Source organism: Maritimibacter alkaliphilus HTCC2654, assembly GCF_000152805.1.
In the GTDB taxonomy this organism is placed as follows: Bacteria; Pseudomonadota; Alphaproteobacteria; order Rhodobacterales; family Rhodobacteraceae; genus Maritimibacter; species Maritimibacter alkaliphilus.
Genome location: NZ_CH902581.1, coordinates 1 through 56,720 on the forward strand (window position 1 = coordinate 1; position 56,720 = coordinate 56,720).

Below are 56,720 nucleotides of genomic sequence, written 5' to 3' on the forward strand. Positions count from 1 at the left end.
TGCTGCTTTTTTTGTCGTTTCGCGATGGCGTGGCGGTCCAGGAAATGTGCGATCTGACCGGTCATTCCAAGACCAATGTAAGCCGCGCGGTCAACGCGCTGAACAAAAATGGCATGATTACACGAGATGTCGATCCGGGTGATAATCGCCGTCAATTGCTCTACCTGACCGATCTGGGACGGCGTGCGTATAGTGCATTCATTCCCGAACTCATGGCCAGGGAGGCGTCCATGCTGGCGCCCCTTTCAAAGGCGGAGCGGCGGCAATATATGTCGCTACTGACGAAGATCGCTGGCGGCGTTCCAGGTTGGACTGGCAAGAGCGACGATCTGGATGCGAGCGCCCGGCGCATGCGTCATAGATTCGTCGATTAACCCGAAGCGTCGAAGGGGCATTTCTATTGCGTGAGCTAATGGGATGAACTGCCTTCCCGCCAACCCGCTGCTACCTTGGCGGGCATAGGTGGAGAGAGGAGCATCCGATGGACATCAAGGTTCTGGGCATTGATTTGGGCAAGACCGTTTGCAGTCTTGCTGGGCTGGATGAAGCGGGAGCGGTTGTGTTTCGCAAACGCCTCCAGCGGCATCGACTGCTGGACTTTCTTGACACGCTTCCGCCCTGCGTCGTTGCTATGGAAGCGTGCGGCGGGGCGCATCACATCGGTCGCTTCTGCCTTCAGAAGGGGCATGAACCTCGGTTGATGTCGCCTCTGTATGTCCGGCCCTATGTGAAGGTTCACAAGAACGATGACCGTGATGCGGAGGCTATTGCCGAAGCCGCGACGCGTCCGACGATGTCATTTGTTGCAATCAAATCCGAAGAGCAGCTTGATCTTCAGGCCCTGCACCGTGCTCGGGAGCGGCTGGTGTCAGACAGGACGCGTTTGATCAATCAAGGCCGCGGCTTCCTTATGGAGCGCGGTGTCGCGTTGCCCTTAAATCGGCTCTGCCTCAATCTGTGTGGTGGAACGGTAGCATTCTCGCCCGCAACAATTCTGGACCGGCTCGGCCGTACATGGCGCGTTTGAGGGTCTTCAGGCGATTGATCTGACCTTCTGCTTGGCCGTTGCTCCAGGGCATCTCGATGGCGTTTTTGACGGCTTCGTAGTCCCGGTTCACTGTGCGGGCAAAGCGCACGATGGGCGCCAGGTCGGTTTCGATCGCGTCGTCGATCCATGCAGGGAGCGGGTCTGCCACGCGGCCGCGCAGGATACCATTGAACCGCATGGCGAGGCTGCGCATCGATACGAAGGCGGGAGAGCGGGTCTTGAGCGCATCGACTTTACGCGCCTGATCCGAGGTGAGCTTGCCGCGCGGTTTGATGCACAGCGCGGCCGCGATGACCGGGGAGATCGCGTGCCCCGTTTCCGGGTCCCGAACCGGCTCCAGGATCTTGTGTTCTACCTTGGGATCGCTCGCTTGCTGTTCGGCTCTGCGCCAACCCGCCAGCAGCCGCTGCAAATGCGACTGGCTCCCCTCGTAACCACGCTCTTGGATCAGACTGAAAAGGGCGCTGCCAGTTCGAATGCCCTCCTTCCAGCTTTGGCTCAGGAACTCTTCAAAATACCATGGCGAACTCGGCTTCAAAGCGGCCCGCCTGCGGTCCGGTGGTGTTTCGAACTGCAGCCATTTCGCGATGCTGCGACGCGGAAACCCTGTTCGCCGCCCGATCTCGCTGCAGGAAAGTCCCTGATTTCGGAGCGCATGGATGGTGGTGAAAATCTCTTCCCGGGACGTCCTGTGCGCAAGGCGGGACTTCAGAAGGCTTCCGGCTGCGGTGATGTTGTCGGCGTCGGACAGCAGCGCCCTGCCGGTGGCACGGCCGTGAAGGTTCATCTGTTCCTCAATGGCCTGCCGCAGGTTTTGCACGATATGGAACCGGTCGGCGACCTGCTTTGCCTGCGGTGCCCCTTGCCGGGCAGCCTTGGCGTAGAGACCGCACCGATCTCTGCTGATCACTTCCACCTCGGGGTGTCGCTTTAGCCAGTTGGTGCAGGTGACGACATCTCGATCCTCGAGGATGTCGATGACCACGCGACGCTCCAGATCCACGATGATCGTGCCGTAGGTTTGCGATTTCCGCCAGCTCCAATCGTCGATCCCGATGATTGTCGGCGCCTCGGTGGTGCCTTGAGCACACCTTTTCAGCTGCCTGAGCACCGTGTCATCGCTGACCCCAAGGCCCAAACGATGCAACAACCGCTCCGCAGGCCGTCCGCCTGTCGCATGCCCAAGATGGCCGACAATCTCCCCTACACGCGAAGTACGACGTGCAAATGGACGCGCAATCGAGCTGATCTGGTCCGAGAAAGTCCGGCGCGGGCAAGCAGGCGCCAAACATCGCCAACGGCAAACTGCGAGATCAACCGTTACCGCGTCTCCATGCGCGGGATAATCCTGCAGCCACCGACGCCGCCAGCCATGACGTCGGCGTGAATGCAATCCACAGTCTGGGCAAATGCCGTTGGGTGCCAAGACGCCAGATACAATCCACCCGCCGGATTCACTTCGTTCAACGCTTTGAACTGCAACATCGCTGCCCGGCGACCAGTGCTTCTTCGAACTCACAACTATCCCTCCTGAATTTTCCAGTTTCAGGATAGTTGCGCCACACAAAGTGAGGCAGAGCCCAATTAAGGGCTACGCGACACCTGCCCTCGCCTATGGGCTCGTTTCCGCCATCGCCGTGCTCATCATCGCTTGTCCCTGTGCGCTCGGGCTCGCGACACCGATGTCGATCATGACGGCGACCGGACGGGGCGCTCAGGCGGGCGTCCTCATCAAGAATGCCGAAGCTCTGGAAGCGTTCGAGAAGGTCGACACCCTGATCGTCGACAAGACCGGCACATTGACCATGGGCAAGCCGGAGCTTGCCGCCGTCCTTCCCGAGGACGGCCATGACGAAGCCGAAGTTCTACGGCTGGCCGCCAGCCTTGAACGCGGATCCGAGCACCCACTGGCCGAGGCCATTGTTCGCGGTGCCGAGGCCCGCAAGATAGACCTTGCCAAAGCAAAGGACTTTGAGGCGGTCACCGGCATGGGTGTTAGGGGGAGCGTGGACGGCAAGTCCGTCGCTCTCGGGAACGCTCGGATGCTGGGCGAACTTGGTATCGACGCGCCTGCCGCGACCGAAGTTGCCAACGCCCGCCGCGACGAAGGTGAAACGGTGATGTTCATCATCATCGACGGGCACGTCGCCGGCCTTGTCAGTGTCGCCGATCCGGTCAAGGAAACGACGCCCGCCGCATTGAAGGCGCTACACGAACTGGGCTTCCGGATTGTCATGGCGACAGGTGACAACGAACGCACGGCGCGTGCCGTCGCGTCACGGCTGGGCATCGATGATGTCCGGGCCGATGTTTTGCCCGAAGACAAGGCGCGCATCATCCGCGAGCTTCAGGCCGAGGGTCGCAAGGTCGCGATGGCTGGCGACGGCGTAAATGACGCGCCTGCCCTGGCGCAGGCGGACGTCGGGATCGCAATGGGAACCGGTGCAGATGTGGCGATTGAGAGTGCGGGCTTCACGCTGTTGAAGGGCGATTTGAATGGACTTGTCCGAGCGCGGCGTCTTTCGCTGGCGACGATGCGAAACATCCGGCAGAACCTCTTCTTCGCGATGATCTACAATACGGCCGGCGTTCCGATCGCGGCGGGGATCCTGTATCCATTCTTCGGGCTGTTGATCTCTCCGATGTTTGCGGCCGCTGCGATGAGCCTCTCGTCGGTCTCGGTCATTGGTAATGCGCTCAGGTTGCGGACGGTCCGGTTATGACCTGCATCAAGCTCCGGGGTCCAATAATCCATCGCGCAGATACAGCGCTCTCCTGTCGATTGACCAAGTGTTCTGCAAAATCGTAGGCGACGCCGACCGGGACGGCCAAAATCCGTCGTTCCGCACGGCCCATCAACGATACCTGCCCTCGCGCTCCGTGATGGCCGCGATAGCCCACGCGCCAATCCCGATCACCGCACCCAGCCACTTCCAGCCTTGGCCGCCAAGATCCACAAAGCCATACCCGTAGGCCAACACAACCAACGCCATGACCAGGAAAAACGGCCCGGTCCAGAAGCAATGCCGCCGTTTGCACCGGCGGGCATTCCACAGACAGGCCGTCCCCATCCAGATCAGGGCGCCGACCCAAATCCAGGTCTTGATCGGATGCGGGATACCGATCGCCAAGATCATCGCTGCAATGGGCAGACCCCAAGCGATCAACGCACCGGGAAGTGTCGACAGAAGATCGGTCCTTTCCTTCAGCACCATGGCATTACCCCGCGCAGCAGCTGAGTTTGGCCACATCCTTGTCGAAAGTCTGGGCCGCAAGTTTCAGCCCTTCAACCGTGGTCAGATATGGGAAAATCGTTTCGCCGAGGGCCTTGGAGGTCATGCCGAACTTGAGCGCCATTGCCAGCGTCTGGATCGTGTCCGAGCCTTCGGGCGCCACGATCTGGCCGCCCAGCAGGCGGTCGGTCTTGGCGTCGGCCACCAGCTTGATCACGCCGCGGGTGTTGCGGGCCGCGGCGGCGCGCGGGACGTTGTCGAGCGTGATCACGCTGATCTTGACCTCGTGCCCCGCCGCCTTGGCCCCAGCCTCTGAAACGCCGACACCGGCCACTTGCGGGTCGGTGAACACGACCCATGGCATCGCCGCATTCTCATAGCGCATTGGCTCCAGTCCAAGGGCATTGTTGATTGCCACCTTGGCACCGTAGGCGGCCATGTAGACGAACTGGTCACGGTCGGTGACATCGCCCGCCGCCCAGACGCCGGCCCGCGTCGTGGCCATGTCAGGACCGACCTTGATCGAGCCGCGCGCGTCGGTCTCTATCCCGAGGTCTTCCAACCCGAGGTTCTCGGAATTGGCCACCCGTCCGGTGGTCACAACCAGCCGTTCGGCGGACAAAACCTCGGTCTTTCCATCGCGTTCGACAGTCAGAATGACGCCGCCCGCAGCTTTCGCGGCCGAGACGTAAGCAAGACCGGTCTCGACCGCGATGCCTTCGGTCTTCAGCGCTTGCGTCAGCGCCTGGGCCACCTCCGGCTCGGCGCCGGGCAGAAGGCGCGAGCGGGTCACAAGCGTGACTTTCACCCCCAGCCTTGAGGCCATCTGCGCCAACTCGCAGCCGATATAGCCGCCGCCCAGCACAATGATGCTTTCGGGCCGGTCGGGCAGGGTCAGCAGACCGGTGGAATCGAGGGTCTCCACGGTGTCGATGCCTTTGATGGCAGGTTGATGGGGGCGCGAGCCGGTGGCGATCAGGATGCGCGGGGCGGATATCACCCGCCCGCCGACAGCGACGCCACCCTCGACCAATCGCGCCGGGCCGTCCTCGATATAGGTGACGTTCTCATAGGCGGGCAGCAGGTCGATATATTTCTTGTGCCGCATCTCCGCGACCAGATCGGTCGTGCCTTTCACAACGGCTGGCCAATCCACCGCATGTTCGCAGGACGCAATGCCCGGGAACCGGGCAGCGGACGCGCCACCATGGGCCGCCTCTGCGGCGCGGATCATCGCCTTGGACGGAACGCAGCCGACGTTCACGCAGGTGCCGCCGATGGTGCCGTGCCCGACAAGCGCCACCCGCTTTCCGGCTTCAGCTGCAGTGATCGAAGCCGAGAACCCGGCAGAGCCCGCACCGACGACGATCAGGTCATAACTGTCGGCGCCGACATCCTTCGAAGAGCAGCAATCATGTTCCTTGACGGTTTGATCCATTTTCATTTCCTTTACTTGAACCGGGCGCCACCATCTTGGCGGCGGTCAAATTTCAATTCACACCATCGACCCGATGTCGGAGGCGTAACTGGGATAAGCGAAAATCATCGCCTTGATCTGATTTGCGGTCTGCCCGGCACCCATGGCCATGGCGAAAAGATTGATCTGCTCCTCGGCTCCTGGTCCGATCAGGTGCGCGCCGAGTATTTGCCCGCTGCCCCGTTCGACAAGAACCTTGAATCCGGTGTGTTTCGCGCCGACGCGCAGCGACGAATACCAGCCCTCCGTCTTCTCGAAATGCACATCGAACTTCAGCCCCTGCTCCCTGGCCGCCGCTTCCGACAAGCCCACGGTAGCAACCATGGGCAGGGTGAAGACCACTGACGGGATCGGCGGATACTTGATCTCCCGCGCGTCCTTGCCGCCCAGAATGTTCTTCCCCGCGATGCGTCCCTCTGCCGCCGAGACCGGGGTCAGATTCAACCCGCTATCAGCGCAGTCGCCGGCCGCGAAAATGGCCGGGTTGGTGGCGCGCATCGCGTCGCTCACCTTGATGCCACGGCGTGAGTATTCGACTCCAGCGGCTTCGAGGTTCAGCCCGTCTATGTTGGGCACGCGGCCGGTGCCATGCACCACCAGATCGCAAGTGATCGTTTCGGTGCCGTCGTGACGTTCCACGGTGACCACGACTTCGTCGCCCTGTTTCTCGATCTTCGCCACCTTCGCTTTGGTGCGCAGATCGACGCCCAGCTCTGCGGTCGCCTCGACCAGCATCGCGACCAGATCGGGATCAAAGTTGCCCAGGGGGCGGTCCATCATCTCCAGCACGGTCACCTCGCGCGCGCCCGCGCGCTTGGCCACATGGGCAAATTCCATCGCGATGAACCCGCCGCCGACAAAGGCGATGCGGTCGGGACGCTCGGGCAGTTCCAGGAAATCGGTCGAGGTGGCGAGATACTCCTCGCCCGGGATGTTCAGCGTCATCGGTCGGGCACCGGTGGCGATGTGGAAATGCTTCGCCCTCAGGGTCTCGCCGTTCAACTCGATCGCATCGGGGCCGGTAAACCGTACCTCTCCGTGCAAGACGTCGATCCCGGCCTTTTCCAGCCCGGCCTCGATGCGCGGTGGCATCGCGTCGGTGAAGCTGCGCTTGAAGGCGATCATGTCGGACCAGTTGACCGAAGGCTGCGCCTCCAGCCCCTTGCCCTTCATGTTTTCCGCCCACTCGACGCCCTCGGTGACGGCGATCAGCATCTTCTTGGGATCGCAACCGCGCAGGGCGCAGGTGCCGCCATGGGGCTCGCTGTCGATGCTGGCGACGCTCCAGCCGGCATTCGCCGCCATCCGGGCGACGCCATTGCCACCGGTTCCACCGCCGATCACGATAAGGTCGTAGCTCTTCGTCATAAGGTTTTTCTCTTCAATGCTTTGTCTGAGGCGCTATTTGGATGGATGTCAGCCCAGTTTCCCTCAGGACGCCGAGCCGCGCGCGTTCTTGCGCCAGAGCGCGTAAATGGTCAGCAGGATAAAGATGCCCAGTGCCGGAAACAGCACGAGGTCGAGATATCCGACGACGGCGGCCAGGCCGACCGCGCCGAAGAGGATCACCAAAATGGGCGTAAAGCAGCAGAGCGCCACAATGATGGTGCCGATGATGCCCACTTTCAAAAGGCCGTTCGAAGATGTGTCGTCTGAAGGCATCGTAATTTGTTTCCTCATGTCTGGTGCATCAATTGCGTGGTGCCACCGGATCCGGGATCGACCCGAACAGCCCAAAGACCTGTGCCGGTGCGTTGCTCTACTCGGCCGCGAAATCGGCCGGGCGGTGGATACTCTCACCGGCGGCCCGGGTTTTGGTGCAAGTCTCATCCGGTGCGCCATCGACACCTGCTGATCCCCTGCGCCTGATCTCGCGAACAACCAGCGCCGCGCCAATTGCCGCGACGACAGCGGCTATTCCGCCGAGCCCCATCAACCACCCGCCAATCCCGCCGAGAATGGTGGCTAGGATGACGCCACCGCCGCCGCAGCAGATCACCATGATCGGCGCGGCAATGATGAAGGCCAGAAGCCCGCCCAAATGTTTGTCATCCATGGCCATACCCGTCCTTCCGTGCTCAGGACTCCCCCGCCTGGAGCACCTCGGCCGGATAGCCATTGGCCAGAACCGCCTCGATGATCATGTCTGGGTTGGCCGCCTGATCGTCGAAGGCCACGACGTAAGTGCCCGTGCCAAACTCCTCGCCTTCCTGGAAGTCGACGATTTCGACCGTGGGCACGCCGCGCATCGCCGCCGCGACGGTGAACGAGCAGGTCGGGCATGTCAGTTCGGCGACACCGACATTGATGCGCTGTTCTTCGGCACTGGCGGGCATTGCGGCCAGAATGCCGAGAGTTGCGAGTGCGAGAGAGAGATGTTTCATCGGTTACGCCTTTCAGTAGGACAGGATGTAGGGGGTCAGGTAGGGGAAGATCATCGCCACGGCGACGATCCCGCTGGCAATCCAGAGAATGGACCGCATGAGTGTTCGGTTCATCGGTCGCGCGCAGGTGCCATCAACGCAGGCTTCGGCCGGGATCGGGCTATACGCCTTGTAAAAGCCGTATCCGATGAAAGCGGCACTCAGTGCGAAGGTGATCCACTTATATTGATAGAACGCGCCCAACTGGGCGATGAACACGCCGGTGACGCCGAAGCTCACCAGCACCAGCGGCAGGATGCAACAGGAGGTCATGGCCAGCGCGCCGAGTACGCCGAGCCCGGTTGTCGCCCATGCCTTTTTGTCAGCTGCCGGGGTTTCGCCCATTGCCGACTGGCGGCCGGCGGATGTGGTTTCAGTCATGGTTCGAATCATCCTTGCCTCAGTGATGATCTCAATCTAGGGTCTGTAGCTGGTACAGGCTCAAGGGGGTTTGGTGTGAATAATCATCACAGATCGGTGAAGGTCCTCAGGCGCGGAGATCTGGCCAAGCTGACCGGCTGCAATCTCGAAACTATTCGCTACTACGAGAACATCGGCGTCATGCCCGAGCCGCCGCGCTCCAGCAAAAATTATCGCGTCTACGATGACAGACATGTCGCGCGTCTGCGCTTCATTATGCGCGCGCGCGAGTTGGGGTTCACGCTCGACGAGGTTCGCGATCTGCTCGCATTGGTCGATGGCGGGGCCCAGACCTGCGGCGAGGTGCAGGGTCTGGCAAATGCGCATCTCGCTTCAGTCCGCGCCAAGATCGCGGATCTCAAGCGCATTGAGCACGTCCTGTCGTCCACCGTGGCGCAATGTAGCGGAGACGATGTGCCCGAATGCCCCGTCATAGATGCGCTGAGGGAGGAGGCCTAAAAGGTTTCTTGAGGAAATCCGCGGCAATCAAACCGGACAGTCCTTGGCTTCCGCGCTAGGAACACCGTGACCAATATCGCGGGCAGCGAAGAAACCGCGCTCTGAGGTGCCCCTAGTTTCCTAGACATCCGCTTCCACGAATCAGGCCGTAGCCGGCCAAGCTGATCAACTCGGACAGGTGCAGGCACAGAGTTACCGCAAGATTTATCGCTCGATCCGGCACCGCGGCTTCGAGGTGCTCGCGCCTCTCCTGAAGGTCGCGTATTTTACTGGAAACTGAATGGCTGAAATCCCGCTTGGGCATGTTCTTGTTCGCATTTAGGCAAATTCTAATTTGCTGTCCGCCACATTCGAAACTTTCCCTGCCCTGTTACCTCACGGACCAATCCCCTTTCTTCCATCCAGGTCAGGTTCCGCTGGACCGCCGCTCGGCTAGTGCCGGTCAGGGCCTCGGCCATCGGTGCGGAGAGGAGCGGCCATTCGGTCAGCACGGCACGCAAAGCCGGTGGAGTTTTGCCTGAGAGCGAGCTCATCTCTGCTTCTGTCCTCGCTGACCATGTCTCGATATAGTCCAAGTGCCGCATCGCGGTCAGGCAGGCAGTCTCCATCCCATCCAGCCAGCGAGCAAGACGCTCCGGTGGTAAGCCCGACGCGCGCAACCCCCCTGCCCCACCCATAGCTAGTGGTGCAAAGTTCGCTCCCTTTCCGTCGCTGGCCGTGATCCTTGCCGCGGTAACGGCTGCTTCGATCTGGTCGCCTTGTTGCCCGAGACCCGCCAAGCTCCAGAGGTGAAACCCCATGCAAGCCCGCGTGATCGGGTGTAGATGAACAGCTGATTTCATCACCTCCAGCCATCCGCCCGCGCGCTCCTCTAGCCGCTCGGTGGCATCCTCGATGTTCTCGGGATCGCGGCGGTCCAGAAAGGCCGCCAGATCGACCATTGGACCCGGACCACCCATCAGGCGGCGAACAGCCCAGCCAACTCTTGCCAAGGCATTCGGGTCATCCTGTGCGCCAGACAATCGCATTGATATCCAAAGAGCGAGGCGGTCAGAACTCACCCGATCCCCTGCAAGCCAGCTGAGGTCTGCCGCCTCGATCAGTGCCAGTCTGTGTCGCCAGCCATCCGGGCCACGCAGCAAGCGGTCATCCAGCGCACCCAGGCGTCCAGCCACCTTTGCCAGCCGCGCAGCCTGAGCCGCTTCCGCCTTTGCCCAGTCGTCGATGACAGCAATGTCGGACGGTTCTGCCCGTGGCCCGGGCGGCAAATCATCCGGTTCTTCTTCGAGCGGCCCCGGCAGGAACCAGAGGTCGTCCTCGTGAGCCCCCACATCCCCCTCGGTGGTGATGAGGGGGTCGTCAAAATCATCAGGAAAAGTAGATGCTTGCGGCTTCATATGTGCAAAATATCTATATTATGCACATTACCCAAGCGATTTTGTGGCAGTTGCCCGCGCTCTTTATATAGTACGGACGCGCGACTGTCGGCGGAACCTCTCAGATCGCGCTCAGTGCAAGAAAACCAAGGGATTGTGCACCAGCACGACAAGAGATCACTTGCTTGCATTCGTTTTCAAACGGTCGTTTATTGGCAATATATTAAATTGCAAACGGCCCAGTTTCATGCCCCTGATTGGCTATGCGCGCGTCTCCACCGAGGATCAGACCCCCCTGCCCCAGTCTGAGGCACTGCAGTCTGCGGGATGCGCCGAGATCTTTGAAGAGCACGCCTCGGGCGGCAATCGCGCGCGGCCCGTGCTTGCACGTGTGCTAGAGCGGATTGGCAAGGGCGACACGCTGGTCGTCGTGCGGATCGACCGGCTTGCGCGGTCTTTGTCGCACCTACTTGAGGTGATCGAAAGACTGGAGGGCAAGGGGGCGTTCTTCCGCTCGCTCCAGGACCCGATCGACACTGCCTCGCCCCAGGGCAAGTTCACGTTGCAGGTTCTGGGCGCTGCGGCTGAGTTCGAACGCGCTCTGATCCGCGAGCGTACCAAAGCCGGACTTGCCTCGGCACGCTCAAAGGGCCGCGTCGGCGGCAACCCAGGTCTTCGCGCCAAGGACCCTGAAGCGCTGCGCAAGGTGCGGCTGGCGCGACAGGACGGCTACATGGAGCGCTTGAACGAAACTGCGCAGGATTGGGTGCCCCATGTGCGCCGTTTGCGCCCCGATATGGCTTGGGAAGACGTCCTGCGGATCATCAATGGCCCCCTGCCCCATGATCGGCGCTGGACGCAAAGCCGCCTGCTCCGCGCCGTGAAGGCATACGTGGCGGACGGATTCCTGCCCGCTGAAGTGCTTGGACGCGCTGGACGTCGCGAAACCGACGATCGCCTGCCCGCGATTGTCGCCGCAATCAAAGGTGCTGACCCCGAGATCACCTTGCAGGCAATCTGCGACCGACTGGAATCCATGCGTGAGCGCACCCCTCGCGGTCGCACCAGCTGGCAGCCTTCCTCAGTCAGAATGCTGCTGGAGCGGGCAGAGCGTCTCGGCCTTTTGTAGGCCCTAAGGTCGGCAAACTACTCTTGTCGCGCAGCCAAAATCTTCCAGAATCATCGCCTCAATTGGACTAAGATCACCTAAATATCCAACAAAGCCTTGGGGTTAGTTGGCGCGAGCAGAAAATATCTCGAAGGATACCAACCTCGCCAGATTCGGTCTTTATCGTAAGTAATCAATGCGTTAGACGGCACAGGCCCCACGCGGCCAAATTGGTGCTGTGGATAACTTTTCCACTACATTTAGATTCTTCTTGCCGGACTCAGATGTTCGTGGCATTTCCATTCTGACGGAAAAACGCGTCAGACGCGGCTTCGACCGTCAGAACGACAAAGAGCCTTAGCAAAGGCCATGAGAGGCGGCAGAACATGGATGATCGAAATACGGGCTACGCGCAAGGAATAGGCTCTTCCGACATCGGAGCATTCGCAGACAGTCTTGCTGAGTCGCTTGACCGGCAGATGAAAGTTGCGTTCGAGCCAGAAGAACGCAAGTCCTTGCGCCGCTTCAGCTCGACCGAGGTCGCCGAGTTGCTGCGCGTTAGTACGTCGAACCTGCGCAACCGCCACAAAGATGGCAGCTTCCCAGAAGTTCACACTGACGGTCGTGGTCATAGGTTCTACACAGCCGAAGAAGTTGACGACCTCCGCAACATTTTGGCGCGGACAGGCAAAAATGCTGACGCGTACAGACCTGGCCGCCGAGACGGCGACCGTCTTCAGGTCATTTCGGTCGTGAATTTCAAAGGCGGCAGCTCGAAGACAACAGCGACGATCCATTTGGCACACAGGTATGCCCTTCGTGGCTACCGCGTGCTTGTGCTGGACCTCGACCCACAAGCCAGTTTGACGACATTTTTCGGCTTCCGGCCTGAGCTCGAATTTGCCGAAGGCGGCACAATCTACGACGCATTGAGATACGATGATCAAGTTCCGCTCTCGGAGGTCATCCAGAAAACATACTTCCACAAGCTCGACATGGTCCCGGCCGGCTTGATGTTGTCCGAGTACGAAACCGAAACAGCGAATGCCCTTGCGCGCAGGGTTCAGCCGATTTTCGCAGAGCGTCTTGCTCTGGCGCTAGAGGAAGTCGACTCAGACTATGACATCGTGCTGATCGATTGCCCTCCGCAGTTGGGCTTCCTGACATTGACAGCATTGGCAGCGTCCACGGGCTTACTCGTGACGGTCGTCCCCGGCATGCTCGACATCGCTTCGATGAGCCAGTTCCTCAAACTCGCTTCGGAAACGATCAAAGCCGTCGAAGAGGCGATTGGACGACATGTCACTTGGGACTTCGTAAAGTTCCTGATCACACGCTACGAGCCGTCGGACGGACCACAAACGCAAATGGCCGGGTACCTGCGCTCAATCCTTGCGGGCCAAGTCATGACTGAACCGATGCTGAAGTCGACAGCCATTTCTGACGCCGGCATGACTCAGCAAACCATCTATGAGGTAGACCCGAGCCAGCTCATTCGGAAGACCATTGATCGGGCTTTGACCAGCGTGAACAGCGTTGCCGATGAGCTGGAGCAGACAATCCAAATGGCATGGGGGCGTCGCTGATGGCTCGAAATATCTTCAACCAGCCACCGAAAGACGAGAAAGAGTCGGCAGCCCCCTCCCCTGCCCCGGTCAAATCCTCGAAGCTACCTGGCTCGGTTGGCGGATTGCGGGATTCTCTCCGGGAAATCACTGCCAACTCAATCCGAGATATCGAACCCGACCGGATCGATATGGATGGTCTCCGGGATCGCCTGATCCTGGAAGATAGTAGCATTGAAGATCTCGCCGAAAGCATTCGCAAGCATGGTCAGCAAGTGCCGATCATGGTTCGCCCCTCTGACCAACCGGATCGATACCGCATCATCTACGGGCGTCGCAGACTTGCAGCCATTCGAAGAGTTGGTGGAACCGTCAAAGCGATCGTTCGAACGCTCGATGATGATGCTTCTCTGATCGCGCAGGGTCAGGAAAACAACCTGCGGCTGGATCCGTCTTTCATTGAAAAATCTCTTTTTATCAAAGAGATGCAGGAGGCCGGTTACAAGCCTGGCGTCATTCAGGATGCCCTAGGCCTCACCCGGCAAGGTGTGTCGAACCATCGTGTAGTCATCGAGCAGCTGCCTGACGAACTTGTCCGGCTTATCGGACCGGCTCATGGCGTAGGTCGACGGCAATGGGGTGATCTTGCTGCACTTTCAGAGAAGGCTCCGCTTGTCGACATTGCGCGTGAGACACTTGCCTCTCTGCCTGACACCACTCCAAGCTCGGACAAGTTTCAAGCCGTCTATGTTGCTTGCTCCAGCAAGGCGCGTGGCGCAGCCAACCAAAGCGTCCGTGGCCAAACGACCGTGGTAAAGGACAATAGTGGTAGCCCTGTCGGCACACTTTCAGTCGACGGCAAGTCGATCGCTATCAAGATCACCCGCAAGGACAACCCGGAATTCGGCCAATGGCTCGAAGAGCGCGCGGAAACCACGCTGCGACAGCTTTTTGAACAATGGCAGAATGAGAGAGGCTCGGGGAGCTGATCCCCGGTCATAACCAAAAACACGAGCAGAGGAGAAAGGCGAAGACCAAAAAGAAAAGAGCCCCCCAAGGTTTCCCCCGGAGAGCCCTCATCATCTGATTTGCACCTGTGATGTAGCAATCTCCGACATACCGGTCAAGAGTCACCGATTCGGTGGACGTCTTTTTGTTGCCTTTTCTCGCCAAAAACAGCGGGAAGAGCCGGGGAAGTTGTGGGCCGCAACGGTCGTCGTTCAACAAACATGGCATTCACAAAGCTTTCCGTTCAGACCTTTGGCGTCGGCAAGGGCACCCCCGCCACGTCAACACCTGAAACCGACATCTGGGCAGTCTTCCGCGCGCTCAGAGATACTCGCAGCCTGTTCGGTCTCCGTCCAGGACATGTTCAAACGCTCCAAGCGATGCTGAGCTTTCTCAAGCCTGGGCATGGAGACACAGTCTTCGCTTCCAACGACGAGATCTGCCGTCGAGTTGGCGGGATCGATGAACGAACCCTCCGTAGGCACATCGATCGCTTTGTTGAACTCGGTTTCATGAAGCGCCACGACAGCCCAAATCGCAAGAGATACCGAGTGAAGTCCTCCGAAGGTCAGTCCATTAGCTATGGCTTGTCGCTGGCTCCGTTGCTCGCGCGTGCCGGCGAACTACTTGCGACAGCCCAAGCGATGGAAAACGCTCGTCGGGATCGCGTGTTTTTGCGAAAGCAAATCCTAACCAAACTTGCTCAGATCGACGAAACTGACCCCGAGAACGAACTCACTCATCAGGTACGCCGAGTTCTTCGGAGGAAGCTCTCGATCGCGGAGTATCGTGCTTTGCTCGGCGAACTGGAGGCTCAATGCAAACAGATGTCCACCGCGGTGGACGCACCAGAAACAATGAAACTGCCCGCCAATGACGGGCAAACTGTCCGCCACCATTCTAAGTCTAAAAAAGAACAAAAAGATTTAGAAAGCGGGACCAACAGCGAAACACTTCCCCTGCAAACGCTCACAAGCGTTTGTGACCAGGCTACATCGTTCGCAACCAACACACTTAGGAACTGGCACGATGTCGAAAGCCACGCGAGAACGCTCGCTCCAATGATGGGAATCCACGAAAGCACCTTCGAAAAGGCTGCTAGGAAGATAGGCTCTCAAAAAGCATCATGCGCCATCTTCATAATTCTCCAGATGAGCAATCGCATCCGAGACTTTGGAGCGTATTTCCACAGCATCACGCTCGGTCGCAGAGAAACTGACTTCAACCCATCACTGTTGTTGGAGAGGCTTTCTCGTTCTGGGGCAGCAACTGGGTGATGTCCACCGCGGTGGACATGTTGAGAGGGAGAGATGGGCTGTGAAAGGGGTGACGGGAAGTGAGATCGGAAGAGTGGCTTCCGGCGCCCGTCGTGGAGAAGATCTGATGGCGAAATCTGCCCAGAAAGTCACCCTGTCCCCGTCCCGGGACATACCCTTCGACAAGCTCGTGCTGAGCCAGTCCAACGTCCGGCGCATCAAGGCCGGTATCTCGGTGGAGGAACTGGCCGAAGACATCGCCCGCCGTGGGTTGCTGCAGAGCCTGAGCGTTCGGCCCGTTCTGGCGGATGATGGGGCCGAGACCGGCAAGTTCGAAATCCCCGCTGGCGGCCGACGCTTCCAGGCCCTGTCTCTCCTGGTGAAGCAGAAACGCCTGGCCAAGACCACGCCCATTCCCTGCATCGTGCGGGATGCCAATTCCACCATCCTCGCCGAAGACGACTCGCTCGCTGAGAACATGCAGCGTGCAGCCCTGCATCCGCTCGACCAGTTCCGCGCCTTCGTGGCGTTGCGGGAGAAGGGTCAAGGCGATGAAGAGATCGCAGCCGCCTTCTTCGTCACGCCGCAGGTGGTGAAACAGCGCCTGAAACTCGCCGCCGTGGCCCCTGCCCTTCTCGAGCTCTACGCCGAGGACGAGATGACGCTGGAGCAGCTGATGGCCTTCACGGTCAATCCGGATCATGAGCGGCAGGTTCAGGTCTGGGAGGCGATCCGGTCATCCTGGAACAAGGAGCCCTATCAGATCCGGCGCATGCTGACGGAAACCTCAGTGCGGGCCTCCGATCGTCGTGCCGTCTTTGTCGGCGTCGATGCCTATGAGGCAGCTGGCGGCACCATGTTGCACGACCTCTTCCAGGTCGATGACGGCGGCTGGCTGGAAGACCCGGCCCTGCTGGATCGTCTGGTTAGCGAGAAGCTTCAGGCTGAAGCCGAAGCGATCGCGACCGAAGGTTGGAAATGGATCGAGGTCTCGCTCGACCTGCCCTATGGCTACAGCCACGGTTTGCGGCGGCTGAGCGGAGACCCGGCGCCGATGACGGATGACGAAGGCGCGGCCCATGCCAAGCTGCTTGCCGAGTACCGGGCGCTCGAGGAGGAATACGAGGGCCAGGATGAATTCCCTGAAGAGATCGACGTGCGACTTGGCGAGTTGGAAGTCGCGATGGAGAAGCTCGAGGCCCGGCCGCTGATCTTCGACGATGAGGAGATCGCACGGGCAGGGGCGTTCGTGACGCTTGACCGCTATGGCGAGCTTGCCGTTTATCGGGGCTTCGTGCGGCCCGAGGATGAGCCTCGGGAAGATGCCGACGTCCACAGCGGTGAACAGGCGTCAGACGGGCAGGGCGCTGAGCTTTCATCTGCGAGCAGCGCGGATGGTGTCGACCACGGCACGGTGATCACCTCTGCCGGTCAGGCGTTTAGCGTCAACGTGCCGGACGACGAGGACGATTGTGCGTTGAAGCCCTTGCCCGAGCGGCTGATCATGGAGCTGACGGCGCACCGGACATTGGCACTGCGCGAAGCTGTCGGTCGCTCCCCTGACGTCGCGTTGACGCTGCTGCTCCTGAAGCTCGTCAATGATACCTTCCGGACGTCCAGTTCGGCCGGCAGCTGCCTCGAGGCTTCGGTGCGTCACGTCTACATGTCGGCGCAGGCGAGCGACCTGAAGGACAGCGTAGTGGCCAAGCTGGTGGACGATCGCCACGCGGAGTGGGAGGCCGACTTGCCGCTCGGCGACGATGCCGCTCTCTGGGACTACCTGACCTCCCTCGATCAAGCGAGCCGGCTGTCGCTGCTCGCGCATTGCCTCAGCTTCGGGATCAACGCGCTCCATGAGAAGGTGAACCCCTATGGTGCAGGTATCTCCGCCGACGGTTTGACCAGGCGGATGACCCAGTCGGACTTGGTCGCACAGGCGGTCGAACTCGACTTGGTCGAGGCGGGTTGGGAGCCGACGGTCGATACCTACCTGAACCGCGTGCCCAAGGCACGGATCCTCGAGGCTGTGCGCGAGGCGAAAGGGGAGGGGACGGCGCAGCTCCTCGATCATCTGAAGAAGGGCGAGATGGCGACCGAAGCCGAGCGTCTGCTGAAAGGCAGCGGCTGGTTGCCGGAGGTTCTTCGCCGTCACGACCTCGAGGCACTCGACGGTGTGGAAGGGCAGGGGGCGTCTGACTCCGACACCGAGCAGGCCGAAGATGTCGACCTGCCCGCCTTCCTTACAGCGGACTTGCCGAGCAATGAGGCATCGATGATGGCCGCGGAGTGATCTGCGCCATCCGAGGGTGGGGAAACCCGCCCTCAATCACATAAAAATCAACAATATCAATAAGATGAATGCAATTTTGTGCATTCAGAATGAGGAGTCATGTCTGCAACCACCATTCTCGACACCGCGCCCCTGGGGGCGCTCATTCGCTACACCGACAACAGTCCGAAACCGCCTGCGCGGTTCACGAAGAAACTCGCGGCCTGGGAGCGCTCGAACGGCGTTGGCCGTCTCGTCAAGAAGGAGCCGCCACGACCCTATCCGACCTGGACGGCGCCGGCGTCGTTCACGCTGTACGAGGGGAACTTCTCCTCGGACGGGGTCATACTCGTGACGATCATGCGGACCCATTCGGCGGATAGCGCCTTGACCTTCGAGGTCGCTGAGGAACCACAGCCCGGGCAGGTGCGTGTCCTTTTGGATTTCGGCGGTTGCACGGAGCTGCTCCACCTGGCCGAGTCTGTCACGGCTGCGGAACTCTGGATCGCCAGAGAAGGCTATCGTAACGCGCGGCTGGAGATTGTCGGCAGCGAGGACGGCGATAGGGCAGGGAACGCAGAACTCGCCGCCTGAGCCTGAAAAATCCAAGGGGCCCGCCAAAGCGCGGGCCTCTCACCAATCACGACCCTGTCCTGCGAGATCGCGGGGCACCATAGGATCCAATCCAACACGGAAGGAGGTCTTCTACCAAATGTCTGCCGGGAGGCTGGCAGCGATAGCATCAGCGGGACACCCGGCTCCAGTCAGCGGTCGCACCATCCCCCGCTCGCCATTCCCTTCCTTGCCCCGAATCCTGTCTTCGAGATCAACCCGCGAGGGGTCGGACTACGGGCGAGCCCGTGCCGCCGGGTAGATTCGGACGAGCCGAACGCACCCGGTGATGTCAGCCAGTTTTCGGGCCAGCGGGGTCCTGTCGCGCGGGGGATGGTCCTCCGCCTCCAAGACAGGAGCCAAACAGATGTCCCGCAAAGATGCACATGCCTTCGCCGCCTCCCTCGCCGCCACGCTCATGGTTTCGATCGTCGTCTTCCAGGCAGGTGATGGAACCTTTGGCGCCGTCCCCGCCGATGAAATCGACGGAGACGAGGTACAGGTGGTGGGTGAGATCGACCCCTGGGCGTAACGCCCACGGGATCGAAGACGGCTCGGGTTCGGAGCAAGGCTCCGATCCGGGCCTTTCGCCTGTCCACCGTTCCGGCCGACCGGCAGAATGAGCCGACGATGGTCGGCATGCCTTTGCATTAAGAAAACAAGCTCGAGCGTTAGCCAATCTGGCTTTGCACAGACATCAGCGGTCAATTGCAGTGCAATGAATGCAGCTTGAACATCGTCAGGGTTCGTCGGACACTGCGTTGTATTTGGTTCGGGTCACGTCGCATGCTCTACAAATCATTGATTTCCTTATACGGTTCATCGCTTGCGGGTAAATCGGCTCCTGCTGACGACCTGGTTTGGCACTTTACGCCGTCCGAGGATCTGAGGCTTTTTCGCGAGTATGCGCTCGATGCCCTACAGCAGGCAAAAGTATACCTGCTCGACCATATGGCTGCAGCCTATGCCGATACGCTTCATGACGCAGTCGCCAAGCAGGCTTCGGAAACCGGTCTTCCCGCAATGGCCATTCTGGGTGAGGTAAAGCTCCCCGCCGACGTTGTTTGGGTCGAATTTGACGATCGAGAGCTGGGTGTCGCGCGCTTTGAACGGGCTTCACATGTAACGAGACATGACGACAAACCCATAGGCACTGGTCTACGCGGCTATCTCATCGATGATCGAAACAATGGCCACTTGCGCATCACGATGTTCCATCGCCGCGACAATTCGAGGGTCGTCGATCCAATCTGCGCTTTGCTCGTGAAGCGAACTCCGACAGGCGAGTTGAACTACGACAACGTCGAAGTCGAGTTGAGCCGTTCCATGGTCGAATTCCGTGTGCGGAGCGGTGATACGATGGAAATGATCAACGGTCGGCGCACGGTGCACCAAGTTGAAACAGGCTACGATCTTTTCATCCCCTACGCGCTCTTTGCGATGCTGGCTTCCCCGGACTTGGGTGGCATCATTCCCACGGAAAACGAGACGTTCACAGCCAAGGATGCCAAGACCGCTCGAAAATTCGGGAAGTCCTGGATTCTAGGCGCGCAGAAATCCCATCTTACAATCCGCATTGGTCCGCAGGCCGCGGCTCACATGCAGGAGCGGCAGGCTCGCCTTGAGTTCGAGCGTCAGGTCCAGGACGGGCGAAGCGGCCCTGTTCGCCATTGGGTGAGCGAACATGAGCGGCGCTATCGCAGCGGTAAGGTTGTGTTGGTGAAGGGGCACCACAGAGGGCAATTGCCTGCGCCTAATCTGCCAACGCGTGTGATGGGACCAAGACCCGAGGCAACGATTTTCGAGTTGGACGCAGTTGATCCGTCCGACCCAGACTGAACCCGGAGTTTTCCATGCAGCCATGTCGTCCGCCGTCAATCTATCGTCGCCACATTGACGAACAGCCGTAGTTTTCGGCCGTGACCGGACCAGGTCGGCGCCAAAAGCTCAGAATGCCGGAAACCCTGCGATACCGGCGCACAAGCGGTTTCCATTCTCCCCGATCAGTTCGGCCAGGAAGTGGTCCATCCCGTGGCGATAACTTCCGCCTTGGTGCAACCTTTCGCCATCTGCCAATCCGAGACCGTGGGGATTGACCTGGCGGCTTTCTTCCGCATTTTCTGCAGAGCGTTGGGCGACAATGTCCCGAGATCGAAATCAGCCGTTGGTGCGGTTCGTGTCCTGAATATTCCGGTATCGATAGCCTGTCTCGGCAAGGCCCTGCATTCCCCTGCAGGGAAGGGCAGTGGGGCGAGAGCTGGTGATAGCCACTTTGGCCGCTGGTGGGGTGCTGGGCTTTGGGTCAAACAGTCCGATTGGCAAGGGGACATGGTCTGGCATGGGCTCCCCGCATCTCTCTGTCTCCTGGGCCATCCCTTCGACTGACAATCCCCTAATCCCGTTCGGTCTCCTGCGCGCAACCCCGCGTCAGTCCGGGCCGTGTTGGCCGCCTTAGGCGTCCTGCCCGCTCCACCCCGGTCCTTTGGGGGTTTCCGGTGTCCATGCTGTCCACCGTGCACGCGTCACCCGACGGGCTTTTTCAGGGTCTTGTCGAAGGGACGGTCCCGAAGACAGGACACACAGGAGCTTATCATGCAGAACATCGTCATCCTCGCCGGCAACATCGGTCAGACCCCCGAAGTCCGCACCACCCAGAGCGGCACCAAGATCACCAACTTCAGCCTCGCCACCTCGCGCCCCCGCCTCTCGGAAGGCCGTGTGATGCGCGACGAGAACGGCTACCGGGTCATGGACACCGAATGGCACCGCATCACCTGCTTCAACGGTCTCGGCAAGACGGTCGCCGAGCATTGCGAAAAGGGCATGAAGGTCCTCGTCCACGGCCGCATCCACTACACCAAGTGGATCGACAGCATGGGGAACGACCGCTACGGCTGCGAGATCATCGCCGAGAAGGTCGACTTCCTGAGCCGCCCGAAGTCGGCCGAGAACGAGAACCCCGAGCTGGTCGACCGCGACGACGAGATCCCGTTCTGAGGAACGGGGTCTCACCCTCGGGCCCGGCGGGGAAGCTTGCCGGGTTTTCCAACTGCTGACACCAACGCTGATTGGCAAAATTGTTTTTTCGCAACCTTGAATTGCCGACACTCGCTCACCAAATCGTTATTGCCCGCGGGAAATGGCCCACGGGTTTGGCCGTTGAACTTGTCAACTTCTTTATGGTGACCTGGCAGCACGATGCCGAACAGCATCGCCGCGACCAGAGCCAGACTGAATGAGACACTGAGCATAGCTCGGACCTCCACGGTTACATTATACCACCTCGCGTTTCGAGACCCGTGTCTGCGAGGCGTTCGGAAGTGAGACGCTGAACGTATACGCTGACAGAAGGTGGCGTGCGTTCGGGGGACGCCCGGCCTAACAAACCGGAGCCCAGGGTCAGGGCCAGTCCTCCGAACTCTGCGACAAGGAGGCTGAATGCCGCTCGATTGGTTTAAGTCTAGAGGCTACCGCCATTTCGATCTTCCCGTTGGCGAGAAGTTCGCTGGCAAGGCAATGGACCCGGACTTCGTGCTCAAGCACTCCTTCCTCCCACTCCTGCACTACACGAAATCCGAGAAACGCTACAAGAAGTGCCCGAAGACAGGGAAGCGGACGATCACTTCGAAGGACCGCCCGATCAAATACGCATCGCACCGGGACGCCTGTATACTTTCGTTCTACGCCAGCGAGATGAATAAGTTGCTGGACGCCCATTATAACGCCGCGGGCCTCTCCGATAGCGTTTTGGCCTATCGTGCACTCGGGCGTGGTAACTACGATTTCTCGGCGGAAGTGCTTGCGTTTGCCAAGACCCATGCCCCCGTCACGATACTGGCGTTCGACGTCAGCAGCTTCTTCGACAACCTTGACCACACGCTCCTGAAACGCCGCCTAAAGGCAGTGCTGGGCGTAACCTCGCTGCCCGAACACTGGATGCGCGTGTTTCGGGCGATCACCGCGTTCCACTATGTTGATATGGAAGAGCTTAAGGCGAACGCCACGTTCTCCTCCCGGCTCAAGGAGAAAAGCCGCGACCGGATCGCCAGTGTCGAAGAGCTCAAGGCCAATGGCATCAAGTTTCACCCCAACCCCGAACTGGCAAAGGGGCATCGGCGAGGCATCCCTCAGGGCACCCCCATCAGCGCAGCAGCTTCGAACCTGTACATGATTGATTTCGACGCGGCAGCGCACGCTTTCTGCGACAGCATCGGTGCTTTGTATCGCCGCTATTCGGACGACATCTTGGTGATCTGCGCCCCTGCTCACGCCGCAGCAGCCGAAGCCAAAATCATGGATCTCATCAAGGCAGAGAAGCTGGATATCTCTCCCCACAAGACCGAAAGGACCGAGTTCACGGGTACGGGCGTCGTAGCGGGAAAAGCAGCACAATACCTAGGCTTCTCGCTCCACGAAGAGGGGCCAGCCATTCGAGAAAGCTCCCTCGCTCGGCAGTGGCGAAAGATGCGAAGGGCGATGCGCCGAACCCGCAAGATCGCGGAGAGAAACATCGCATCTGGAAAATCGACTAAGGCACACACCAAACGCCTGTATCGCCGTTTCACCCACCTGAAGGTGCGTGACGACGAAGGTGTTCGGATCGTACGCAACTTTTCTTCCTATGGGCGGCGCAGCGCCTCCGCATTCGGCGATGACGAAAAGATCACTCAGCAGATCAGGCGGTTTGAACGTGCCGCGCTCCGTGAGATCCAGGAACTCAAGAAGATTAAATAGACTTGCTCCTTCGCATGTTGGACCCGATTGCGTTTTCCCGATAGTGCATTGACATCGACGCGGAAGTTAACGCGGCGGAGCCGGCCACCGAGAGTGAGAGGAGTGCCGGATTCCCGGTGACGGGTTGAGGGCTGGGAGAGTGGCTCCCGGCGCCTGTCGCGGGAGATAGCCGATGGGCGTTGTGGAAGTTCTGGATCCGGTTCAGCCGGCGGGGGCTGGTGGCTGGAAAGTGGATGTAAGCCGGGGCGAGCGGAACGGGCGGGTGTCGTCCGAATGGTTCAACCGGCCGGATGACGAGCGGTATCTCTCGCTCGACGATCTCTGGGCGAATGTGAAGGGTCGCTCTGAGCGCAGCCGCAGCCGGGTGGTACAGACCGCCGATATCAGGGTCGAAGCGGCGCGCGACAACGCTGAGCGGTTGCACCTGATGCTGCCGAAAGCGCATGAACCCGTTGCGCCGACGCATTGGGCCTTCGGTCAGCTTGCCAGCATCGTCGGCGCACCGGCGTCTTACCTGCGACAGCTGCCCGCGCCGCTGGCGGGGATCAACCTTCAATACGGTCTGACCAATCATCGCGCCGAGCAGGTGAAGACCTTCGAGACCGAGGACGGCCGGACCGAACTGCGTGCTGTGACCGGCCCGGACTACGGCCGCATCCACGATTTCGAGCTTGTCGAGGCTGTGCAGCGCATCGCAGGCAATGGCACGGGCGACACGCGCTGGAAGGTGCCGGGCGTGCTCGACTGGTCGACCGGAGTCTATAACCCCGATGTCGAGATCAACCGCGATACGACCACGCTCTATGCGTCTGACCGCGATGTCTTCCTGTTCCTGGTCGACGATCGCAACCCGATCGAGGCGGGCAAGCTGGCGGACGGCTCTCCCGACCTCTACTTCCGGGGCTTCTATTGCTGGAATTCCGAGGTCGGTGCCAAGACACTCGGCATGGCGAGCTTTTACCTGCGGGCGGTGTGCCAGAACCGCAACCTCTGGGGCGTCGAGGATTTCCAGGAGATCAAGATCCGCCACTCGAAATACGCCGCCTCGCGCTTCGCCCATGAGGCGGCTCCGGCGCTGACGCGGTTTGCCAATTCCTCGCCGCAGGGCTTCGTGAACGGCATCAAGGCCGCGCGGCAGCAGGTCGTGGCGCGCAGCGACGAAGACCGCGCGGATTTCCTGCGCAAGCGCGGCTTCTCTAAGGCCGAATCCGGCAAGATCATCGAGAAGGTACTGATGGAAGAGGGCCGCCCGCCCGAGAGCATCTTCGATTTCGTACAGGGGATCACGCGGCTTGCGCGCGACAAGACCCAGCAGGATGCCCGCCTTGATATGGAAGGGCGCGCCAAGAAGCTTCTCGATCGCGTTGGTTGAGGTGGCGACCGGAGGCGATATCGCCTCCGGTCTCGTCCCTGTTTCATCGATCTGCTACCGTGCCCGACATGTTTAGGTATTGGAAGTACGCGCATGGAAGAAATCGATTGGTCAGATCGTGCATTTTATGATGACGGCGAATGGGTTACCTGGTCGGAAATCGACGAGCAGCTTCGCTACAAGGAGTGGGGCGCTAAATACCCGAACGCGATCCGGTCTATGATCCCATATTTTGAGGATCTCCTGTCCCTCGCGGAAAGCTATCACCTCGAGACCGGCCTTCACCTCTCTGTCTACGGCGATATCGGTGAGCTGTTTGGTGCTATCACGTACGGTATCAAGTTGAACAAGACCTATGCCCAGGGTGCTGACGGAAGACTTGGCAATGATCATGTCGAGGTCAAGACCATTACGCCATTCAAGACAAAGGATGTGGTTGTGGTCGACACCAATGGGCATTTCAACAAGCTCTTGGTTGTAAAGATCAACGAGGATTTTCAGGTCTCGGGTCGGATGATCGACCGAAAAGATCTCCCAAAGCGCGAAGGGCGCTACTTACGGGTTCGATGGGGCGATTTACCAACGCCGAAATGATCGGCCCGATCAGCGACAGAGAGTCCGAGGGGGCGGTTTGGTCTTTGACGGTTTGAAGCGGGGAGAGAGGCTCTCTGCACCGTCGGAGATATGCCCATGTTCGACCTTCCTCTCCAAACTCAGCCGGAAACACAGCAGACAGGTTTGCCGCCGAGCTTCCTGACCGTTCTTGCAGATCAAGACTTGCCGTTTGCACTCACGACGGCTTGCCATGTGCCCGCGGCTTTCATGTCCGGGCAGGCACGCCCCAAGGTACTGGAGCGGTTTGCCACGCTGGCCGAGGCCATGCAGGGAGCAATCGTTCACGCCGAAGATATCACACCTGAAGACGCGCCGCGCATTCTGGCAATCCTCGATCGGGAGGGCCGCCTCGTTCTGGCCGGGGCTACCAATGATGGTGGGGTCGCATGGTGCCACCCGGTCTCGGATGCCGCCGAAGCCCGCGCCGTCGTGTCCGAGGCCAGCCGGACCCGCGCGCAGGCCATACGAGCGGCCAAGTGGCATGAACATGGCCTCGCGCGAAGGCTGCGGCACCACGCCGATCTTCTCGATGCCCGGCTTGTCGATCCGCTCTGGCGCATCTTCGCCGTTCGCGCCCTGCAGATCGCGGCGTGACGCCCGAGAGTCAGAGAAGGGCAGGGGAGGATGTGAACCTACGAGGACGAGAGAGAGCTTCGGGGTTCAGATCCTTTCTCTCATTTCGGAGTTTCCAATGTCCAAGATCGAACCCACCTTGGCCGCGCCGATGGCGCCGTCCAGGATTGATTTCGCCGCCGTGCTGGCTCGGCAGCGCTCGCTCCATCCACCTCGAGTTCAACGAGCGCTTCACCTCGTCCGAACTCTATACCCACGATTTCTGAGGGGGCGGCGATGGCACATCCGTATCACCACGCCCTGTCATCGGTGAAGAAATGGGGCGGTACGGTCGAGGATTACCTCGCCGTCCATTCCTGGTTCGACCAGAGCAAGGAGATCACAGCCGACTTTCGGCACCGGGCGCTGCGCCACCATGCGGAGGGCATCTTCATGGCCGAGACGATTTTCGGCCCGACCCTCACCCTCTCGACCGGGCGTGTCATCCCGACCCGCTGGGTCGGCGAGCAGCATGTTAAGGAGGACCTCGGCTTCATCCCGAGCTTCGTCGATTGGATGAAGGCGATTCGGCCCGAGCCTTGGATGGGTCGGACCGAACGGATCGAGGCACAGGTCGATCCGCATCTCGTCTCGCCCGTGGTTGAGGTCACGTGACATGACCGATCCCACCTATCTAAGTCTTGGCTTGCCGCCGACCGCTTCGCCACTGGCAGTGGTTCGCGCGGCGGTCCGAGCGCTCCACCCCAACACGCGCGCACTGCGCGGCTTCCGGGCCGCACGCAAACGCTTCTACCGGCAGATGCTCTCCGCGCATGCCGCGCGACAGGCAGCGGACGACAAACCGACCGGCTGATCGCTCCCGGCCGACCCTTCCAATCCAGTACTCGGCCTTCTGGCCGGGTCTTCCCCATTCAGGAGGTCCCCATGGCGGATTACTTCACCCATTTCTCGTGCCTGATCGACGTCGGCAGCCCTGACAAGGCTGCCCGTGCACTCGCGCTGTTTCACGATCTGCGCGCTGCGGATCAGGACGCCGACGACCCGGAGGTTACGGGCTTTGATCTCGTGCGCCAGGACGCGCCCGAGGGCAGCAGCCTCTGGATCCATGATGACGGGAACGGCGATGTCGAAGCCGTCATCCGCTTCGTCCTGCGTCTTGCTGAAGAGCTCGACCTCACCGGCCCTTGGGGGTTCCAGTATTCTCTGACCTGCTCTCGGCCACGACTCGACGCCTTTGGTGGCGGCGCGCATGCCATCGATCTCGGCGCGCGCAAATCCATCGGCTGGTCCAGCACGCAAGAATGGCTGGCCGCCGCATTGAACGGGGAGGACATCGATGCCTGAGGTGATCTGCACCACTGTCTACCAGTTCCCCGAACTCTCTGATGCCGCCAAGGAGAAGGCGCGCAGCTGGTATCGCGAGCTTGGCCCCCATGACGATTGGTGGGATGCGGTCTATGAGGATTTTGAGCGGGTCTGCGAGATCCTCGGCATCCGCCTGAAAACCAACCCCGTCCGCTTGATGGGCGGCGGGACGCGGGCCAAGCCCTGCATCTGGTTCTCAGGGTTCTGGAGCCAAGGCGACGGGGCCTGCTTCGAGGGCTACTGGTCCCACGCCAAGGGCGCGTCCGCGCGCATCCTGGACTACGCGCCCACGGATGCTACGCTGCAAGGCATCGCCGACCGGCTGCAGGCCATTCAGCGGCGGAATTTCTACCAGCTCGCGGCCGAGGCCAGCCACCGTGGCCGCTACTATCATGAATACACCATGTCGGTGGACGTCACGCGGGACAGCCCGACCTGGCAGCTGCCGACCGAGGACGCGGAAGAGATCGTGACCGAGGCGCTGCGTGATCTGGCCCGCTGGCTCTACCGCCAGCTTGAGGCCGAATACGACCACCTCACGTCGGACGAGGCCATCGAGGAGGGGATCATCGCGAACGCATATACGTTTACTGAAAGAGGGCGGCGGTTCGGGTAACAGAGATCAAAGCGCAAGGTTCATTTGATCTTTACAGTAAGTCCATATGGACTATATTGAGGCCAATGGAGGACGCCATGTACGTTGCTGAGAAAATCCGGGAACCCGCACAGGTCAACGCCGTTGCGTTGAAGGCTTACGCGCGCGTGGTTGATGCCTGGGGCCTCAACTTGAAGGAAGCGGCTGGCCTTGCTGACATGTCAGAGAGCACATGGAAGCGCGCCAAGAAGCCGGATTTCGCGGGGGAACTGACCAAGGATCAGCTTCTGCGGCTCAGTGCGGTGATCGGCATCTACAAGTCGCTCGAACTCTACTTCTCCGAGCCGCTCGCGCGAAGCTGGTTCACCCGACCGAACACCGGCCCGCTGTTCGGGGGCAGCCGTCCGGTTGACACCGCCATCGACGGGGGCTTGCCGCAGATCCTCGCGGTGCGGACCTACCTTGATGCTTTGCGTGGTGGGGCATGAAGCAGACCGAGATTTCTGATCGCGGTCTCGTTCGTCTCCTGCCCGCCACCTACCACAAACCGCCATCGCTGCGTGGTCTCGTCGATTCCGATGACGAGATGGAGATCTTGGCAGAGATCGAGGGCCTGACCAGTGGACGTCTACAGGCCGAACGCGGGCGCAACCCGCACCTGGACCCGCGCGAGCTTGCGTGGCAACGCCGGAGCCGCGATCTGCGCATCTATGGCGACAGTCATGTCAACGCCGCCTTCACCTACACCCGCGCCGGCGGAAACCGCTTCAACACAGAGGAGCGAGGTGCCTGGTACTGCGCATGGGATGTGATGGTTTCCGTCAGTGAAGTGGCCTGGCACCGCACGCGCGAACTCGGCTTTACCGGCAGCTTCCAGGACAGCGCCCGCTATGTGGAATTGCTGGCCGACTTCATCGGCGTCTTCGATGACATGACCGGTGAGGCAGGTCATCCGGCGCTGCATCCGGATCCGGCTGTCGGGTATCCCGAGGGCCAAAGCCTGGCACAGCATCTGCGTCGGGGCGGATCCAAGGGCCTGATTTACCCTTCGGTCCGGGCTCCTGCACCGGGCGGGAATTGCCTGGTCTGCTTCGAGCCCCACGCAATTCAGAACGTTCGTCCGGGCGCGTCTTGGGATCTTGTTTGGGATGGGACACCGCACTACTCGATTGCGGCTGTCAGCTAATCCGCAAAACCGTAATTGCCCCGGAGGCCTATAAGGATGGCAACGCCTGATATTGAAAGCCCTGACCGCACCGATCTCAAGCAGATCGACCATGCGCACTTCTTTGAAGCGATGGACTCGCCGCCTTTGCCGACCGAAGCACTGCGCTCTGCCTTTCGTCGGGCGAAAACGCGGTCATTTCAGCGAAACACAGGGCTTGGAAGCGCCGACTGAGTTCACCCGTCTTCGGCGCCTCCCATCGACGCGATGAGGACGGCCAACGCAAAGCGCCCCTCACGACGGTGATGGCCGTGGCTCAACCCAGGAGCTTCAACAAGGCGTCGCGCTGCGCTGCGTGCTTTTCGGGGTTGTCGCGCTTCAGTTTGTTCAGGTTGAGAAGTTTCCACTTCACGGCCGGTAGGTCAGCGGCCTGCGAACGGTCGATCGCCGCGAAGTTAGGCTCGCCGTCCTGAAGCGTCAGGAGGAACTGCCTCGCCTTGTCATCGAGCCTCGATTGCAGATCGGCGACCAACTTGAGGCGCGTCGCCAGAAGCGTAGCGAGCGGGACGGGTGTTCTGGTCATGCCTTCGAATTCCCGCGCGTAGGGTTGCTCGAGATCGATCAGGTTCGGATCGAGCAGCTCATGCGCCGGTCGCGGCGAACTGGCGACATAGATCAGGAAGGTGTGGAACAGGTCCTGCGTCAGGCTCTCGTTTTCGTAGAGGAGTGTGACGTCGTAGAGATCCCGGGGATGCTGCCTGTCCAGGGCGGCGTGCAGTTTTCCCGCGAACAGGTCCTCGAACGAGACGATCTGCATTTCGGCATAGCCATAGGCATCCTCGACGGCGGCAGAGACGGTCCGGATTTCCGGGTCGTGGACCGCGCCCCGGGTCACGGGCGAGGTTTCGATCTTGATCTCGGCATTCCCGAGGCGCGCCAGGAGCCGGGTGGCTCCGCCACCGCCCCCTTGGATGCGCTGAGATTTCGCGCCGCGGATTCCGGTCTCGATGGAAGCCGCGATGCGATCCATCGCGGCGTTGATCTCGTCCAGGCTCTCGGCGCGTTCCTTGATTGGCAGGTAGGTCAGGTCGATATCGACCGACAACCGCGGCAGGTCGCGGTAGAAGAGGTTGATGGCCGTTCCACCCTTGAGCGCGAAGACGCCTTCGCCCGCGACATGGGGCAGTACGCGCACCAGGAGCGCAACTTGGGCTTCATAGATCTCACGCCCCACTTTCGGCCTCCGGCTTCACGAATTCTTCTGGCACCATGATCCGATAGCGCGGGTGGATCTTGCCGCCCTGGATCAAGGCTCGGTCGCCGCTGCCAAGGTTGAATGCCTGCGGGTCGATCCGTTTGCGCCACGGATGATCGTGGCGGTCAGCAAAGACGAAGAACAGGCGCTTGACCTTGATCTTCTGGCACGCTTGCAGGAGGTCGGAAATCAGCCTTGGGCGCAGGGTTGTCAGGCTCTCGAAGACCATGTCGAGCGTGTGGAAACTCTCATGGTGGGGCAACTCGTCCATGGCTTCCAGGATTGCGCGCTCCGGCGTCGACATCGTCAGACCCCAGTCCCATGGCAGGCCAGAATTCTTGCCCTCGATCACGCCCAGCTTCGGATCGGTGAACAAGGAACGGGGGCGGATACTGAAAGGGGCATCCGTCGGCAGTTTGATCAGCCAGTTCGGGACCTTGTCCCCATAGACCCAGACTGGAGCGTTTTCCCCCAGGCGGAGGTAATGGGCATGTCCTTGTTCACCGAGTGCCGTTGTGCTCCCGACATGCAAATCATGACCCATGATATGTTGCATCGAAAGGATGCAGGTCTTCCAGTCGATGCTGTTGGACGCCTGCATATTCGGGACTGGTCGGCGGAAGACACCGCGTGCGATGCGCTCCAGCCAGCCGCGTTTCACATAGTCACGGAAGCTCTCATAGGCGATGCCTTGCGAGACGAGCCATGCCGCATCGACCAGATACCCGGCGGGTACGGCATCGAGCACTTTCTTCAGATTCTGTGACCTTGCGGTGTCCATGATACCTAAAGTGACAGATTTTCAAAGAGATATCTACAGTTTTCTTTGATGAAAATGCTTTTCCTGCGTTATGGACGCTCCTATCTCACCATTTCCAAAGAACTGAGGGACTAGCCCCAAGGGGAGGGAGATCTGAAGACGCTGGGTTGAGAGACGGCTACGACTTGCGGTGGTTACCGAAGGTCGCAGCGGTGCACATCCCGGCGTGCCGCCGGAACCAGACCTTGGTCCTTCGGACAGGAGCTTGACCGAGGCTGATGTCCCGAAGGGCCAGTCTGCCAACCTACAGGTTGGCAGCTGCGCTCGGTTTGCCAAACTATGATGTGGAAAAAAGCTGGACGATCGCACAGAGCGTCACTAGCCGGTGCGGTGCTCACTTATTCCCGTCGATCCACTTCGACATGAGCCGCTTGTCGCGGAAGCATTCGTCTGGAACGGCGCACCGTTTGATCCGCGCGAGTTTCTCAGCGAAGGCTACCTGCTTGGACGTGGGCAGCCGGTCCATGTCCGATACCGGCTTCAGCTGGGCCTGAGCCTCGATCCAAGCGCTCAAAGATCGCCGGTCTTGCTGAACCTCCCAGGGCAGGAGCGTCCGGTTGCGCAGGGCGAGCGACCGCGCATAGGCAATCTGCTTGGGTGTTACGGGCATGGCGTGCTTGGTGCTTTCCACGGTGGAACCCCCTTTCTGGCTTGGTTCTGAACATAGAACATAACAAGAACAAAATCAAGCCAAGCGTCGGAAACACCTTGGTGCGAGAGGGAGAGAGGGGCCGGGAAAGATCAGGTCCGAGGCTGCCCGAGAGAGGGTGTCCGGGCCTGATCCTGTCCTTCATTCCGGAGTTTCCCGATGACCCATCTTGCCCCTGTTGCGCAGGCGTCCTTGCCTGCGCCCCTTGTTCCGTTGGCAGCAAGTCCTGCCCCTGCGATCGTTGCTGTTGCCGAAGCGCTGCAGCCCGATCTGGCGCAAGGGCTTCAGATCGACGCGCTGCGCCTGCGCCGCGAGATGGAACATGCCTTTGGCGGTTCCGATGCGACCGGTGCTTGGGACTGGAAGCTCGCCTATGAGGCGGGCGAGGTGGCGCTGATCCTCTTTCTGCGAAAGTTCGGTCGGGCGCTGCTTGCGCGTGCCGGCTCGCCTGCGGCGCTCTTGCCGATCCTTGCCAAGGTGGCAGGCCTCTTGCCCACGCACACCCGGCGGTCGGAAGAGATGGAGCGCTTTCAGCAATTCAGCACGCCGCTGCCCATGGGCCTTGCGGCTCTGGCAGCCGCGCAGATCACGCCCCGTGATCTTGTCCTAGAGCCGTCTGCCGGGACCGGGCTTCTGGCGATCCTCGCCGAGATCGCCGGCGGCACTCTGGCTCTGAACGAGTTGGCGGACACCCGCGCCGACCTTCTTCGCTTGCTGTTCCCGGGCCGACCGGTCACGGGGTTTGATGCCGCGCAGATCGATGATCATCTCGATGCCTCCTCAAGCCCGAGCGTCATTCTGATGAACCCGCCCTTCTCGGCCCAAGCCAATGTCGATGGTCGGTCGACCGAGGCGACGGCCCGACATCTGCGCTCGGCCCTCGCACGGCTGGCGCCCGGCGGGCGGCTCGTTGCCATCACGGGTGCCGGTTTCGCGCCGGACGCGCCGGCCTCGGCCGAGACCTTCGACCGTCTGACCGAGACGGCCCATCTCGTCTTCACCGGCGCGGTGTCGGGCGCCGCTTTCGCCAAACACGGCACCAGCTTCGAGACGCGGATTTCTGTCTTTGACAAATGCCGCGGCGGCGAGCCGGGCGGCATCACCGCAGACCTGCGCCAACCCACATCCCCGGACGTGGCACATCTGATGTCCCGGGTCACTGCCGAGGTTCCGCCGCGCCTCAAGTGGGATCCGACTCCTGCTGCGGGGCAGGGCCATTCTTCCCCCCTTCCGGGAAATTCTCACCTCACCATCCGCAAACCCGCCAGCCGATCACACGCGACCTCTGCAGCTCAACCGGCGAAACCAGACACGCCGATCGAGGCCGAGGACCTAAACTACGCACTTCGCGACGCCGCCGAGGACGAAGACGCGACACGGCTGTCCGACGCGATCTACGAGACCTTCCGTCTGCAGGCTATCGACATCCCAGACGCCGCATCGCACCCGACCAAGCTTGTGCAATCGGCGGCCATGGCCTCTGTCGCACCTCCGAAACCCTCCTATCGCCCCAAGCTTCCGGCGACCATCCTGCGCGACGGCATGCTCTCCGACGCGCAACTCGAGACCGTCATCTACGCAGGGGAGGCGCATGGCGCGCATCTCTCTGGGTCTTGGACCGTCGATGAGACCGGAGACGTGGTCTCCGCAGCACCAGACGATGCGGCTGACGCCGTCCGTTTCCGCCGGGGCTTCTTCCTTGGCGATGGGACCGGGGCCGGCAAGGGCCGTCAGTCGGCCGGGATCCTGCTCGACAACTGGGCCCGAGGAAGACGCAAGGCGCTCTGGATCTCGAAGAGTGACAAACTCCTAGAGGATGCACAGCGCGACTGGTCGGCGCTTGGCCAGGAGCGGCTTCTGGTGACGCCGCTGTCGCGTTTCGCACAAGGCCGCGACATCCCGCTGACCGAGGGAATCCTCTTCACCACCTATGCGACGCTGCGCTCGGAAGAACGGGGTGCCAAGAAATCCCGCGTCGACCAGATCGTCGACTGGCTCGGGGCGGATTTCGACGGGGTGATCCTCTTCGACGAAAGCCATGCCATGGCAAATGCTGCCGGAGGCAAAGGCGAACGGGGCGATACCATGGCCTCGCAGCAGGGCAGGGCGGGCCTGCGCCTGCAGCACAAACTTCCGAATGCCCGCGTGGTCTATGTCTCGGCCACGGGCGCAACGACGGTCCACAACCTCGCTTATGCTCAGCGTCTCGGTCTCTGGGGCGGGGAGGATTTCCCGTTCGCAACCCGCGCCGAGTTTGTGGAAGCCATCGAGGCTGGCGGTGTCGCGGCGATGGAGGTTCTGGCCCGCGATCTTCGGGCGCTCGGCCTCTACACGGCGCGCTCGCTGTCCTATGACGGTGTCGAATACGAGATGCTGGAACACGCGCTCAGCCCCGAGCAGCGCGGCATCTACGATGCCTATGCCGGGGCCTTCGCCATCATCCACAACAACCTGACCGCGGCGCTGGAGGCGGCGAACATTTCCGGCGCGGCCGACGGGCCGAGCGGTTCGGGCACGCTGAACCGCCAGGCCAAATCCGCCGCGCGGTCAGCTTTCGAGTCCGCCAAACAGCGGTTCTTCGGTCACCTGCTCACTTCGATGAAGACGCCGACCCTCATTGCCAGCATCGAGGCCGATCTAGATGCGGGTCATGCGGCGGTCATCCAGATTGTCTCGACCGGTGAGGCGCTGATGGAACGCCGCCTGTCGGAGATCCCGACTGACGAATGGAACGATATCCGCTGTGACATCACGCCCAGGGAATATGTTCTGGACTACCTCGCCCATTCCTTCCCTGTGCAGCTCTACGAGCCTTTCACCGACAGCGAGGGCAACCTCTCGTCGCGCCCCGTCACGCGCGACGGCCAACCGGTGGAGTGCCGCGAAGCCGTCCGGCGTCGTGACGCGCTGATCGAGAAACTGGCTTCGCTTCCGCCCGTGCCGGGTGCACTCGACCAGATCGTCCAGCGCTTCGGCACCGATCTCGTGGCCGAAGTGACAGGGCGCGCGCGGCGCATCGTGTGGAAGGGCGAAGGGCATTCGGCACGGCTCGTGGTGGAGAACCGGGCTGGAGCCGCGAACCTCGCGGAAACCCAAGCCTTCATGGATGACGAAAAGCGGATCCTGATCTTCTCGGATGCCGGCGGCACCGGGCGCAGCTATCACGCCGATCTCGGGGCCAAGAACCAGCGCTTGCGGGTCCACTACCTCTTAGAACCCGGCTGGAAGGCAGACGCGGCGATTCAGGGCCTCGGACGCACCAACCGAACCAACCAGGCGCAGCCGCCGCTGTTCCGGCCGGTGGCCACCGATGTCAAAGCGGAGAAGCGGTTCCTGTCGACCATTGCGCGACGTCTCGACACGCTTGGCGCGATCACGCGCGGTCAGCGGCAGACCGGCGGGCAAGGGCTGTTCCGCCCGGAGGATAACCTCGAGTCGCCCTACGCCCGCGACGCCCTGCGCCAGCTTTACCGCCGCATCTTTCGCGGCGATCTGGCCGGATGTTCGCTCGGGGCTTTCGAGGATGCGACCGGGCTCAGCCTGACCGATGATAACGGGCTCAAGGATGACCTGCCGCCGATCACGACCTTCCTCAATCGCCTGCTGGCGCTGACGATCGACATGCAGGCCGTGCTGTTCGCGGGTTTCGAAGAACTCCTCGACCAGCGGATCGAGGGCGCCATCGCCGCCGGGATCTACGACCTCGGGCTCGAGACACTCCGTGCTGAGAGCTTCCGGGTGACCGACGCACGCGTCATCTACACCCATCCCGGCTCCGGCGCAGAAACCCAGCTGCTGACCATCGCGGAAAAGCGCCGCAACACGCCTACCTCGCTGGCCGATGCGCTCGACTGGCTGGATGACCCGCAGGCGCGGCTTCTGGTCAACAGCCGCTCGGGCCGGGCTGCCGTGCAGGTTCCCGCCACCAGTCACATGCTGGACGATGGGACCATCGAGCCGCGCCTGCGCCTGATCCGCCCGCTTGATGCCAGCACTGTCCCGGCAAAGATCATGGAGGACACCCACTGGCTCGAGGCCGACCGTGCAGCCTTCTCCGCCGCCTGGACCGGGGAACTTGCCGAGGTGCCGGAGTTCTCCGAAGCCACGCTGCACATCGTCGCAGGTCTGCTGCTGCCGATCTGGAAGCAGCTCCCCCAGGATGAAACCCGCGTCTACCGCCTGCAGACCGATGACGGGCAGCGCATCATCGGCCGCCGCGTCTCGCCTGCCTGGGTCGCGACCACGCTGGCCGCCGATGCGCCCAAGCTCTCGGCCGCGCAGGTCCATGCACTGGTTCTCGAAGGCAAGACCGTGGTGCGGCTCGCCGAGGGTATGGAATTGCACCGATCCCGTGTCATGGGCGTGAACCGGATCGAACTCTCGGGCTTCTCGGAGGCAGCCAAGGATCGGCTCAAGGCCGATGGCTTCTTCTCGGAGATCATCAGTTGGAAGCTTCGGCTGTTCTGCCCGACCGACGCCGATGGCGTCGCGATACTGGATCGTCTGCTTGCACGTTGTCCTGTCGCGAGGCTACATGATCGCGGAGGTTGTTGACCCATGTATTCCGAGACCGAAGACCTCGTGCGCGATCTGGCAGAAAATGCCGAAGGCGTCTGTCGTGCCTACTTGTCCAAGGGGAGGCGGGAAGGATCCTACTGGATCGTCGGCGATCTGCAGAACCACCCCGGCCGGTCGCTCTTCGTGCGGTTGACGGGCCCTGCGTCGGGACCAGGGGCAGCGGGCAAGTTTACGGATGGGGCCACAGGCGAGCATGGCGATCTCCTGGACATCATCCGCGCCCGGACGGGGATCACGCGCTTCCCCGACCTTCTCGCCGAGGCCCGAGCGCATCTTGGCCGTCCGCAGCCGGTCGTCCCGGATAGGCAAGAGCCGAGGAAGGCCAAGTCACCCGGTGGCACTCCTGCGGCGGCGGCGCGCTTGTTTGCTGCCTCGAACCCGATCACAGGCACGCTTGCTGAGACCTACCTCCGTTCCCGAGGCATCACCCAATTCGGGGCGAAGGGCGCCTTACGCTTCCACCCGAAGTGCTGGCATCGGGAAGAGGGGCAGACCCGGAGCATCCCCAGACCGGCGATGATCGCGGCGGTTACCGATGGGGCAGGGGCCGTCCAGGGCGTGCATCGCACCTGGCTGGCGCGTGACGGACAGGGGAAGGCGGCAGTGAATCCAAAGCGTCGGGCTATGGGTCACCTCCTCGGCAATGCCGTCAGGCTGACCTCGCAGGATGACATCCTCGTCGTCGGCGAAGGCATCGAGACCATGCTGTCCCTGTCCGAGGCGGCCCCCGGCCTTCCCGTCTGGGCGGCGCTCTCTTCGGGTCACCTCGGGGCCGTTCGCCTGCCGGAAGGGTTGCAGCGCCTTTACGTTGCGATCGATCGCGATCCTGCCGGGCAGCGCGCGGCAGAGAAGTTGAGCGCCAGAGCCTCCGAGCTCGGGGTACCCGTGCGGGTGCTGGGACCGCGGCTCGGGGATTTCAACGATGATCTTCGGGCGAACGGCAAGGACGCGCTGCGCCAGCATCTGGCAGGTCAGATCGGGCCAGAGGATCGGCATCGCCTATTGGGCTGAGCTGCATCCCGCAGGGGGAAGTCTGGGAGTGCGGGGCAGGGGGCAGCATCCCAGTCGTGGCTCTGGATCATCGTCCTCACCCCATCCCGGGCCTTGCGCATACACCCGTCACCCGAGCGGCCTTCAAGAGATGGGCAGGCCGTCAAAGCGGTTGCCCCTGCAAGGTCGGCAGGGAACCTATTTCCGCCGGCGGCAGAGCCGCCTTTGCATCGCGAGACAAATAGCTTCCCTGCCGACCCTCCTCCACGCTGTTCCGGCCCCGGTGAAGCCGGGGTGAAGGGGCAACCGCCCCGACGGCTCGGGTCTGCCCATGAAGGCCGCGCGGGATGACGCGCGGACACGGCAAAACCCGGAGGCAAGAACCGATGACGATCCACACCCACGACGACGCGTATGAACCCGCCCACACCGCATCCCAGACCGCCCATGCGCTCGACGAGCTGCAGCTCTATGGCTACCGCCCCTTCGACGAGCCCGATCCGCGCCCGATGCCGGATGGGCAGCGCCTCGCGGTCGCCGTCGCCGACATCTTCGACGCCCTCGTCGCGACCCTGGAAGACACCCGCATGGAACCCGACCTCGAAGAGGTGCTCTGGGGCCAGGTCAACCTGTTCCACCGCGCCACGGCCCGGATCGAACGGTCGCTCGATGAGAACGAACAGGCGCAGCGCCGCCTCCAGCGCGAGCAGGACGGCTCCGAGGTGAAATCCGTCGAACTCGAGCGCCTGACGGCTGAAGGCCTGACCCTCGTCGAACGGCGCAACTGCATGGACATGATGCGCGATCACGCCGCGACCGAGTTCGTCCATCATACGGGATCGGCCTGGCGCCCCCGCACCGGCTCGATGGTGAACCGCCAGCACATGACCGCAGCCCTGATCGACAGCCGCGATTTCCTGGCCGCCAAGCGCCGCGCCGAGACCGAGGTAATGCTTCCCGCAGGCCCCAAGGTCGCCCTCACCGGCGGGACCGATTTCAACGATCACCGCCTGATCTGGGGCAAGCTCGACCAGGTCCGGACCAAATATCCCGACATGGTTCTTCTGCATGGGGGCAGCCCCAAAGGCGCCGAACTCATCGCCGCCAAATGGGCCGAGGCCCGGGGCGTGACGCAGGTTGCCTTCAAGCCTGACTGGACCAAGCACGCCAAGGCCGCGCCCTTCAAGCGCAACGACGCGATGCTCGATGTGCTCCCGGTCGGGGTTCTCGTCTTCCCCGGAACCGGTATCCAGGAAAACCTCGCCGACAAGGCCAAGAAGCTCTGCATCCCGGTCATGAAGTTCGAGAAGGGGGCGTGAGCCCCCGACTTCAATCCGGGACAGAACATTGTGGAAACGTCAAACAGCGCTTGATATTGTGGTCTGGAGAGAGGCGCCAACAACATGTTCGACATATCGCAGCAAATGGAAGTGTTCCCGACAACGGTCGATCTCAAGCGGGTCGACCCGTCTCTCAACATGCGGCGCTTCTATCGAATGAGCGTTCAGCCGGACCTGTTTGGCGGCGCAGGCCTTGTGCGGGAATGGGGCCGTATCGGGTTTCGAGGGCAGATGCTAATCGAACAACATGAGGACGAGGGCAGGGCGGTCAACGCTTTGATGAAGCTGTCGGCGACGAAGAAGCGGCGTGGGTACCAGTCGTCATCCAAGATGTGATCCGCCCACCAGAAGACCCCTTTCTGATTGCTCCAGCCCTTGCCGTTCGATGTGCCTAGCTTCGGTTCTTGGAAAGTCCGGTGAGCGTAAAGTCACTTTTTCTTGCCGGACTGACCGCAATCGATTCAAATGACAGATACAAGATATAGGTAGCCTCGCATTCAGCTATCACACATTTGGAGGACGGATGTCAGACGATTTCATTCCATTGTCAGTGCAGGGATTCTCAGCGGATGCGCTTGCGACGGACCTTCGGCGGGACGCAGATTCCCTCAACTTCCCTTTGCTTGGCCTCTTTGGAGAGGTCGGGAGCCTTCTCTCTGAAGTGAAGAAGAAGCAGAGAGACCCGATCTCCTATCGCGCCTACGCGGCTGCGGTTACAGAGGAACTCGGCGACGTACTTTGGTACTTCAACCTAGTTGCTGCGAGGGCGGAAATCTCGTTCGCAGATATTGTCACCAACCTTGCCAGCGATAGCGAGAACTGGCTATCCGCAACGGGAGAGCCGCTCACCTTTGAGGCTTTGCAGCCGTCTGTACTGACCGCTGGACAGTCACCGTCGCCGGCTTTTGAAGCAACCCTCATCGAGTTGGCGGCTGCAACCGGGCTTCTTATGGCCGATCAATCGAACAACGAGCTCCAAAGGGATCGCCGACGTCTCGGACCCCGACTTGTCGCGATTCTCGAGATACTCATTCGCGCGGCCAATGAAGCGGGCGTCACACTGGAAGCTGCGGCCATCAAGAATCGAGCAAAGACGACAGACCGATGGCCCATCCAGAAGGCATACCCGCCCTTCTTCGATGCGGACTTGCCCCCGGAAGAACAGCTGCCCAGAAACCTCAAGATCAACATCTTTGAACGGGAGGTTGGTGGCAAGCGCTACGTCTTCCAGACCTGCAACGGCCTCAACATCGGGGATCGACTGACGGACAACGCCATGACACCGGATGACTACAGGTTCCATGATGTCTTCCATTATGCCTACGTCGCTATCCTTGGCTGGTCGCCGGTCACTCGTTCCCTTTTTCGGTTGAAACGCAAGAGTCGGCCAAAGATCGACGAGGCCCAAGACGGAGCCCGCGCCGCATTGATCGAGGAGGGGATCGCGACTTGGATTTTCGGACAGGCCATGGAGATGGATTTCTTTCAAGACCTGAAGGCCGGGGAGTTGCCGTTCGACCTATTGAAGCAGGTCAGACAGTTCGTTCGCGGCTACGAAGCCGAGAACTGTCCGACCTGGCTGTGGGAAGAGGCCATCCTGCAAGGATACGCAGCATTTCGCTATCTGCGCGAACATCGCCGTGGAACTGTTATCCTAGATGCCGTAGAGCGGCGGCTAAACATCGAGCCGTTGACATGAACACTCCAGAATCCTTTGTCGAAGAACTTGCCGCTGTAGATTTGGTGAACACCTTTAATCCATACAGCGACATCTGCCCCATTCACGATACCCTCGATGCTGCACGTGCTCGACGCGAGAACCTGAAGCGGTGTCTTGAGGCCGCAATGAATGCCCGTGCTGATACTATCTGGATAGCAAGGGACCTCGGGTACCGGGGGGGACGGCGCACCGGAGTACCCTTGACCGACGAAGCACATCTCACGGAAGCTGAACATCTGTTTGGTGGAATAACCCTTGCTCGGGCCACGACAGGACCGGCACTTGCCGAACGTACGGCGACAGTCACTTGGCAGCTTCTCTCGTCAATTGGCAGGCCAGTAATGCTGTGGAATGTGTTTCCGCTTCACCCACACGCGCCAGATGATCCCATGACCAACCGCTCACATCGAAAAACGGAGCGTTCGGCAACCTGGCCATTTCTGTTGGCACTCCTGGAGATGCTCCAACCTAAACGCTTGGTGGCAATCGGGCGTGATGCGGGAGAAGCTCTAGCAGATTTGGACCTTCCTGTCTCTCAAGTCCGCCATCCGAGCTATGGTGGGCAAAGCGAGTTCATTGCTGGAATCGAGGCAATATACAATCTCACAAGTTCGGCCCGGCGACCGGAAACGGCAACTCTGCCTTTCGTTGAGTTTGCCTAGGTATTAGTTGGAGACAGACCATCAATCTCGTCGAGGAGTGCTCGAAGCTCGCCGCGTGTTGTAGTCCCCCCGCAGGTTGATCGAGGCAGGTCGATTGTCGCATGTGACGACAGCACGGTCAGGGATCCAATATTGAGTCCGGCTTCAGTGGCCACAAACGACATCAACTGGCCGAGACCAATCAAGTTTCCGAGTAGCTTTTCGACATAGTAGTGGTTCCGGTAGATCGCTGTAAGTGTGAGCGTCTCCGGATTCCCTGCCAACAGTTTGAAGCTGAGAAAACTGAGGCACTGTCCGCCGTAAGGGGAACGATCAACGTCGCGAGCAGGATCGAAAAGAGCAAGCTCAAATTTGTTCCTTGCCCTGACCGCCGGGTCCCTCATACGCGTGACGACGTCCCAAAGCGGATTGCCGGCCGGGGCGCCGGGCCAATCGACCATCCGCTCGAAATAGTATCCTGACCATCTTTCGTTGCGTCGTACCGTAGGCAGAACTCGGTCGCGAAACCGGTCGAAGAATTCCGGGGCACCATATCTATGATAGAGTGCCTCAGGAAAGATCGTGTTGGCGATGGTCCGGACGGATTTGTCGTGCCGGAGCAAGAATTCATTGACGGCATTGACGCTCGCGTCGCTCAACTTTGCCCCGGCGGTCGGGTCATCGACTGACATCAGGACGTTGTGCGCCTCGTGTCCGGGTTCGCTATCAACGCAACGAACCGCTTCGCGCCAAGTTCTTACACAATCAGGCTGTGGCGGAATGGCCAGATACATCACATTCGTCCGTCAATATTGCCAAGGCATACATGTGCTTAGCCAGAAAATCCTCAGTTAGCCAAGCATACCCGCTCAAACCCCAGGTCGGTCCCCAGCTATTTCGCACCAGAATGACACGTTTCGTCGCCGCTTTCCCATAGCCGACCGCGATAACAGCATGTCGCGGCGTTGGAAAAACCTCGTCACCGGTGATTTGGTCGATGACTCCATCCGATGGCGGATTAAAGAAACTTCTCGTCAGGACTGAAAGAACAATAGCAGGGACGTTGGAATCCAACGCATCGCAAACTCGATCGACTTCGTGGCTGGTCTTCTGACTTTCGCGCCCAAATAAACTTCCGACGGATGATGGGGGGTGATAGTGCCTCAGGTCGGTGGGCAAACGCGGAATGTACGGCCATCCACTTTCCGATGGCTGGCCGGTATCGCGAAGCGCGGCCAGCATGTCGTCGAGAAATGCTCCCTTATATGGAGAGCGCCCGGTACGATTTTGTGCGTGGTAGAAGGCGAACTCACATGACAGAGGATCCCAGCCGCTGCGCAATGCAGCATGGGCGTCGCTGGCAGCAAACGCCAAGCACGTTGGTCGCGCACCTTGATCCCTGACGGGGCCAAATTTCGCCCGTAAATCTACGTCTATCGTCACAGTCACTCAAGCGGCCTCCAGTAGTCTTCGCCGCTCAGCACGTGAAAGGCCTTCACCTTCGGGGCCTGTCAGGTCGAGGTCCAACTCGAGCCTGGAGTAACTCTGATTGTGATCCCAGGGCCGTGTTTCATCCAACACAAGGCGACCTCGGTACTCTTCCGGAGGCCTTGCCGTGACGCGCCGTATTCCAGGATCACCGACGCTGTCTGTTTCGAGCGCTTCGATTTCATTACTGACGATGGCGAATCCGCTCTCCTGCAATTGATGGATGTTCCAGAGGTATCCTCCATTGCTGTGCTCGGTGAGCTTGAGGACGAATAGATCGTTACGACTGCCATCAATCAGCGCTCCAGCGTCGCGTTCGGTAAGTAGCCATACATCGCCCCGGTAGTTTGTCGGTCGATGATCAGCGAGAAGAGCTTCTTTCAACGCCTTTGGCTTTGTCTGCAAAAGCTCGCGGGCCTGCTTCGCAGCAATCATCCTGTAGCGAACCAGGGTCCAGCACAACGCCTCGTAGCTCACCCCAAGTCGCAGACTGAACTGGTAAATCACGTTTGCGCGTCGAAAGTCTGGCACAGTCCAATTCTGCCGCCTCATATGTAGGGCGAGCAGCCATTTGGGCATGAGAAACGCGACTGCGAAAGCGTCGGCTTCGACTTCTTGGTAGTCGTGGCCCGGATCGAAATTGGCTGGCATTCGACGGAGGATACTTGCTTCATCGTCGAGGCTGGGCTGATGGTTCAGAAGACAATGGCCCAGTTCATGTGCGGCCGTAAATCGCTGGATACTCATGGGGCGCTGAGTGGTGACGAGAATCCCTTGCGATGGGGCATTAAGATATGCTCCGAGCAAGCCGTCGAGCGGCCGGAGGAGCAAAGGCACGTCAAGTTCATTGATGAGAGCAAAAACGTTGACTGAACCGCCTGACGTTTCGAGCCGCTCTCGCACGCCTAGTTGCCGGTGTGCTCGAGCCGCCGCAGCTGCTCCGCCGCGAACTGCCTGCGAATAATTGGAAACCACTGGCTACTCCTGGGTTGCGGCCGAGCGGGCGCGCAAGTACTCGGCAAAACGCCCCAGTTCATCCCGGTCTTGCCGAGACAAGTCTGCGGCTTGTCGTGCAAGGTGCGCTACATCTACCGGCAAACTCCCAGCTGCATCGTCTTCTCCGATGAAATAAGCGACCGGTTGTCGATACAGCTTCGCGAGCCGGTTCAACTCCAGAGCCTCGACACGGCGGTTTCCGGCCTCGATCTCAGACAACGCGGTTCGCTGGATCTTGAGGTACTGGGCCACCTCGTCTTGCTTTAGACCCAAATACCGACGTGCTTCCCGCAGCCGCTCGCCCATCTCCTGCCGAGCTTCTTGGTCATCGTCGTTGGTCCGCTTGGCGACGCTCATGCTGACACTCCATTCTTCTTCTTCCACTGCTGTTCCAGCCGCGGGATTAAGTGATCCAATGCGTCTTGCACCGAGTTGTATCCGCCGGTGCGTACCGTCGCATCCGCCGGCGTAAAGCCAAGCACTGGTTCGACCGCGCACAGGAGCTCCACAACTACAAGAGAATCCATCGGTACAGGTGCGACTGCCGCCACCCCAGATGATGCGGGCAGTACAATTCCGTGCATGCTGGCTTCAGCCTCCGCCGCGAGCATGAGCTCGTCACGAAGCACAAGTTCCAGATCTTGCTTCGGAAACAGTTTCGTCTTGGTGGTCGTTTGCATCGTCCATGTCCGAATAGCTGTCGTGAGATCAATATAATGTCGGAAAATCCAACATGCAAGGTCGTTCACCAGTCGCATTCGGGCAGGCTGGAGACGCTCCGAGCTTTTCCGGGATGCGACCAGAGGGGGTATCAGTGCTGCGGAAACAAAGATTTGCCGGACAAGCACCGGTTGTGACGAAGTGTGTCGGGCGCGTTCCCAAGCCCACCAACGTGAGCTCACGTCCTGGGTAATGTTACATAAAACGGATTATTAGAATTTAAGTAAGATCATGATTTTTAAATACTTTCATCCTTCCGATTCAGGTTCAACCAGTACCTCGTATGGCGTCGCTCACCAGTCCGGCTGAGCGCACTTTTCTCGACTAGATCCTGCAGATCGCGGGTCGCGGTTGCGCGGGAAGTTCCGGTGATCTTGAGATAGTTGTCGGCGCTGAGGCCGCCTTTGAAACCGCCAGGGCCTTCCCGAAACATTCGAGCGATGGCCTTGGCCTGGCGTTCGTTCAAGTGGTCTCTGTGACGATCGTAGAAGTGTGCCTTGCTGATGAAGAAGCCGACACGGTCGAGTGTGACCTGTTGGGCCTTCAAGACAACTTCTGCGAACCAGACGAGCCAATCGGTCACGTCGAGCGTTTTTTGATGCTGCTCGAGTTGATCGTAATATGCCTTGCGCTCCTTCTCGATGGTGAAGGCGAGCGAGATGAGGGTCGGCTGGCCAATGTTCTGCGCCAGCGACTTTTCAGCGAGGGCGCGACCCAAGCGGCCGTTGCCGTCTTCGAATGGGTGGATACTCTCGAAATAGAGGTGGCTTAGCCCTGCGCGCGTCAGTGCTGGAAGCGGGCCTGCTCCCCCCGGACCGGTCTTGTTGAACCAATCCGCGTATCGCTCCATCTCAGGCATGACCCGCTCCGAGGGCGGCGCTTCGAAATGGATCGTGGGCCGGTCAAGGCGGCCGGAAACGATTTGCATCGCCTCGGCGTGTTGTCGGTAGGCCCCAATGGTTTCCAACCGACGGTCATGGGACAGGAGCATCCGATGCCAGCGGTACAATGTCTCATGGGTTAGCAGCTCTGCAAAACTGGAGTAGACGTCGACCATCATTTCCGCGACGCCCTGTTCGCGCGGTTTGGCAGGGTAGCTGTCCGGATCGAGGCCCAGATGGCGGCGCAGCGAAGATTGCACACTGAGCCGATCGAGGATTTCACCCTCGATGGCGCTCGTCTGCATCGCTTCCTCGCTGAGCAGTTCGATGCGGAGTTGCTCGCGTTCCGGCTGGCTGACATGATGGACCGCGCCGAGGATTTCCCCGGACGACAGCAGGAACGTCTGCTCAAACGGCTCCAGAGCGGAGGCGTCATACCGGAAATCCGGCCAATCAGGCAGCGTCCAGTTCCAAGCCATGAGTTATAGACATCCTTTCTATAACTCACATCTAGACCACTTCTGAGGCATAGAAGTCAACTCTATCGCTCAAAGGACCTGCGCGATGGGGTGACCCACAAACCGACGCGAGGCCTTGAGCTATGCCTTTTCAAGGTGCGTCAGACCTTGCTGACGCGGTCTGGGGGCCTTCGGATCGGCGGGGTTTTGTTCCGGCGCTTGAAAGAATGGTTCATAGCGAACGTCCGCTATGGCGCCGTCGAACCAGGCAGGCTGCACGTCACCATTGTTCCATTGGTAAAGGTAGCCAACCAGATTCTCAGATGTCTTGCAGAGGATGCGCATGATCGGTTCGCCAGTCAGGCGGGGCTTCATATTCATAATGCGTTCCTCCTAAATGGACCTCGCAACTCGTCACTACTGAGGTCTGAAATTCCTGTTAGCTGGTGTTAGGACTAGGTTTCTGCAACTGCAAGATGAACCGTTCCGGGTGGGCGATAATCCACCGGCGAAATGCAAGTTATCTTTTCAGATAGGTATCTTACGGTTCATGCGGCGATGCAGCACGAACAGCAATTTCTTCCAAGATTTTGTCGATCTCGCCCCATATGCGTGGTTCCACCTGGCCGCGGATCAGGGCCCATTTACTCAAGACGTCGAGGGGGTCGTGGTCCCGAAGGAGGACACTCAGGCTGGCCGCATCGACTGCCAGAGATGTACGGGCCTGCCACTGCGTGTTTCGAGTGCGCCGCTCCTCCGCGACTGGCGCGAAGACCGGCGACAGTTGCCAGCCTTTGACTGCACGGCGCAGGGCGGCACGCACCACATGTGCTGGCTCAACACCACAAGTTTCTAGCGCAGCTTCCTGTCGTTCGAGTGCGTTGACCCTGATGTCGATCTTCCGGGTCGGGCTCAATGCGCGCGCCGATACGGGAGCTCTCAGGCTGGTATGCGGGTCCGAGCTTTCCGCGGTGACTTGGTGCGGCGCCACGGTACCTCCCGGCACAAGCTCTGACTCGTGCCGATCAGCGTCAACGTCAGTGGCTGGGGTGCCTGTCTTTGTTGCTGTGACCTGTGCCTCATCTTCCTTCCCGGGAATCTCGCGGTCACCCTGTTGCAGGGTGGCGGCGTAGGCTGGGTCGGGCCTGGTGATGGTCGGGATCTTCTTGCGCAATCGACTGTCCTCACGCAGCAAGAATATTGTTGAGGATGTCCGTCGCCTCCTCGAGCGCCTCGACGACATGACGTACATGTGGGCGCATCAGCGGGTTCGGATCAGATTGCTTTTCCAGTGCCAAGGCGTGGAGAAGCCCCTTCTGATCCATCTCCTTGTAAGTGTTCCGTCGCATCATGACGGTCTCTATCACTGGAAAACGGGTGAGCGCTTCTTCAATCAGGGCGGCGTCAGCACGGGTCGTTTTCGGGTCGACCATGTTGAGGACGACGTGGTGGCGCGGAAGACTAGAGGGGTCGTCAACACGGGATTTCAGTTTCTCAAACCAATCAGCTGTCTGCGCTCCGACATCGAAATCAGACGTCGACAGCATGACGGGCGTCACGATGTGGTCCGCAAGCACCGCGATGCCGTCTGACCATTCTGCACCGACCCCTGCGGTATCGATAAAGATGAAGTCTGCCGTGCCTGCCATGTAGACCTGATCGATCTGATCCTCGACACCCGCCACGCTTTCGACGGTGGCCGAGCAGAGAAGCGGCGAACTCAGCCCACCGGCTTCCGCCCGAGCATGCCAGGCCCCGAGTACCCTCGTGCTGTCCGTGTCGATCAACATCACTCTGCGTCCGGCGGCGATCGCGGCACTGATCAAGGCGCGCGAAAGCGTCGTTTTTCCACTGCCCCCTTTCCGGGCCATCGCTGCGACCACCACAAGATTTTCGTTCGGCATTCTGATCCTCCGCAAAAATAGTGAATCGCAACGATAATACCAAAATGTCGCTAAACGCATGAGGCGGAGGGGTCAAGCAGAAGTCGGGATGCGACCCGCGTCTGGCATGCTGCGGACGGCGTTTGGCAATGACCGTGCGACGTCTGCCGTGGCGCCTTCAGCATTCGTCGCGGGGCACCACCCACCCTCCAAATGTCGGGATGCGCTTGGCGATGTGCTGCGGACGGAATGCAGGTGACGGATAGCGCGCTCCAGACGACGGGAGGCAGTCTCGCGTATGTCGTTCTGCGGGTGACGCGAGACGGTCAGCACGCGGCAAAACCCGTCTTGCGGGGTGCAAGAGACGGGGCGCGAAAGACGCGATGCGCGATGCGGAGACCGCATCGCGTGGTGCAATGAGCGCGAGGCGCGATCCATTTGACTAAGGACGGGAAATCGCCCCTGCAGGGCGATTTTCTACATTGAGTACAAGCCCTTATGGCCGACTCCACTTGCGTTGGGAGTCGGCGGGCTTGTACGAAGTTGGCAAGAAATAGGAACGTTAACTTCAAAATGCCCCGCCGTCGTAGACTGTCAGAGATCGAGCGATCGACCATCGCCCAGGACCGCCGGAACGGCGTCTCCGCGGCGTCGTTGGCAGCCCGCTACGATGTCAGCCTTAAGTCGATCTACAACGTGGTGAACCACTGGGGTGAGCGTCAGACAGCGAACGGCAGCCGATCGCGGGTTGTGGGGATCCGGGTCTCGGACGACGACCTGCGCCGGTTCGACGCGGCGCTGTCGCGGCGTGGGATTGCGCACCGCTCGGATGCCATGCGCCGCCTGATGCTGGCGGCCGAAGGTGTCTTCCTGCCCGACGACGAGATGTGTGACGAGTTGCGCAGCCTCGGCGCCGCGCTCAACCGGGTCGGCAACAACGTGAACCAGATCGCGCGACGTCTGAACGAGGCCACGGTGCGGGGCGAGAGACTGTCCTACCCGGCCTCAAGTTACCGTGACGTCCGCGCACTTGCCGGTCTGGTCTTCGATCTGGCCGACCAGGTCCAGGAGATGTCGCGTGCGCGGCGCAGCGTGCTGGACCTTGAGATCAGCTCCGCCCTGGCGGGCCTCGCCGTGGGGGATGCGAATGGTGCGGAGTGACCGGGTCCGGGGCATCGACCCGGCGCTCTTCGACCGCGGCTGGAGCCGGGTTTCGGGATCCTGGCAGGGGCTTTCCAAGGGCGCGCAGATGGTTCGGGCCGCGCGCGGCTATTCGCCCGCGATCTTCAAGGCTATCTCGAAAGGGGGCTGCCACACCGGGGCGCAGCTACGGGCGCAGCTCACATATCTCACGACGAAGTCGACCCATATCCTCGACAGCCGCGGCACCCATGACGGGAAGAAGCAGCTCTCGGAAGCCGAGATCAACCGAGTGGCGCGGCGGTTCGAGAACCAGTGGAACGAGCGCTACAGCCCCAAGCTTGGCCATACGTCGCATCTGCTGATGGCATTCCCGGTTGGGACCAGGGGTGAAGAGGTGCGCGATATCACCCAGGCGGTCTGCGAGAAGTTCTTTCAAGGTGAGGGGTCGCAATTCGACTATATTGCTGCAATACACCAAGATCGCGCGCATCCACATGCGCATATCGTTCTGAACCGCCGCAGCAAGGATGGCGAAATGTTCTTTCTCGGGAAGGATCATCACTTCAACTACGACGCCTTTCGCGAGGCGATGGTCGAGGCGGCCCAAGTTCATGGGATCCGCCTTGAGGCGACGCGCCGTCTGGATCGCGGCGTCACGACCTACCGCGCCGAGATCGATGAAATCTACAAGGCTCGCGACGAAGGTCGTCCCCCAGTCGAGCGCCAGAGAACCGGTGCTGACCTAGCGGCCGCTCTGGAAACCGTCCGGCACAACGCTTTGATCTATCGCGGGCTCGCGGCGGAGGCGTCCCGTTCGAATTTCGAAGACGTGTCCGAGGCGCTCGAGAGGGCCAGCACCATCCTTGCCAGTGGCGGTCAGATTCAATCTGACGGAGCCATCTACATGTCCCAAGACGAAGCAGCGTTCGACACGCTGATCACCGAGTTTTCTCAGAACATTCGCCAGATCGAGGCGGCGATCGACAGGGCGCCGGCGGCCGAGAGGCCGGTGATCGAGCGCAAGCTGACCGACGTTCTGGCCTCGGTCGCGCATTTGAACCCGCTCGGGGATCGCTCCGCCGCCCTGGTCGATGCCCCATCCCGGGACGGCATCTATGCAAGGCCGAACTTAAGTGAAGAACACCTCGCGCGTCTTGACGATGGAGAGGTGGCATCAAAGCTGGCCGAGGCGTTGCAAGGCACGGGCATCGATGCCGAGTCTGTGGCCGCGCGCCTGCGGGAGGGGGCAGGCAATGCCGCATTGGAGCGCCAGTGGCTGGCACAGGATCTGCAGGGGATTGCCAAAGCAAGCGACCTCGATCTGGAGAAATCTGCGGACCGGGAAGAAGCGCTCGACCGGCTGGAAGCCGTGCATGTTCGGTTGGGCGATGTCCTGACCGACGTACGCGTCCTTCGCGCGCCAACCGAGATCGACGAGGTGGACAACGCTGAGCCAGCGCTCGGCGAGCGGTTGGCGGCACCCGGGGGTGATCTCGTGAAGGACGGGTCCGACATTTTTGCCCCATCGGAGCGGCAGGCGTTCAGGGCGCTGGTGGCGCAGTTCCGCCGGACGGATTTCGATCATCCGTTCTCCGACGACCCGTCTGTAAGGCGGGCCGGCGCCGTGGAGGTTGAAGAGGCCCGCGTCGCGTTCGGCGCCTATGCGCAGAGATCTCCGCAGCATGCCGAATTGGCCTCGATGGCTTGGGAACAGATGACTGACAGTCGAATGCCGTCGCAATATGCGGTATCGGAGCAGGACCGCACGCTTCATGCTGGCGACATGGACCTCGCCTTGCGGGATCCTTCGGATCATCTCGGTCCGATTACCGAAGAGCTCCGCACCCTCGCCCGCTATCGCACGGAGATGCCGGATGACGAGTTCGGGCAGGCCGTTAGGCGCGAAATCAATCACCTTCGTTCGCTCGGCGCGTCGCGTGCCTATATCAGCGAACGCAGTTTCGAGATCGAGGACCAGGCGCGACAAGACTACGCCGAGCGCCGGTATCTGGTAGAGACAGCGCCAACCGTCATGGCCTTTGTGCGAAACGCCGACGTCGAGGGCCCGCTCTCTGAGTCAGAGCAGCAGGACATCGTCCGGCAGATAAACGAGCGACTAAGCCCCGACGCAATCGACGCGCTGCGGGCCGGTAACGCGGACGTCCTGGACACATTCACCGAGGATCCGTTGCGCCAGCTGGAACTCGCCAAGACCTATCTCCAGAGCAGCGAGGTCACCGCGCATGGCCCAGCCATGGAGCGCGTTCTCGATGCTCTGGCCGAAGAGCAGATCGAGGCGCAGCGTGCGCGCCACGCCGCGGCACATGGTGAGAAGGGGATCACCCATGGATAAAGGCAAGATTGCCCTAGGAGTGTTGAGCCTCGTGCTGGTCGGTCTCGCCATGGGCTATGTCGTGGCGACCGGCTTTGTCATGTTCCGCTATGGGCTTTCTCCCACGCGTTTAGACGTCACCCTGCTTGCCCGCGAATATCGGGGTCTGTCTCAGTCTGCACCGAAAGACTTCCTCTGGGTGAACCTCATCCTTGGCGGCTTCGGCCTGGCATCGCTCATGCTGAGCGTCACGCTTCTGGGGGATGCATTGACCCGCTTCGGGACGACGCATTGGCAGACCCGCGGTGAGATGAAGAGGAACGGTTTCTTTGCCAAGCCCGGCGGCGGCTTCCTTCTGGGCAAGCTCGGCTCCCCGAAATCCAAGCGCCCGTTCCTAGTCTCAAAAACCTTCCCCCACGCGCTGATCGTGGCGCCTACAGGCCGGGGCAAGGGCGTGGGGTTCGTGATCCCGAACCTGCTGACCTACAAGGGCTCGGCCGTGGTGCTCGACGTGAAAGGCGAGAACTTCCGCGAGACCTCGCGCTTCCGCGCCAGCATGGGCGACAAGGTTTTCCGTTTCGCGCCGACCGACTGGGACCGACCGACGCATCGCTACAACCCGCTTGCGCGCATCGCGGCCATGACCAACCCCGACCGGCAGCAGATGGAGCTGAAACTCACCGCGAAGCTCTTCCTGCAGACCGACAATGAAAAGCTGAGCGGGCTTTTGGCCGGGGGTATCGACCTCTTCGTTGCGGCCGGCCTTCTGGCCTTCGAGCGCGGCGTGCCGACCATCGGCGAGATCTATCGCATCACAGCCTCGGGGGGCGACAAGCAGAAGGAATACCTGAAGCGTTCACAGGAGGTGAAGAACAAGTCGGCCAAACTGATCTTCGAGCGTATGGCATCGACCAACAACGACACCCTCACTTCCTACCTCTCCCTCCTGATGACATCGGGTCTCGACACTTGGGACAACCGCGCGATTGACGCGGCCACCGCGACCTCTGACTTCTCATTCCGGGATATCCGCCGCCGCCCACATGCGATCTATCTTGTGGTCGAATCCGAGATGATCCGCCCGCTTGCCCCGCTGATCCGCCTCTTCTTTTCGGACCTGATTGCCTCGCTGCAAGCACAGGAACCCGGCGATGACGAGCCTTGGCCGGTCATGATCATGCTCGACGAGTTTGACCGGCTCGGGAAAATGCCAATCGTCGCCGAGAGCATCAAGACGCTGCGTTCCTACGGCGGTAACCTCGCCATCGTAACCCAGACCATCCCCGCGCTGGACGAGATCTATGGTGAAAACACCCGCAGGTCGCTGCAGGGCGGCGCCGGGGTAAAGCTCTACCTCACCCCGTCCGAGCAGAAGACCATCGAGGAATTGAGCCAGGCTGTCGGCAAGACCACCAAGCGTGTGGTGACCAGGTCCCGCGCTGTTGGACGTAATCCGTTCGAAGGACGTAGCGTCTCGGAGAGGACCGAGGACACCCCGCTCCTGACCGAAGATCAGGCCCGGCGCATGGATCTCGACGAGGTCATTCTCGTGATCGATGCGCAGATGCCGATCCGCGCGAGAAGGGTGAAGTATTTCGAGGACCCGGCTTTGAAGGTTCTGCACGCCGGTCAATCGGGAAGCTTCCCATATCCGGACGAGGAAGGCCTTCGGTGGGACCGACAGATGTCCGAGACTCGCGAGACGGTCGAGAAGCTGAAGCAGGAGCTGCAGGAAGTGCGGGCGGCCGCAGGCGCAAATGGTTCTGGGGTAGCGACCTCACCGGCAACGGCGGAGATGCCCGCATCGAATACGCAGAGTTCCACGGCTTCGCGGCCAGATCGTGCGCGGGGTCGAGCAGCTCGCGCGGGAGCTAGTGGAGGTGGGCCAGTGCAGTTGTCATTTGATCCGGTGGGGCTGGGGCTTAAGGAGCCAGACAGGGCCGCGCTGACGGGGGCTGTTCAAACGACGAGGGCGATACTCGCGGAGTACAAATGATCGAACGTCCCTCTGGGCTCATTTGTGACCGGCTAGACTTTGTTGAACGGCACCTTCCCTTGTAGACCTCGCAAAAGTTGTGCCTGATGGCAATGTACTCGATAATGGGAGGTGCGAGCTTGTTCATCCAACGTGCGGTTATTAGAAACTACCGCTGCCTTAAGCAGGCAAATGTCACCTTCAATAACGAACTGAACGTCATTGTTGGAAACAACGAGAGTGGAAAATCCACCCTCCTTGAAGCGATTCACCTAGCGCTTACTGGTCAACTCAATGGCCGACCCCTACAGATCGAGCTTCATCCCTATCTGTTCAATCTCGATCACGTTCTTGAGTACATCGAAGCGCTAAATAACGGTCAAGCTCCAGAACCGCCATCGATCCTCATCGAGGTGTACCTCGCCGACGATCCAGCTCTTACAAAGCTCAAAGGCAATAACAACACTCTTGGAATCGATCTTCCTGGCGTATCACTCCTAATTGAACTCAATCCTGCGCATGCAGAGGACTTTGCTCTGTACGTCTCCGATCCTTCCGAAATTCGAACGATCCCAATGGAGTATTACTGGATAAAGTGGAGGGATTTCGCCGAGAACGACATTCTAAACTCGCGCGCCATTCCTCTTCACGCGAGCTTGATCGATGCCAGCACGATTAAGAACAATGCGGGAGCCAGCCGCTACGTCATCAACATCGTGAAGGAGAGCCTTACCTCGAAGGAGAAGGTGGACCTTGCTCTGACTTATCGGCTCATGAAGGACCGTTTTCTTGAAGAGCCTAAGGTCAAAACGATTAACGACACGCTCGCGTCGAAGAAGGGAAGTATCAGCGACAAGGTTATCTCTGTTTCGCTTGACACGTCCGCTCGGGCGAACTGGGAGGCAGGAATCATGCCTCACCTGGACGACATACCCTTGCCACTCGTCGGGAAAGGCGAGCAGAATTCGGTCAAGATCAAGCTTGCGATGGAGACGTCGGCAAAATCCCACATCATCTTGATTGAAGAAGCTGAAAATCACCTCTCCTACGCCAGTCTCAATGAGCTAATTGGCCACATCGCGACAAATGCCGGCTCGCGGCAGATATTCATCACGACGCATAGCAGCTTCGTTCTTAACAAGCTTGGTGTGGAGTCCGTCCTCCTGTTCCTCCGTGGCGAGGGTGCGCGCCTGACCGACCTGCAGGATAAGACTACGCAGGACTATTTTATGAAGCTGCCGGGGCACGACACGCTACGGCTCATCCTCGCAAAGCGGTCAATTCTCGTGGAGGGGCCGTCAGACGAGTTGATTGTCCAACGAGCCTACCAGATCAAGCACGGCAAGATGCCATTAGAGGATGGGGTTGATGTGATTGCCGTAAATTCGCTTGCCTTCAAGCGCTTCCTCGAAATTGCGGTCCTCCTGAAAAAGACTGTCGATGTCGTGACCGATAACGATGCTGATGTCGCGGCACTCGAAAAAAAATATGCCGACTACCTAGACTCCGATATCGTCAAGATCCAATACGATAAAGACGAGCAGGCCCATACGCTTGAGCCACAGCTCTTGAAGAAGAACGGCCTGGCAAAGATCAATGACGTCCTCGGCAAGGCCTTCGTAGATGAAGCATCTGCTATCGAGCACATGGTCAAAAACAAGGCTGAGACCGGCCTGAAATTCTTCGAAACGAAAGTAGAGTGGTCGCCTCCGGACTATATCGCCCGTGCCCTCCGCTAATCGCATCGTAATATCCGCCGCCGGAGGCGGAAAGACCACGCGAGTCGTCGATCAGGCGTTGGCGTGGGAGCAGGGGCGGGGTGCAACGGCCCTGATCACCTATACTCGCAACAATGTCCGAGAAATGCACCTCAAGGCATACTCACGCGTACGCACCATTCCGTCCCATGTAGAGGTCATCTCTTGGTACACATTTCTGCTTCGGGAGCTTGCCCGCCCCTATCGTTCAGCCATGCATTCGAGTAGGATTGACGGCATTCATTGGGTTGAAGGGAGGTCTGTTCCTTACATTCCCGAAGCGCGGACCCGCAGTCATTACTTCCTCGATGGCTCCCAGATTTATTCGGACAAAATCGCAAAGTTCGTTTGTCAATGTGACCGGCAAACGGGTGGCGCGATCATGCGACGACTTAAGCAACGCTTCAGCCATATCATCATCGATGAAATACAAGACATGGCGGGGTACGACCTCGACCTTTTGGAGTTGCTGCTAAACGCGGGCGTCTCGGTCACCTTTGTTGGTGACCATAGGCAGGCAACCTTTTCCACGAACAACGCTTCGAAAAATAAAGCGTTTGCGGGTCCGGCCATCATCAATAAGTTCGAGCTATGGAAGAAACAGGGGCTCGTTGAGCTCGAGTACGAAACCCACACATACCGCTGCAACCAAACCATAGCGGACCTGGGCGACGGCTTTTTCCCGAACGAGCCGAAGACGGTTTCGCGCAATGATACGGTGACGGGACACGATGGAGTGTTTCTCGTAGGTAGCGCAGATGTTGGTGAATACGTGAACTGTTTCGCGCCACAGGTGCTCCGGTACTCCGCGGCGACCAAGTGTGATCCCCACGAAGCTATGAATTTTGGCGAGTCAAAGGGCCTGACCTTTGAGCGGGTCCTGATCTACCCGCACGGGCCGGCTCGTAAATGGCTCGCGTCGGGCGACATCAGTCATGTCGCGAAATCCGCGGCGAAAATGTATGTGGCCGCCACACGAGCTCGATACAGCGTGGCCTTCGTCTACGACGGCAAAGTCTGCAATGTGGCTGCTACTAAATGGATGTCCGAATGACCCAAGCTTTTGGCAGGAAAGAATGACCGAAAAGTCTGCGACCAGTTTCGTTCTCAATCACGATCGCCTTGCATCGGCGAGCGACGACTACGCAGCAGAACCGACCTTTAAAGCATGTCTGAATGCGCATGGTATGTATGAAACCATGCGGTTCGTGCTGCGCCTAAGTCCGCGAAATCATGAACTTATGGAGAGAATCGAGACGAACGAATTTGAAACAAGCGCCGCCCCAGCTGATGTAGTGCAGGCTTACTCGACCTACATCCACGAGACTATTCACTGGTGGCAGCATGTCGGATCGACATCGGGTCTGCTGTTCAGCCTCAGCTACCTTGCTCAATGTCACTCAAGCATGGGTGAGCTCAAGGAGGTGCTCGCCTCAGTCGGTGCCAAAAAGCCCCTGAAAGGCTATACGGATCAGATTCTTCTAAAAGAAGGGCACTCCGCGCCGGCAAAGCTCGCGCAGGCCAATACGGCCGTGAACAACGCTCTCGATGTCGAATACTACAAGTACTACGCCTATGAGCCCCGCAAACACGTCCATTGGATGATCAAGGAGAACCACTTCGAGTCAGTGGGGCACGGCTATTTTGTCGTCTACCATCAGCTCGTGGGAATGATCGCTGATACGATCGACCCGGAGTTCAAAATCCTGCCCAAGACCTCTAAATGGCAGGCCGAGGAGCAGCGTCTGAATGCCGCTCAGCATGAAGGGTTTTACTGGGGCTCTCCGGTTCGGCTGCCTGCAACAGGTTTGCGCGCGATTTATGAGGGGCAGGCAAGATTCATCCAGCTACAATTCCTGCACAACACGCAGCAGGAACCGCTCTCATGCACCGAGCTGCGCGACATGGGATACTTCTCAGGGATCTACGTCGAAGCATTCGAGCGCTTCCTCGAACTGGCAGAAGCCGAATGGCCGGAGCATATGGATGATCCGTTGATAGGTCTGTTCTTGCTTGTATGCGACCTGTCGATCAATCCTACGCGTGGGTTGCCCCTAGAGGTGACGAGTTTTGAGGATCTGATTCTTGACGTAGATGTTGGCGTCCGCTTCACGAGGCTTTGCCTTAGCGTGAAGGAGCTGCCGCACCTCAAGCGGTCCATCACTGAATACTCCAAAGAAGAGTACATCGCCGTATCCGAGGAGCTGACAAGCAATGTGGGCTACGATCACCCCATGGAGGGGCTGAGTGCTGTCTTGAAGTGGCATGAAAACGCTCCGGGCCTTCCCAAGCTTATGGAGGAGTATCGCTCGTTTGAGTACGAGCCCATGAATCTTCCAATCAGGGTGTTCCTCTCGCACTTTGTTGCGCTGTGCCAAGATAAGTTCGAGCGCCCCGAGTTCTTCTGCTGGCCCGGCGCCT

Annotated in this window: 56 protein-coding genes and 2 pseudogenes (1 of these 58 running past the window's edge); 37 read left to right on the top strand and 21 right to left on the bottom strand. The window is 60.2% G+C overall.

Annotated features, from left to right (window positions below; genetic code table 11):
• Positions 1-374: MarR family winged helix-turn-helix transcriptional regulator (locus RB2654_RS21725; protein WP_050772062.1), on the top strand; the 374-nt coding region annotated here is incomplete at its 5' end.
• Between the two features lie 107 nt (positions 375-481).
• Positions 482-961 (top strand): annotated as a pseudogene (locus tag RB2654_RS23135) (IS110 family RNA-guided transposase); the annotation flags it as partial.
• On the opposite strand, the gene RB2654_RS21735 reads toward RB2654_RS23135, so the two are convergent.
• Positions 951-2,567: an ISL3 family transposase gene (locus tag RB2654_RS21735; protein WP_422908288.1), complete on the bottom strand. Its 1,617-nt coding sequence runs from the start codon at positions 2,565-2,567 to the stop codon at positions 951-953. The pseudogene RB2654_RS23135 and the gene RB2654_RS21735 overlap by 11 nt on opposite strands.
• Positions 2,568-2,649: 82 nt before the next feature.
• Between RB2654_RS21735 and RB2654_RS21740 the strand changes: the two are divergent.
• Positions 2,650-3,771: pseudogene (locus RB2654_RS21740) on the top strand (heavy metal translocating P-type ATPase); the annotation flags it as partial.
• Positions 3,772-3,903: 132 nt separating this feature from the next.
• Here the strand turns inward: RB2654_RS21740 and RB2654_RS21745 are convergent.
• From RB2654_RS21745 to RB2654_RS21775, 7 genes are all read right to left on the bottom strand, one after another.
• Positions 3,904-4,263: a hypothetical protein gene (locus RB2654_RS21745; RefSeq protein ID WP_008335971.1), complete on the bottom strand. Its 360-nt coding sequence runs from the start codon at positions 4,261-4,263 to the stop codon at positions 3,904-3,906.
• A gap of 4 nt (positions 4,264-4,267) precedes the next feature.
• Entirely contained in the window at positions 4,268-5,719 is a 1,452-nt protein-coding gene (merA, locus tag RB2654_RS21750) for a mercury(II) reductase (RefSeq protein ID WP_009807474.1), read from the bottom strand.
• A gap of 57 nt (positions 5,720-5,776) precedes the next feature.
• On the bottom strand, positions 5,777-7,126 hold the full coding sequence (locus RB2654_RS21755; protein ID WP_008335974.1) for a dihydrolipoyl dehydrogenase family protein: 1,350 nt from the start codon (positions 7,124-7,126) through the stop codon (positions 5,777-5,779).
• A 63-nt stretch (positions 7,127-7,189) separates the two neighbouring features.
• On the bottom strand, positions 7,190-7,438 hold the full coding sequence (gene merF / locus RB2654_RS21760) for a mercury resistance system transport protein MerF (RefSeq protein ID WP_243695714.1): 249 nt from the start codon (positions 7,436-7,438) through the stop codon (positions 7,190-7,192).
• A 79-nt stretch (positions 7,439-7,517) separates the two neighbouring features.
• The gene (gene merT / locus RB2654_RS21765; RefSeq protein WP_008335977.1) at positions 7,518-7,820 is read right to left on the bottom strand and encodes a mercuric ion transporter MerT; all 303 of its coding nucleotides are present in this window, start codon (positions 7,818-7,820) and stop codon (positions 7,518-7,520) included.
• A gap of 16 nt (positions 7,821-7,836) precedes the next feature.
• On the bottom strand, positions 7,837-8,142 hold the full coding sequence (locus RB2654_RS21770) for a heavy-metal-associated domain-containing protein (protein ID WP_009807473.1): 306 nt from the start codon (positions 8,140-8,142) through the stop codon (positions 7,837-7,839).
• A gap of 12 nt (positions 8,143-8,154) precedes the next feature.
• Positions 8,155-8,562, bottom strand: coding sequence for a mercuric transporter MerT family protein (locus RB2654_RS21775; protein WP_176244179.1), 408 nt, complete (start codon positions 8,560-8,562; stop codon positions 8,155-8,157).
• Positions 8,563-8,658: 96 nt separating this feature from the next.
• Here RB2654_RS21775 and RB2654_RS21780 point away from each other — a divergent pair, with 96 nt between their 5' ends.
• On the top strand, positions 8,659-9,060 hold the full coding sequence (locus tag RB2654_RS21780; protein WP_008335980.1) for a MerR family transcriptional regulator: 402 nt from the start codon (positions 8,659-8,661) through the stop codon (positions 9,058-9,060).
• Between the two features lie 329 nt (positions 9,061-9,389).
• On the opposite strand, the gene RB2654_RS21785 is transcribed toward RB2654_RS21780, so the two are convergent.
• Complete coding sequence (locus tag RB2654_RS21785; protein ID WP_008335981.1) at positions 9,390-10,457, bottom strand: hypothetical protein; 1,068 nt, start codon at positions 10,455-10,457, stop codon at positions 9,390-9,392.
• A 226-nt stretch (positions 10,458-10,683) separates the two neighbouring features.
• Between RB2654_RS21785 and RB2654_RS21790 the strand changes: the two genes are divergently transcribed.
• The 21 genes from RB2654_RS21790 (at position 10,684) to RB2654_RS23545 (ending at position 28,907) form a co-directional block, all read left to right on the top strand.
• Entirely contained in the window at positions 10,684-11,565 is an 882-nt protein-coding gene (locus tag RB2654_RS21790; protein WP_008335982.1) for a recombinase family protein, read from the top strand.
• Between the two features lie 365 nt (positions 11,566-11,930).
• Complete coding sequence (repA, locus tag RB2654_RS21795; protein ID WP_008335983.1) at positions 11,931-13,130, top strand: plasmid partitioning protein RepA; 1,200 nt, start codon at positions 11,931-11,933, stop codon at positions 13,128-13,130.
• Positions 13,115-14,098, top strand: a complete 984-nt coding sequence (repB, locus tag RB2654_RS21800) for a plasmid partitioning protein RepB (protein WP_008335984.1) — start codon at positions 13,115-13,117, stop codon at positions 14,096-14,098. Before repA ends, repB begins: the two co-directional genes overlap by 16 nt.
• 240 nt (positions 14,099-14,338) lie before the next feature.
• Entirely contained in the window at positions 14,339-15,394 is a 1,056-nt protein-coding gene (repC, locus tag RB2654_RS21805; RefSeq protein ID WP_008335985.1) for a plasmid replication protein RepC, read from the top strand.
• A gap of 106 nt (positions 15,395-15,500) precedes the next feature.
• Positions 15,501-17,663 (top strand): ParB/RepB/Spo0J family partition protein, encoded by a 2,163-nt coding sequence (locus tag RB2654_RS21810; RefSeq protein ID WP_008335986.1) that lies wholly within the window; start codon positions 15,501-15,503, stop codon positions 17,661-17,663.
• Positions 17,664-17,762: 99 nt separating this feature from the next.
• Positions 17,763-18,236 (top strand): UCP036055 family protein, encoded by a 474-nt coding sequence (locus RB2654_RS21815; protein WP_008335987.1) that lies wholly within the window; start codon positions 17,763-17,765, stop codon positions 18,234-18,236.
• Between the two features lie 385 nt (positions 18,237-18,621).
• A complete protein-coding gene (locus RB2654_RS23760) occupies positions 18,622-18,786 on the top strand; it encodes a hypothetical protein (protein WP_008335988.1) in 165 nt (54 codons plus the stop codon).
• Positions 18,787-19,040: 254 nt separating this feature from the next.
• Positions 19,041-20,093 (top strand): hypothetical protein, encoded by a 1,053-nt coding sequence (locus RB2654_RS21820; RefSeq protein WP_008335990.1) that lies wholly within the window; start codon positions 19,041-19,043, stop codon positions 20,091-20,093.
• Between the two features lie 753 nt (positions 20,094-20,846).
• Positions 20,847-21,251, top strand: a complete 405-nt coding sequence (locus tag RB2654_RS21825; protein WP_008335991.1) for a single-stranded DNA-binding protein — start codon at positions 20,847-20,849, stop codon at positions 21,249-21,251.
• A gap of 80 nt (positions 21,252-21,331) precedes the next feature.
• Positions 21,332-21,493 carry a phage holin family protein gene (locus RB2654_RS23535; RefSeq protein WP_008335992.1) on the top strand — a complete coding sequence of 54 codons (162 nt, stop codon included), beginning with the start codon at positions 21,332-21,334 and terminating at the stop codon, positions 21,491-21,493.
• A 199-nt stretch (positions 21,494-21,692) separates the two neighbouring features.
• Positions 21,693-22,988 (top strand): reverse transcriptase domain-containing protein, encoded by a 1,296-nt coding sequence (locus tag RB2654_RS21830; protein ID WP_050772063.1) that lies wholly within the window; start codon positions 21,693-21,695, stop codon positions 22,986-22,988.
• Positions 22,989-23,160: 172 nt separating this feature from the next.
• Complete coding sequence (locus RB2654_RS21835) at positions 23,161-24,360, top strand: hypothetical protein (protein ID WP_008335994.1); 1,200 nt, start codon at positions 23,161-23,163, stop codon at positions 24,358-24,360.
• Between the two features lie 93 nt (positions 24,361-24,453).
• Positions 24,454-24,954: a hypothetical protein gene (locus RB2654_RS21840; RefSeq protein ID WP_007803268.1), complete on the top strand. Its 501-nt coding sequence runs from the start codon at positions 24,454-24,456 to the stop codon at positions 24,952-24,954.
• A gap of 96 nt (positions 24,955-25,050) precedes the next feature.
• Positions 25,051-25,569 (top strand): hypothetical protein, encoded by a 519-nt coding sequence (locus RB2654_RS21845; protein WP_040885986.1) that lies wholly within the window; start codon positions 25,051-25,053, stop codon positions 25,567-25,569.
• 255 nt (positions 25,570-25,824) lie between these two features.
• Positions 25,825-26,202: a DUF6915 family protein gene (locus RB2654_RS21850; RefSeq protein WP_008335996.1), complete on the top strand. Its 378-nt coding sequence runs from the start codon at positions 25,825-25,827 to the stop codon at positions 26,200-26,202.
• Position 26,203: 1 nt separating this feature from the next.
• A complete protein-coding gene (locus RB2654_RS21855; protein ID WP_008335997.1) occupies positions 26,204-26,401 on the top strand; it encodes a hypothetical protein in 198 nt (65 codons plus the stop codon).
• A 71-nt stretch (positions 26,402-26,472) separates the two neighbouring features.
• Positions 26,473-26,892 (top strand): hypothetical protein, encoded by a 420-nt coding sequence (locus RB2654_RS21860; RefSeq protein ID WP_008335998.1) that lies wholly within the window; start codon positions 26,473-26,475, stop codon positions 26,890-26,892.
• Complete coding sequence (locus tag RB2654_RS21865) at positions 26,885-27,529, top strand: DUF8835 domain-containing pootine (protein WP_008335999.1); 645 nt, start codon at positions 26,885-26,887, stop codon at positions 27,527-27,529. Before RB2654_RS21860 ends, RB2654_RS21865 begins: the two co-directional genes overlap by 8 nt.
• A 65-nt stretch (positions 27,530-27,594) precedes the next feature.
• A complete protein-coding gene (locus RB2654_RS21870) occupies positions 27,595-27,996 on the top strand; it encodes an MbcA/ParS/Xre antitoxin family protein (RefSeq protein ID WP_008336001.1) in 402 nt (133 codons plus the stop codon).
• Positions 27,993-28,694 carry an RES family NAD+ phosphorylase gene (locus tag RB2654_RS21875; protein ID WP_008336003.1) on the top strand — a complete coding sequence of 234 codons (702 nt, stop codon included), beginning with the start codon at positions 27,993-27,995 and terminating at the stop codon, positions 28,692-28,694. The genes RB2654_RS21870 and RB2654_RS21875 overlap by 4 nt, the downstream gene beginning before the upstream one ends.
• Positions 28,695-28,730: 36 nt before the next feature.
• A complete protein-coding gene (locus RB2654_RS23545) occupies positions 28,731-28,907 on the top strand; it encodes a type II toxin-antitoxin system TacA family antitoxin (protein WP_018065915.1) in 177 nt (58 codons plus the stop codon).
• A gap of 82 nt (positions 28,908-28,989) precedes the next feature.
• Here the strand turns inward: RB2654_RS23545 and RB2654_RS21880 are convergent, their stop codons facing one another.
• The 3 genes from RB2654_RS21880 to RB2654_RS21890 all read right to left on the bottom strand — a co-directional run bounded on the left by RB2654_RS21880 (position 28,990) and on the right by RB2654_RS21890 (position 31,379).
• A complete protein-coding gene (locus tag RB2654_RS21880) occupies positions 28,990-29,907 on the bottom strand; it encodes a nucleotidyl transferase AbiEii/AbiGii toxin family protein (RefSeq protein ID WP_008336013.1) in 918 nt (305 codons plus the stop codon).
• Positions 29,897-30,709: a type IV toxin-antitoxin system AbiEi family antitoxin domain-containing protein gene (locus tag RB2654_RS21885; RefSeq protein ID WP_008336042.1), complete on the bottom strand. Its 813-nt coding sequence runs from the start codon at positions 30,707-30,709 to the stop codon at positions 29,897-29,899. The genes RB2654_RS21880 and RB2654_RS21885 overlap by 11 nt, the downstream gene beginning before the upstream one ends.
• A 373-nt stretch (positions 30,710-31,082) precedes the next feature.
• Complete coding sequence (locus tag RB2654_RS21890; protein ID WP_008336044.1) at positions 31,083-31,379, bottom strand: hypothetical protein; 297 nt, start codon at positions 31,377-31,379, stop codon at positions 31,083-31,085.
• A 177-nt stretch (positions 31,380-31,556) separates the two neighbouring features.
• On the opposite strand from RB2654_RS21890, the gene RB2654_RS21895 reads away from it, so the two are divergent.
• The 6 genes from RB2654_RS21895 to RB2654_RS23140 all read left to right on the top strand — a co-directional run bounded on the left by RB2654_RS21895 (position 31,557) and on the right by RB2654_RS23140 (position 40,687).
• A complete protein-coding gene (locus RB2654_RS21895) occupies positions 31,557-35,951 on the top strand; it encodes a bifunctional class I SAM-dependent methyltransferase/DEAD/DEAH box helicase (RefSeq protein WP_040885972.1) in 4,395 nt (1,464 codons plus the stop codon).
• Between the two features lie 3 nt (positions 35,952-35,954).
• Complete coding sequence (locus tag RB2654_RS21900) at positions 35,955-36,986, top strand: DUF7146 domain-containing protein (RefSeq protein WP_008336055.1); 1,032 nt, start codon at positions 35,955-35,957, stop codon at positions 36,984-36,986.
• 365 nt (positions 36,987-37,351) lie between these two features.
• Positions 37,352-38,284, top strand: a complete 933-nt coding sequence (locus RB2654_RS21905; protein ID WP_040885987.1) for a DUF2493 domain-containing protein — start codon at positions 37,352-37,354, stop codon at positions 38,282-38,284.
• 84 nt (positions 38,285-38,368) lie between these two features.
• Positions 38,369-38,641, top strand: a complete 273-nt coding sequence (locus RB2654_RS21910) for a WGR domain-containing protein (RefSeq protein ID WP_008336057.1) — start codon at positions 38,369-38,371, stop codon at positions 38,639-38,641.
• A gap of 187 nt (positions 38,642-38,828) precedes the next feature.
• A complete protein-coding gene (locus RB2654_RS21915) occupies positions 38,829-40,004 on the top strand; it encodes a nucleoside triphosphate pyrophosphohydrolase family protein (protein ID WP_008336058.1) in 1,176 nt (391 codons plus the stop codon).
• The gene (locus RB2654_RS23140) at positions 40,001-40,687 is read left to right on the top strand and encodes a uracil-DNA glycosylase (RefSeq protein WP_083783499.1); all 687 of its coding nucleotides are present in this window, start codon (positions 40,001-40,003) and stop codon (positions 40,685-40,687) included. The genes RB2654_RS21915 and RB2654_RS23140 overlap by 4 nt, the downstream gene beginning before the upstream one ends.
• Here RB2654_RS23140 and RB2654_RS21920 read toward each other — a convergent pair.
• From RB2654_RS21920 to RB2654_RS21960, 9 genes are all read right to left on the bottom strand, one after another.
• On the bottom strand, positions 40,684-41,460 hold the full coding sequence (locus RB2654_RS21920; RefSeq protein ID WP_148912646.1) for a hypothetical protein: 777 nt from the start codon (positions 41,458-41,460) through the stop codon (positions 40,684-40,686). The genes RB2654_RS23140 and RB2654_RS21920 overlap by 4 nt on opposite strands.
• Positions 41,432-42,115, bottom strand: coding sequence for a C1 family peptidase (locus RB2654_RS23145; protein ID WP_217516013.1), 684 nt, complete (start codon positions 42,113-42,115; stop codon positions 41,432-41,434). Before RB2654_RS23145 ends, RB2654_RS21920 begins: the two co-directional genes overlap by 29 nt.
• The gene (locus tag RB2654_RS21925) at positions 42,116-43,129 is read right to left on the bottom strand and encodes an ImmA/IrrE family metallo-endopeptidase (protein ID WP_187432411.1); all 1,014 of its coding nucleotides are present in this window, start codon (positions 43,127-43,129) and stop codon (positions 42,116-42,118) included.
• A gap of 3 nt (positions 43,130-43,132) precedes the next feature.
• Positions 43,133-43,507: a helix-turn-helix domain-containing protein gene (locus RB2654_RS21935; RefSeq protein ID WP_007803310.1), complete on the bottom strand. Its 375-nt coding sequence runs from the start codon at positions 43,505-43,507 to the stop codon at positions 43,133-43,135.
• Positions 43,504-43,830, bottom strand: a complete 327-nt coding sequence (locus RB2654_RS21940) for a hypothetical protein (protein WP_007803312.1) — start codon at positions 43,828-43,830, stop codon at positions 43,504-43,506. Before RB2654_RS21940 ends, RB2654_RS21935 begins: the two co-directional genes overlap by 4 nt.
• A gap of 278 nt (positions 43,831-44,108) precedes the next feature.
• The gene (locus RB2654_RS21945; RefSeq protein ID WP_008336062.1) at positions 44,109-45,230 is read right to left on the bottom strand and encodes a Fic family protein; all 1,122 of its coding nucleotides are present in this window, start codon (positions 45,228-45,230) and stop codon (positions 44,109-44,111) included.
• A gap of 120 nt (positions 45,231-45,350) precedes the next feature.
• The gene (locus RB2654_RS21950) at positions 45,351-45,590 is read right to left on the bottom strand and encodes a hypothetical protein (RefSeq protein WP_008336063.1); all 240 of its coding nucleotides are present in this window, start codon (positions 45,588-45,590) and stop codon (positions 45,351-45,353) included.
• Between the two features lie 160 nt (positions 45,591-45,750).
• Positions 45,751-46,383 (bottom strand): hypothetical protein, encoded by a 633-nt coding sequence (locus RB2654_RS21955; RefSeq protein ID WP_040885974.1) that lies wholly within the window; start codon positions 46,381-46,383, stop codon positions 45,751-45,753.
• Positions 46,384-46,393: 10 nt separating this feature from the next.
• Positions 46,394-47,113, bottom strand: coding sequence for a nucleotide-binding protein (locus RB2654_RS21960; RefSeq protein WP_008336065.1), 720 nt, complete (start codon positions 47,111-47,113; stop codon positions 46,394-46,396).
• Between the two features lie 633 nt (positions 47,114-47,746).
• Here RB2654_RS21960 and mobC point away from each other — a divergent pair.
• The 6 genes from mobC to RB2654_RS21990 all read left to right on the top strand — a co-directional run.
• On the top strand, positions 47,747-48,253 hold the full coding sequence (mobC, locus tag RB2654_RS21965) for a plasmid mobilization relaxosome protein MobC (RefSeq protein ID WP_246146625.1): 507 nt from the start codon (positions 47,747-47,749) through the stop codon (positions 48,251-48,253).
• Positions 48,240-50,588, top strand: coding sequence for a relaxase/mobilization nuclease domain-containing protein (locus RB2654_RS21970; protein ID WP_008336072.1), 2,349 nt, complete (start codon positions 48,240-48,242; stop codon positions 50,586-50,588). The genes mobC and RB2654_RS21970 overlap by 14 nt, the downstream gene beginning before the upstream one ends.
• On the top strand, positions 50,581-52,563 hold the full coding sequence (locus tag RB2654_RS21975; protein ID WP_040885975.1) for a type IV secretory system conjugative DNA transfer family protein: 1,983 nt from the start codon (positions 50,581-50,583) through the stop codon (positions 52,561-52,563). The genes RB2654_RS21970 and RB2654_RS21975 overlap by 8 nt, the downstream gene beginning before the upstream one ends.
• Positions 52,564-52,682: 119 nt before the next feature.
• Positions 52,683-54,281 (top strand): ATP-dependent nuclease, encoded by a 1,599-nt coding sequence (locus RB2654_RS21980; protein WP_040885988.1) that lies wholly within the window; start codon positions 52,683-52,685, stop codon positions 54,279-54,281.
• On the top strand, positions 54,268-55,353 hold the full coding sequence (locus RB2654_RS21985) for a UvrD-helicase domain-containing protein (RefSeq protein WP_083783500.1): 1,086 nt from the start codon (positions 54,268-54,270) through the stop codon (positions 55,351-55,353). The genes RB2654_RS21980 and RB2654_RS21985 overlap by 14 nt, the downstream gene beginning before the upstream one ends.
• A gap of 22 nt (positions 55,354-55,375) precedes the next feature.
• A protein-coding gene (locus RB2654_RS21990) for a hypothetical protein (RefSeq protein ID WP_008336077.1) crosses the window boundary here: on the top strand, positions 55,376-56,720 show its 5' portion. The gene runs 332 nt beyond the window's last position; the window shows 1,345 of its 1,677 coding nt (coding positions 1-1,345); it begins with the start codon at positions 55,376-55,378; its stop codon lies beyond the right edge, outside the window.

What these genes read in the sequence shown, in the direction of transcription:
- repA (WP_008335983.1), top strand. Translation starts at nt 11,931, where the DNA reads ATGGATGATCGAAATACGGGCTACGCGCAAGGAATAGGCTCTTCCGAC.
- RB2654_RS21830 (WP_050772063.1), top strand. Translation starts at nt 21,693, where the DNA reads ATGCCGCTCGATTGGTTTAAGTCTAGAGGCTACCGCCATTTCGATCTT.
- RB2654_RS21945 (WP_008336062.1), bottom strand. Translation starts at nt 45,230, where the DNA reads ATGGCTTGGAACTGGACGCTGCCTGATTGGCCGGATTTCCGGTATGAC.
- RB2654_RS21790 (WP_008335982.1), top strand. Translation starts at nt 10,684, where the DNA reads ATGCCCCTGATTGGCTATGCGCGCGTCTCCACCGAGGATCAGACCCCC.
- repB (WP_008335984.1), top strand. Translation starts at nt 13,115, where the DNA reads ATGGGGGCGTCGCTGATGGCTCGAAATATCTTCAACCAGCCACCGAAA.
- merF (WP_243695714.1), bottom strand. Translation starts at nt 7,438, where the DNA reads ATGAGGAAACAAATTACGATGCCTTCAGACGACACATCTTCGAACGGC.
- RB2654_RS21910 (WP_008336057.1), top strand. Translation starts at nt 38,369, where the DNA reads ATGTTCGACATATCGCAGCAAATGGAAGTGTTCCCGACAACGGTCGAT.
- RB2654_RS21920 (WP_148912646.1), bottom strand. Translation starts at nt 41,460, where the DNA reads ATGTATCTGGCCATTCCGCCACAGCCTGATTGTGTAAGAACTTGGCGC.
- RB2654_RS21855 (WP_008335997.1), top strand. Translation starts at nt 26,204, where the DNA reads ATGACCGATCCCACCTATCTAAGTCTTGGCTTGCCGCCGACCGCTTCG.
- RB2654_RS21915 (WP_008336058.1), top strand. Translation starts at nt 38,829, where the DNA reads ATGTCAGACGATTTCATTCCATTGTCAGTGCAGGGATTCTCAGCGGAT.
- RB2654_RS21745 (WP_008335971.1), bottom strand. Translation starts at nt 4,263, where the DNA reads ATGGTGCTGAAGGAAAGGACCGATCTTCTGTCGACACTTCCCGGTGCG.
- RB2654_RS21755 (WP_008335974.1), bottom strand. Translation starts at nt 7,126, where the DNA reads ATGACGAAGAGCTACGACCTTATCGTGATCGGCGGTGGAACCGGTGGC.
- merT (WP_008335977.1), bottom strand. Translation starts at nt 7,820, where the DNA reads ATGGCCATGGATGACAAACATTTGGGCGGGCTTCTGGCCTTCATCATT.
- RB2654_RS21865 (WP_008335999.1), top strand. Translation starts at nt 26,885, where the DNA reads ATGCCTGAGGTGATCTGCACCACTGTCTACCAGTTCCCCGAACTCTCT.
- RB2654_RS21835 (WP_008335994.1), top strand. Translation starts at nt 23,161, where the DNA reads ATGGGCGTTGTGGAAGTTCTGGATCCGGTTCAGCCGGCGGGGGCTGGT.
- RB2654_RS21850 (WP_008335996.1), top strand. Translation starts at nt 25,825, where the DNA reads ATGGCACATCCGTATCACCACGCCCTGTCATCGGTGAAGAAATGGGGC.
- RB2654_RS21975 (WP_040885975.1), top strand. Translation starts at nt 50,581, where the DNA reads ATGGATAAAGGCAAGATTGCCCTAGGAGTGTTGAGCCTCGTGCTGGTC.
- RB2654_RS23760 (WP_008335988.1), top strand. Translation starts at nt 18,622, where the DNA reads ATGTCCCGCAAAGATGCACATGCCTTCGCCGCCTCCCTCGCCGCCACG.
- RB2654_RS21820 (WP_008335990.1), top strand. Translation starts at nt 19,041, where the DNA reads ATGCTCTACAAATCATTGATTTCCTTATACGGTTCATCGCTTGCGGGT.
- RB2654_RS21950 (WP_008336063.1), bottom strand. Translation starts at nt 45,590, where the DNA reads ATGAATATGAAGCCCCGCCTGACTGGCGAACCGATCATGCGCATCCTC.
- RB2654_RS23140 (WP_083783499.1), top strand. Translation starts at nt 40,001, where the DNA reads ATGAACACTCCAGAATCCTTTGTCGAAGAACTTGCCGCTGTAGATTTG.
- RB2654_RS21785 (WP_008335981.1), bottom strand. Translation starts at nt 10,457, where the DNA reads ATGAAGCCGCAAGCATCTACTTTTCCTGATGATTTTGACGACCCCCTC.
- RB2654_RS21885 (WP_008336042.1), bottom strand. Translation starts at nt 30,709, where the DNA reads ATGGACACCGCAAGGTCACAGAATCTGAAGAAAGTGCTCGATGCCGTA.
- RB2654_RS21905 (WP_040885987.1), top strand. Translation starts at nt 37,352, where the DNA reads ATGACGATCCACACCCACGACGACGCGTATGAACCCGCCCACACCGCA.
- RB2654_RS21900 (WP_008336055.1), top strand. Translation starts at nt 35,955, where the DNA reads ATGTATTCCGAGACCGAAGACCTCGTGCGCGATCTGGCAGAAAATGCC.
- RB2654_RS21960 (WP_008336065.1), bottom strand. Translation starts at nt 47,113, where the DNA reads ATGCCGAACGAAAATCTTGTGGTGGTCGCAGCGATGGCCCGGAAAGGG.
- RB2654_RS21875 (WP_008336003.1), top strand. Translation starts at nt 27,993, where the DNA reads ATGAAGCAGACCGAGATTTCTGATCGCGGTCTCGTTCGTCTCCTGCCC.
- RB2654_RS21860 (WP_008335998.1), top strand. Translation starts at nt 26,473, where the DNA reads ATGGCGGATTACTTCACCCATTTCTCGTGCCTGATCGACGTCGGCAGC.
- RB2654_RS21815 (WP_008335987.1), top strand. Translation starts at nt 17,763, where the DNA reads ATGTCTGCAACCACCATTCTCGACACCGCGCCCCTGGGGGCGCTCATT.
- RB2654_RS21895 (WP_040885972.1), top strand. Translation starts at nt 31,557, where the DNA reads ATGACCCATCTTGCCCCTGTTGCGCAGGCGTCCTTGCCTGCGCCCCTT.
- RB2654_RS21825 (WP_008335991.1), top strand. Translation starts at nt 20,847, where the DNA reads ATGCAGAACATCGTCATCCTCGCCGGCAACATCGGTCAGACCCCCGAA.
- RB2654_RS23545 (WP_018065915.1), top strand. Translation starts at nt 28,731, where the DNA reads ATGGCAACGCCTGATATTGAAAGCCCTGACCGCACCGATCTCAAGCAG.
- RB2654_RS21775 (WP_176244179.1), bottom strand. Translation starts at nt 8,562, where the DNA reads ATGACTGAAACCACATCCGCCGGCCGCCAGTCGGCAATGGGCGAAACC.
- RB2654_RS21870 (WP_008336001.1), top strand. Translation starts at nt 27,595, where the DNA reads ATGGAGGACGCCATGTACGTTGCTGAGAAAATCCGGGAACCCGCACAG.
- repC (WP_008335985.1), top strand. Translation starts at nt 14,339, where the DNA reads ATGGCATTCACAAAGCTTTCCGTTCAGACCTTTGGCGTCGGCAAGGGC.
- RB2654_RS21840 (WP_007803268.1), top strand. Translation starts at nt 24,454, where the DNA reads ATGGAAGAAATCGATTGGTCAGATCGTGCATTTTATGATGACGGCGAA.
- RB2654_RS21935 (WP_007803310.1), bottom strand. Translation starts at nt 43,507, where the DNA reads ATGAGCGTCGCCAAGCGGACCAACGACGATGACCAAGAAGCTCGGCAG.
- RB2654_RS21940 (WP_007803312.1), bottom strand. Translation starts at nt 43,830, where the DNA reads ATGCAAACGACCACCAAGACGAAACTGTTTCCGAAGCAAGATCTGGAA.
- RB2654_RS21770 (WP_009807473.1), bottom strand. Translation starts at nt 8,142, where the DNA reads ATGAAACATCTCTCTCTCGCACTCGCAACTCTCGGCATTCTGGCCGCA.
- merA (WP_009807474.1), bottom strand. Translation starts at nt 5,719, where the DNA reads ATGGATCAAACCGTCAAGGAACATGATTGCTGCTCTTCGAAGGATGTC.
- RB2654_RS21845 (WP_040885986.1), top strand. Translation starts at nt 25,051, where the DNA reads ATGTTCGACCTTCCTCTCCAAACTCAGCCGGAAACACAGCAGACAGGT.
- RB2654_RS21810 (WP_008335986.1), top strand. Translation starts at nt 15,501, where the DNA reads ATGGCGAAATCTGCCCAGAAAGTCACCCTGTCCCCGTCCCGGGACATA.
- RB2654_RS21970 (WP_008336072.1), top strand. Translation starts at nt 48,240, where the DNA reads ATGGTGCGGAGTGACCGGGTCCGGGGCATCGACCCGGCGCTCTTCGAC.